Annotated in this window: 60 protein-coding genes and 2 pseudogenes (1 of these 62 running past the window's edge); 14 read left to right on the top strand and 48 right to left on the bottom strand. The window is 38.8% G+C overall.

Features of this window, described 5'->3' with window-relative positions:
* Both hydA and ACP3VS_RS19920 read right to left on the bottom strand, forming a co-directional pair.
* Positions 1 to 742, bottom strand: the 5' portion of a protein-coding gene (gene hydA, locus ACP3VS_RS19925) for a dihydropyrimidinase (protein WP_197223764.1). The gene continues 662 nt to the left of window position 1, outside the view; only the first 742 of its 1,404 coding nucleotides appear in the window; its start codon is at positions 740 to 742; its stop codon lies off the left edge, out of view.
* 44 nt (positions 743 to 786) lie between these two features.
* Positions 787 to 2,031: a Zn-dependent hydrolase gene (locus ACP3VS_RS19920; protein WP_426389708.1), complete on the bottom strand. Its 1,245-nt coding sequence runs from the start codon at positions 2,029 to 2,031 to the stop codon at positions 787 to 789.
* A gap of 140 nt (positions 2,032 to 2,171) precedes the next feature.
* Here ACP3VS_RS19920 and ACP3VS_RS19915 point away from each other — a divergent pair, with 140 nt between their 5' ends.
* The 3 genes and pseudogenes from ACP3VS_RS19915 (at position 2,172) to ACP3VS_RS19905 (ending at position 6,392) form a co-directional block, all read left to right on the top strand.
* Positions 2,172 to 3,341 (top strand): PucR family transcriptional regulator, encoded by a 1,170-nt coding sequence (locus ACP3VS_RS19915; RefSeq protein WP_012293681.1) that lies wholly within the window; start codon positions 2,172 to 2,174, stop codon positions 3,339 to 3,341.
* A 158-nt stretch (positions 3,342 to 3,499) separates the two neighbouring features.
* Complete coding sequence (locus tag ACP3VS_RS19910; RefSeq protein ID WP_325881298.1) at positions 3,500 to 4,861, top strand: aspartate aminotransferase family protein; 1,362 nt, start codon at positions 3,500 to 3,502, stop codon at positions 4,859 to 4,861.
* Between the two features lie 12 nt (positions 4,862 to 4,873).
* Positions 4,874 to 6,392, top strand: a pseudogene (locus tag ACP3VS_RS19905) (CoA-acylating methylmalonate-semialdehyde dehydrogenase).
* Between the two features lie 96 nt (positions 6,393 to 6,488).
* Here ACP3VS_RS19905 and ACP3VS_RS19900 read toward each other — a convergent pair.
* From ACP3VS_RS19900 to ACP3VS_RS19880, 5 genes and pseudogenes are all read right to left on the bottom strand, one after another.
* Positions 6,489 to 6,821, bottom strand: coding sequence for a DUF378 domain-containing protein (locus ACP3VS_RS19900; RefSeq protein ID WP_031418010.1), 333 nt, complete (start codon positions 6,819 to 6,821; stop codon positions 6,489 to 6,491).
* A 186-nt stretch (positions 6,822 to 7,007) separates the two neighbouring features.
* Positions 7,008 to 7,499, bottom strand: a complete 492-nt coding sequence (locus tag ACP3VS_RS19895) for a methylated-DNA--[protein]-cysteine S-methyltransferase (RefSeq protein WP_325881296.1) — start codon at positions 7,497 to 7,499, stop codon at positions 7,008 to 7,010.
* The gene (locus tag ACP3VS_RS19890; RefSeq protein WP_099806173.1) at positions 7,486 to 8,400 is read right to left on the bottom strand and encodes a DNA-3-methyladenine glycosylase family protein; all 915 of its coding nucleotides are present in this window, start codon (positions 8,398 to 8,400) and stop codon (positions 7,486 to 7,488) included. Before ACP3VS_RS19890 ends, ACP3VS_RS19895 begins: the two co-directional genes overlap by 14 nt.
* Positions 8,401 to 8,412: 12 nt before the next feature.
* Complete coding sequence (locus tag ACP3VS_RS19885; protein WP_422761189.1) at positions 8,413 to 8,967, bottom strand: bifunctional transcriptional activator/DNA repair enzyme AdaA; 555 nt, start codon at positions 8,965 to 8,967, stop codon at positions 8,413 to 8,415.
* Positions 8,968 to 8,992: 25 nt separating this feature from the next.
* Positions 8,993 to 9,684 (bottom strand): annotated as a pseudogene (locus tag ACP3VS_RS19880) (isocitrate lyase/PEP mutase family protein).
* Between the two features lie 194 nt (positions 9,685 to 9,878).
* Here ACP3VS_RS19880 and ACP3VS_RS19875 point away from each other — a divergent pair.
* Positions 9,879 to 11,702, top strand: coding sequence for a sensor domain-containing diguanylate cyclase (locus ACP3VS_RS19875; RefSeq protein ID WP_230584362.1), 1,824 nt, complete (start codon positions 9,879 to 9,881; stop codon positions 11,700 to 11,702).
* A gap of 121 nt (positions 11,703 to 11,823) precedes the next feature.
* Here ACP3VS_RS19875 and ACP3VS_RS19870 read toward each other — a convergent pair whose 3' ends face one another.
* Both ACP3VS_RS19870 and ACP3VS_RS19865 read right to left on the bottom strand, forming a co-directional pair.
* Positions 11,824 to 13,122 carry an MFS transporter gene (locus ACP3VS_RS19870; RefSeq protein ID WP_197150481.1) on the bottom strand — a complete coding sequence of 433 codons (1,299 nt, stop codon included), beginning with the start codon at positions 13,120 to 13,122 and terminating at the stop codon, positions 11,824 to 11,826.
* Positions 13,123 to 13,144: 22 nt separating this feature from the next.
* Positions 13,145 to 15,178: a CocE/NonD family hydrolase gene (locus tag ACP3VS_RS19865; protein ID WP_281486624.1), complete on the bottom strand. Its 2,034-nt coding sequence runs from the start codon at positions 15,176 to 15,178 to the stop codon at positions 13,145 to 13,147.
* A 286-nt stretch (positions 15,179 to 15,464) separates the two neighbouring features.
* Between ACP3VS_RS19865 and ACP3VS_RS19860 the strand changes: the two genes are divergently transcribed.
* Positions 15,465 to 16,154: a TetR/AcrR family transcriptional regulator gene (locus tag ACP3VS_RS19860; protein WP_031418001.1), complete on the top strand. Its 690-nt coding sequence runs from the start codon at positions 15,465 to 15,467 to the stop codon at positions 16,152 to 16,154.
* A 58-nt stretch (positions 16,155 to 16,212) separates the two neighbouring features.
* On the opposite strand, the gene dinG is transcribed toward ACP3VS_RS19860, so the two are convergent.
* The 5 genes from dinG to panB all read right to left on the bottom strand — a co-directional run bounded on the left by dinG (position 16,213) and on the right by panB (position 23,682).
* Positions 16,213 to 18,984 carry an ATP-dependent DNA helicase DinG gene (gene dinG / locus ACP3VS_RS19855; RefSeq protein ID WP_281486625.1) on the bottom strand — a complete coding sequence of 924 codons (2,772 nt, stop codon included), beginning with the start codon at positions 18,982 to 18,984 and terminating at the stop codon, positions 16,213 to 16,215.
* A gap of 216 nt (positions 18,985 to 19,200) precedes the next feature.
* Complete coding sequence (locus ACP3VS_RS19850; RefSeq protein WP_031417999.1) at positions 19,201 to 21,324, bottom strand: 5'-nucleotidase C-terminal domain-containing protein; 2,124 nt, start codon at positions 21,322 to 21,324, stop codon at positions 19,201 to 19,203.
* 281 nt (positions 21,325 to 21,605) lie between these two features.
* Complete coding sequence (panD, locus tag ACP3VS_RS19845) at positions 21,606 to 21,989, bottom strand: aspartate 1-decarboxylase (RefSeq protein WP_031417997.1); 384 nt, start codon at positions 21,987 to 21,989, stop codon at positions 21,606 to 21,608.
* Positions 21,990 to 21,991: 2 nt separating this feature from the next.
* Positions 21,992 to 22,846: a pantoate--beta-alanine ligase gene (gene panC, locus ACP3VS_RS19840; protein WP_012293667.1), complete on the bottom strand. Its 855-nt coding sequence runs from the start codon at positions 22,844 to 22,846 to the stop codon at positions 21,992 to 21,994.
* Positions 22,843 to 23,682, bottom strand: coding sequence for a 3-methyl-2-oxobutanoate hydroxymethyltransferase (gene panB, locus ACP3VS_RS19835; RefSeq protein ID WP_012293666.1), 840 nt, complete (start codon positions 23,680 to 23,682; stop codon positions 22,843 to 22,845). The genes panC and panB overlap by 4 nt, the downstream gene beginning before the upstream one ends.
* 420 nt (positions 23,683 to 24,102) lie before the next feature.
* Here panB and ACP3VS_RS19830 point away from each other — a divergent pair, with 420 nt between their 5' ends.
* Genes ACP3VS_RS19830 through ACP3VS_RS19820 form a run of 3 tightly spaced genes read left to right on the top strand, consistent with a single transcriptional unit; the run spans position 24,103 to position 25,855 of the window.
* Positions 24,103 to 24,423 (top strand): PadR family transcriptional regulator, encoded by a 321-nt coding sequence (locus tag ACP3VS_RS19830; protein ID WP_012293665.1) that lies wholly within the window; start codon positions 24,103 to 24,105, stop codon positions 24,421 to 24,423.
* Positions 24,416 to 25,018, top strand: coding sequence for a DUF1700 domain-containing protein (locus ACP3VS_RS19825; protein WP_012293664.1), 603 nt, complete (start codon positions 24,416 to 24,418; stop codon positions 25,016 to 25,018). Before ACP3VS_RS19830 ends, ACP3VS_RS19825 begins: the two co-directional genes overlap by 8 nt.
* Entirely contained in the window at positions 25,019 to 25,855 is an 837-nt protein-coding gene (locus tag ACP3VS_RS19820; protein ID WP_031417992.1) for a DUF4097 family beta strand repeat-containing protein, read from the top strand.
* A 54-nt stretch (positions 25,856 to 25,909) separates the two neighbouring features.
* Here the strand turns inward: ACP3VS_RS19820 and ACP3VS_RS19815 are convergent, their stop codons facing one another.
* The 6 genes from ACP3VS_RS19815 to ACP3VS_RS19790 form a co-directional block, all read right to left on the bottom strand.
* A complete protein-coding gene (locus ACP3VS_RS19815; protein ID WP_012293662.1) occupies positions 25,910 to 26,893 on the bottom strand; it encodes a biotin--[acetyl-CoA-carboxylase] ligase in 984 nt (327 codons plus the stop codon).
* A 145-nt stretch (positions 26,894 to 27,038) separates the two neighbouring features.
* Complete coding sequence (locus tag ACP3VS_RS19810; RefSeq protein WP_198695206.1) at positions 27,039 to 28,217, bottom strand: CCA tRNA nucleotidyltransferase; 1,179 nt, start codon at positions 28,215 to 28,217, stop codon at positions 27,039 to 27,041.
* Positions 28,204 to 29,349, bottom strand: coding sequence for an N-acetyl-alpha-D-glucosaminyl L-malate synthase BshA (bshA, locus tag ACP3VS_RS19805; protein ID WP_012293660.1), 1,146 nt, complete (start codon positions 29,347 to 29,349; stop codon positions 28,204 to 28,206). The genes ACP3VS_RS19810 and bshA overlap by 14 nt, the downstream gene beginning before the upstream one ends.
* Positions 29,350 to 29,382: 33 nt before the next feature.
* The gene (mgsA, locus tag ACP3VS_RS19800) at positions 29,383 to 29,787 is read right to left on the bottom strand and encodes a methylglyoxal synthase (protein WP_008181558.1); all 405 of its coding nucleotides are present in this window, start codon (positions 29,785 to 29,787) and stop codon (positions 29,383 to 29,385) included.
* A gap of 19 nt (positions 29,788 to 29,806) precedes the next feature.
* On the bottom strand, positions 29,807 to 30,604 hold the full coding sequence (gene dapB / locus ACP3VS_RS19795) for a 4-hydroxy-tetrahydrodipicolinate reductase (protein WP_031417990.1): 798 nt from the start codon (positions 30,602 to 30,604) through the stop codon (positions 29,807 to 29,809).
* On the bottom strand, positions 30,604 to 30,939 hold the full coding sequence (locus tag ACP3VS_RS19790; protein ID WP_031417989.1) for a nucleotide pyrophosphohydrolase: 336 nt from the start codon (positions 30,937 to 30,939) through the stop codon (positions 30,604 to 30,606). Before ACP3VS_RS19790 ends, dapB begins: the two co-directional genes overlap by 1 nt.
* 115 nt (positions 30,940 to 31,054) lie before the next feature.
* Between ACP3VS_RS19790 and ACP3VS_RS19785 the strand changes: the two genes are divergently transcribed.
* The gene (locus ACP3VS_RS19785; protein ID WP_008181565.1) at positions 31,055 to 31,924 is read left to right on the top strand and encodes a YitT family protein; all 870 of its coding nucleotides are present in this window, start codon (positions 31,055 to 31,057) and stop codon (positions 31,922 to 31,924) included.
* A 56-nt stretch (positions 31,925 to 31,980) separates the two neighbouring features.
* Here the strand turns inward: ACP3VS_RS19785 and ACP3VS_RS19780 are convergent, their stop codons facing one another.
* From ACP3VS_RS19780 to ACP3VS_RS19680, 21 genes are all read right to left on the bottom strand, one after another.
* A complete protein-coding gene (locus ACP3VS_RS19780) occupies positions 31,981 to 32,655 on the bottom strand; it encodes a zinc metallopeptidase (protein ID WP_008181566.1) in 675 nt (224 codons plus the stop codon).
* A gap of 60 nt (positions 32,656 to 32,715) precedes the next feature.
* The gene (locus tag ACP3VS_RS19775; protein ID WP_031417988.1) at positions 32,716 to 33,312 is read right to left on the bottom strand and encodes a DUF1405 domain-containing protein; all 597 of its coding nucleotides are present in this window, start codon (positions 33,310 to 33,312) and stop codon (positions 32,716 to 32,718) included.
* Positions 33,313 to 33,549: 237 nt separating this feature from the next.
* Positions 33,550 to 34,317, bottom strand: coding sequence for a menaquinol-cytochrome c reductase cytochrome b/c subunit (locus tag ACP3VS_RS19770; RefSeq protein WP_004232669.1), 768 nt, complete (start codon positions 34,315 to 34,317; stop codon positions 33,550 to 33,552).
* 41 nt (positions 34,318 to 34,358) lie between these two features.
* Positions 34,359 to 35,033 (bottom strand): menaquinol-cytochrome c reductase cytochrome b subunit, encoded by a 675-nt coding sequence (qcrB, locus tag ACP3VS_RS19765; RefSeq protein ID WP_008181573.1) that lies wholly within the window; start codon positions 35,031 to 35,033, stop codon positions 34,359 to 34,361.
* A 19-nt stretch (positions 35,034 to 35,052) separates the two neighbouring features.
* Positions 35,053 to 35,559, bottom strand: a complete 507-nt coding sequence (locus ACP3VS_RS19760) for a ubiquinol-cytochrome c reductase iron-sulfur subunit (protein WP_031417987.1) — start codon at positions 35,557 to 35,559, stop codon at positions 35,053 to 35,055.
* 154 nt (positions 35,560 to 35,713) lie between these two features.
* A complete protein-coding gene (locus ACP3VS_RS19755; protein ID WP_031417986.1) occupies positions 35,714 to 36,163 on the bottom strand; it encodes a DUF2487 family protein in 450 nt (149 codons plus the stop codon).
* Positions 36,164 to 36,304: 141 nt separating this feature from the next.
* The gene (locus ACP3VS_RS19750) at positions 36,305 to 36,862 is read right to left on the bottom strand and encodes a ReoY family proteolytic degradation factor (RefSeq protein WP_031417985.1); all 558 of its coding nucleotides are present in this window, start codon (positions 36,860 to 36,862) and stop codon (positions 36,305 to 36,307) included.
* A 14-nt stretch (positions 36,863 to 36,876) separates the two neighbouring features.
* The gene (locus tag ACP3VS_RS19745; RefSeq protein WP_426389700.1) at positions 36,877 to 38,145 is read right to left on the bottom strand and encodes a tetratricopeptide repeat protein; all 1,269 of its coding nucleotides are present in this window, start codon (positions 38,143 to 38,145) and stop codon (positions 36,877 to 36,879) included.
* Between the two features lie 96 nt (positions 38,146 to 38,241).
* Positions 38,242 to 39,528 (bottom strand): 3-phosphoshikimate 1-carboxyvinyltransferase, encoded by a 1,287-nt coding sequence (aroA, locus tag ACP3VS_RS19740; RefSeq protein ID WP_036161175.1) that lies wholly within the window; start codon positions 39,526 to 39,528, stop codon positions 38,242 to 38,244.
* A 58-nt stretch (positions 39,529 to 39,586) separates the two neighbouring features.
* Positions 39,587 to 40,684, bottom strand: coding sequence for a prephenate dehydrogenase (locus ACP3VS_RS19735; RefSeq protein ID WP_012293647.1), 1,098 nt, complete (start codon positions 40,682 to 40,684; stop codon positions 39,587 to 39,589).
* Positions 40,681 to 41,781, bottom strand: coding sequence for a histidinol-phosphate transaminase (gene hisC, locus ACP3VS_RS19730; protein ID WP_012293646.1), 1,101 nt, complete (start codon positions 41,779 to 41,781; stop codon positions 40,681 to 40,683). Before hisC ends, ACP3VS_RS19735 begins: the two co-directional genes overlap by 4 nt.
* 18 nt (positions 41,782 to 41,799) lie before the next feature.
* Positions 41,800 to 42,168: a chorismate mutase gene (gene aroH / locus ACP3VS_RS19725; protein WP_012293645.1), complete on the bottom strand. Its 369-nt coding sequence runs from the start codon at positions 42,166 to 42,168 to the stop codon at positions 41,800 to 41,802.
* Entirely contained in the window at positions 42,165 to 43,256 is a 1,092-nt protein-coding gene (aroB, locus tag ACP3VS_RS19720; protein WP_012293644.1) for a 3-dehydroquinate synthase, read from the bottom strand. Before aroB ends, aroH begins: the two co-directional genes overlap by 4 nt.
* A 3-nt stretch (positions 43,257 to 43,259) precedes the next feature.
* Entirely contained in the window at positions 43,260 to 44,441 is a 1,182-nt protein-coding gene (gene aroC, locus ACP3VS_RS19715; RefSeq protein WP_012293643.1) for a chorismate synthase, read from the bottom strand.
* A 298-nt stretch (positions 44,442 to 44,739) separates the two neighbouring features.
* Positions 44,740 to 45,516, bottom strand: a complete 777-nt coding sequence (locus ACP3VS_RS19710; RefSeq protein ID WP_031417978.1) for a CheR family methyltransferase — start codon at positions 45,514 to 45,516, stop codon at positions 44,740 to 44,742.
* A gap of 84 nt (positions 45,517 to 45,600) precedes the next feature.
* The gene (locus tag ACP3VS_RS19705) at positions 45,601 to 45,831 is read right to left on the bottom strand and encodes a hypothetical protein (protein WP_031417976.1); all 231 of its coding nucleotides are present in this window, start codon (positions 45,829 to 45,831) and stop codon (positions 45,601 to 45,603) included.
* A gap of 126 nt (positions 45,832 to 45,957) precedes the next feature.
* Positions 45,958 to 47,583, bottom strand: coding sequence for a long-chain fatty acid--CoA ligase (locus ACP3VS_RS19700; protein WP_012293641.1), 1,626 nt, complete (start codon positions 47,581 to 47,583; stop codon positions 45,958 to 45,960).
* Between the two features lie 69 nt (positions 47,584 to 47,652).
* On the bottom strand, positions 47,653 to 48,420 hold the full coding sequence (locus ACP3VS_RS19695; protein WP_012293640.1) for a 3-hydroxyacyl-CoA dehydrogenase: 768 nt from the start codon (positions 48,418 to 48,420) through the stop codon (positions 47,653 to 47,655).
* Positions 48,421 to 48,435: 15 nt separating this feature from the next.
* Complete coding sequence (locus tag ACP3VS_RS19690) at positions 48,436 to 49,584, bottom strand: thiolase family protein (RefSeq protein ID WP_426389695.1); 1,149 nt, start codon at positions 49,582 to 49,584, stop codon at positions 48,436 to 48,438.
* Between the two features lie 276 nt (positions 49,585 to 49,860).
* On the bottom strand, positions 49,861 to 50,013 hold the full coding sequence (locus ACP3VS_RS19685) for a nucleoside-diphosphate kinase (protein ID WP_198695235.1): 153 nt from the start codon (positions 50,011 to 50,013) through the stop codon (positions 49,861 to 49,863).
* Positions 50,014 to 50,132: 119 nt separating this feature from the next.
* Positions 50,133 to 50,444, bottom strand: coding sequence for a hypothetical protein (locus ACP3VS_RS19680; RefSeq protein ID WP_198695198.1), 312 nt, complete (start codon positions 50,442 to 50,444; stop codon positions 50,133 to 50,135).
* 625 nt (positions 50,445 to 51,069) lie between these two features.
* Here ACP3VS_RS19680 and ACP3VS_RS19675 point away from each other — a divergent pair.
* Positions 51,070 to 52,305, top strand: a complete 1,236-nt coding sequence (locus ACP3VS_RS19675) for an IS110 family transposase (RefSeq protein ID WP_198695195.1) — start codon at positions 51,070 to 51,072, stop codon at positions 52,303 to 52,305.
* A 134-nt stretch (positions 52,306 to 52,439) separates the two neighbouring features.
* On the opposite strand, the gene ACP3VS_RS19670 is transcribed toward ACP3VS_RS19675, so the two are convergent.
* From ACP3VS_RS19670 to ACP3VS_RS19660, 3 genes are all read right to left on the bottom strand, one after another.
* Positions 52,440 to 52,799, bottom strand: a complete 360-nt coding sequence (locus tag ACP3VS_RS19670; RefSeq protein ID WP_198695193.1) for a hypothetical protein — start codon at positions 52,797 to 52,799, stop codon at positions 52,440 to 52,442.
* Between the two features lie 216 nt (positions 52,800 to 53,015).
* On the bottom strand, positions 53,016 to 53,591 hold the full coding sequence (locus ACP3VS_RS19665; protein ID WP_198695192.1) for a recombinase family protein: 576 nt from the start codon (positions 53,589 to 53,591) through the stop codon (positions 53,016 to 53,018).
* 281 nt (positions 53,592 to 53,872) lie between these two features.
* Positions 53,873 to 54,214, bottom strand: coding sequence for a phBC6A51 family helix-turn-helix protein (locus ACP3VS_RS19660; RefSeq protein WP_198695190.1), 342 nt, complete (start codon positions 54,212 to 54,214; stop codon positions 53,873 to 53,875).
* On the opposite strand from ACP3VS_RS19660, the gene ACP3VS_RS19655 reads away from it, so the two are divergent.
* Together ACP3VS_RS19655 and ACP3VS_RS19650 are read left to right on the top strand one after the other, a co-directional pair.
* Positions 54,171 to 54,368, top strand: a complete 198-nt coding sequence (locus ACP3VS_RS19655) for a hypothetical protein (protein ID WP_198695239.1) — start codon at positions 54,171 to 54,173, stop codon at positions 54,366 to 54,368. The genes ACP3VS_RS19660 and ACP3VS_RS19655 overlap by 44 nt on opposite strands.
* 68 nt (positions 54,369 to 54,436) lie before the next feature.
* Positions 54,437 to 54,604, top strand: coding sequence for a hypothetical protein (locus tag ACP3VS_RS19650; protein ID WP_198695187.1), 168 nt, complete (start codon positions 54,437 to 54,439; stop codon positions 54,602 to 54,604).
* Positions 54,605 to 54,966: 362 nt separating this feature from the next.
* Here the strand turns inward: ACP3VS_RS19650 and ACP3VS_RS19645 are convergent, their stop codons facing one another.
* Positions 54,967 to 55,401 (bottom strand): helix-turn-helix domain-containing protein, encoded by a 435-nt coding sequence (locus ACP3VS_RS19645; RefSeq protein ID WP_198695185.1) that lies wholly within the window; start codon positions 55,399 to 55,401, stop codon positions 54,967 to 54,969.
* A 153-nt stretch (positions 55,402 to 55,554) separates the two neighbouring features.
* On the bottom strand, positions 55,555 to 55,746 hold the full coding sequence (locus ACP3VS_RS19640) for a hypothetical protein (RefSeq protein ID WP_198695184.1): 192 nt from the start codon (positions 55,744 to 55,746) through the stop codon (positions 55,555 to 55,557).
* A 200-nt stretch (positions 55,747 to 55,946) separates the two neighbouring features.
* On the opposite strand from ACP3VS_RS19640, the gene ACP3VS_RS19635 reads away from it, so the two are divergent.
* Entirely contained in the window at positions 55,947 to 56,426 is a 480-nt protein-coding gene (locus tag ACP3VS_RS19635; protein WP_198695182.1) for a hypothetical protein, read from the top strand.
* Positions 56,427 to 57,053: 627 nt separating this feature from the next.
* Here the strand turns inward: ACP3VS_RS19635 and ACP3VS_RS19630 are convergent.
* Positions 57,054 to 57,194, bottom strand: coding sequence for a hypothetical protein (locus ACP3VS_RS19630; protein ID WP_198695180.1), 141 nt, complete (start codon positions 57,192 to 57,194; stop codon positions 57,054 to 57,056).
* Positions 57,195 to 57,307: 113 nt separating this feature from the next.
* Between ACP3VS_RS19630 and ACP3VS_RS19625 the strand changes: the two genes are divergently transcribed.
* Positions 57,308 to 57,550, top strand: a complete 243-nt coding sequence (locus ACP3VS_RS19625) for a helix-turn-helix domain-containing protein (protein WP_198695178.1) — start codon at positions 57,308 to 57,310, stop codon at positions 57,548 to 57,550.
* Positions 57,551 to 57,588: 38 nt separating this feature from the next.
* On the opposite strand, the gene ACP3VS_RS19620 is transcribed toward ACP3VS_RS19625, so the two are convergent.
* On the bottom strand, positions 57,589 to 57,671 hold an 83-nt coding region (locus ACP3VS_RS19620; RefSeq protein ID WP_426389725.1), incomplete at its 5' end, for an IS3 family transposase.

Raw genomic sequence — 57,671 nt, 5'->3', positions numbered from 1 at the left:
CATCCACCGCCTCTTTACATGTTACATGCACTACATATAGCTTTGCTCCAGCAATGTGTGCTAACTCGATGGCACGTTTTGTTGCCTCTCCCTCTAATTCGGCCGGACGAGTTAAAGCATGATAAATCGGCTCCTTTTGACCTGCACGTCTTGCTTCCTCAACAAGCTCATCTATCACAGAGCCATTTTCACAATGGACCATCACCAACGCTCCAAGGTCTTTGGCAATTTTAAACGCCTTAAAGAGTGTTCGATCTGAGGCTTGGAATTCTTTAGCATAGGCCATAAAGACTTTGACAGAGGTAATTCCTTCTTGCTCTAAAATTTGAGGTAATTCGGCTTCGGTTTCAGGCGTTAAATCGCCAATCATTAAATGAAATCCATAATCAATAGCAGACTTTCCCTTGGCCTTGTCATGCCACTTTTCTATAGCTGCTGATAATTTTTCTTCACCAGCTGTTAGACAAAAATCTAAAATAGTAGTTGTCCCACCAAAAGCCGCCGCAATCGTACCAGACTTCCAATCATCATCTGTTACCGTATTATTAAATGGCATATCTAAATGTGTATGAGGATCAATCCCCCCTGGCAATACATATTTACCAGTTGCATCAATGATTTCAGCGCCATCCTCACTTAAATCCCGTCCGATTTGCACAATTTTTCCATTATCAATTAAAATATCTGCCTCAAATGCATCCGCAGCAGTAGCTACTCTTCCACCTTTAATAATTTTTTTCACTGTGCCCCTCACCCTTCATCACAAAATTCGAGAATACTTCATGTTTAATGCAATGTATAAGTTTCGCCCATACTAAATTTTGTTTGTAGCGTTAGAACCGTTTCTAGTAAAATATCTGCTCCCTTTGCACAATCCTCAAAGGTTGTTTCCTCTTCCTCACAATGACTCTTCCCCTGAATACTTGGAACAAAAATCATGGCCGACGGAACCATACTTGCCATATACTGGGCATCATGCCCTGCCCCACTAAACATGCGATGAGCAGTATAACCGAAGCTCTGGCAGGCTCTTTCTATTTCATTACAAATGGCTCCATCAAAATGTACAGTTTCTCTCCCCCACAGCTTTACTGGGTGGATATTACACCCTCCTGCGGTTTCTGGTAGCGCATTAAGAATATCCTCAACCTGTTCCATCACCTCAGGATCTTGATGACGTGAATCAATCGTAAATGTCACCCTATTAGGGATGACTGTGTGAATATTAGGAACCACGTTCATACGACCAAATGTAAACACTAATTGCTCATCAATCTTTCCTAGCTGCTCATGTAATTCAGTTATAATCGTTGATGCAACAATCATAGGGTCTTTCCGCATTGCCATTGGTGTCGTACCAGCATGATTCGATTGCCCTGTAATTATAATTTCGTAGCAAACCATACCAAGCACACCTTCTACAACTCCAATTTCTCGTTGTTTGGCTTCTAACACTGGCCCTTGCTCAATATGCAATTCGATATAAGCGAGGGCTTCCTTCAGACGATTGCCTTGCTCTCCCTCATATCCACTCTCTTGTAACGCTTCATGGAAACGAACACCATTTTTATCTGTGGATTGTAGCATCTTTTCTTTGTCAAATTTTGAGGTGATAACCCCTGAGCTCATCATTGCTGGGTCAAAACGAGCCCCTTCTTCATTCGTGAAATTGACAATCATAAGCGGAATATCTACTTCAATTTCATTTTCCTTGATAGTTCGAATGGCCTCAATAGCTGTTAAGACGCCTAATACACCATCGAATTTTCCGCCCTTTTCCACCGAATCTAAATGAGAACCCATCACGATTGGTGGCATATCCTTTTTCCCAGGAAGAGTCGCATAAATATTTCCCATATCATCCACATGAATGTCCATACCTAAAGCTTCGCAACACTCACAAAAATAGTTTCTTGCTAATACATCCTCATCCGAAAGAGACAAACGTGTGACGCCACCCTTATCAGTAGCCCCAAATTGACTAAATTGTTCAATTAACTCTTGCAATCGTCTACTATTACATTTATACATATGCAAGTCCTCTCTTTCACAGTAGTTATTAAACATTTTAAAATAGATATAATTTGAGAGATATGGATAGAAAACTAAAAAAATATGTGCAACTGCACATCATATATGGTAAGTTATGTTCATAATTAAGGGGGGGAAATATGGGGACGATTCGTAAAATTGTGGAGGGAGTTCAATTCCCAATGCTCACATTAGTCGCTGGACATAGTGGTACGTATCGAAGAGTTACGGGTATTAATGTTGTTGAAAGCAATGATTTAATCATGTTTTGTAGACCCAATGAATTAGTCGTCACAACTGGTATTAATTTAGATGCAGACGAAGATTCATTAGAACAACTTGTGAAACAAGCCTACGCTAAAAAAGTAGCTGGTTTTATTATTAATACAGGTCCATTCATTCCTGATATTCCAGAAGCTGTCATCTCTTTTGCCAATCAAAATGATTTCCCTATTTTTCAAATGCCATGGAATTATAGAATAGCTGATCTATTAAAAACGACCTTTCAGTTTATTGCCAACCACCATCAGGAGCTATCCATCGAAGAAAAGGTTCTGTTCAATTTATTATTCCATTACAAACAAAACGCTAATGCAATGAAAGATCAACTAGCACAGCTAGGTTTTCCCCAAGGGAGAGAATTAGCCATCATTACTTGTACAACGGTCGGCACTCAAGCCTCCATCGATCGATATGAGGTCTTGGTGCAGTTCGCTTTTCAAAATCACTATCAACGCTTCTTAAAATTAAAACATAAAAACTACCTCATCTTTTTAATTGATAAAACACAGATCAATACACCGAATATACCCTTCTCAAAAATCGTTGAAGAAATCTATGAAAAAATCACGTTAAAAAATGGTTACTTGGATATTATTATTGGAAAAGGAAACTACCATAAAGAGCTTGAAAATGTCCGTAAAAGTTATGATGAATCATTAACGGTCATTCATTTAGCTCAGCTCCACAACAATCGTTTTTTATACAAATATAAGGAAATAGGTGCCTATAAAATTATTATGGCTGTGCAAAATCAATCACTCATGAAATCCTTCAGCCACGATATACTAGGTCAACTTTATCACTATGATGATGTGCACAACACAGATTATGTGCCATTTTTACGCATCTTTCTTGAGGAAAATGGCAGTACAAGTAGGATTAGTGAACGACAGTTTATTCATCGCAACACCGTTCTTTATAAAATAAAAAAAATTGAATGGCTATTAGATATGGACTTAAGTAATCCCTTTACAAAGACCAATCTATATATTGCCTTTTTAATTGAGGACGTATTAACACATCAATAGATTAAATATCCGACTTTTCTTTCATAAAATATTCCTTCTAAAACACTTAAGGCATACATATAAAGTACAAATGGGGTCGACTTTGCATTTTTGTTGTCCACATTAGACTCAAAACGTATGCATGCTCAGCCATTACCTGTATAGAAGGAGTGAGTGTAGTGACCAATGTAACAAGACCGAATTGGCAAGTCAAAGACGAACAATTTGTTTGGCATGCCATGAAGCCATATAACCCTAAAGCAACGTTGATTGTCCAATCTTCTAAGGGCGCATGGATTACCGATATAGAAGGAAAACGCTATTTAGATGCTATGGCGGGCTTATGGTGTGTAAATGTTGGCTATGGTCGAGAGGCAATTGCTAAAGTTGCCTATGATCAATTACTAGAAAATACGTATACACCGTTATCTGTCGGACATATCCCAGCTATTCAATTAAGTGAAAAGATTAGTGAGCTTTTAGGAGATGATTATGTCGTCTTTTTCTCGAACAGTGGCTCTGAAGCAAATGAAGCTGCCTTCAAAATTGCTCGACAATATCACCAACAAAAAGGACAGCTCAATCGAACGAAGATTATTTCCCGCTATCGTGCCTATCATGGTAGCTCGATGGGAGCCTTAGCGGCAACTGGACAAGCTCAGCGAAAATACAAATATGAGCCATTAGCACCTGGTTTTATCCATGTCACGCCACCTGACTCATATCGCGCCAATGAAGACCATATTCAAAGTAAGGATCCATGTGCATTGCCATCTGTGCAAGCGATCGACCATGTGATGACATGGGAAATGTCAGAGTCCATTGCTGCTGTCATCATGGAGCCTATCATAACGGGCGGCGGTGTGATCATGCCCCATGAGAATTACTTACAAGGGGTGCAAGCAGTTTGTGAAAAACATGGTGCATTATTAATTGTGGATGAAGTGATTTGTGGCTTTGGGCGTACGGGTAAAGCTTTTGGTTTCCAAAACTATGGTGTCCAGCCTGATATTGTGACAATGGCAAAGGGCTTAACAAGCGCTTATATGCCACTATCTGCTACTGCTGTTCGACGTGAAATTTATGAGGCTTTTGCAGGGAATGACGATTACGATTTCTTCCGCCATGTTAACACATTTGGTGGCTCGCCAGCCGCTTGTGCCGTGGCATTGAAAAACATTGAAATTATGGAAGAGGAAAATTTATTTAACTATTCGGCTACGTTAGGTGATACTCTCCTGAAAACTTTACGAGAGGAATTAAAGGAGAACCCGTTTGTTGGGGATATTCGTGGAAAAGGACTTTTGATAGGTATAGAGCTTGTACAAGACAAAAAGAGCAAAATTCCACTAGATGTCACACTTGTTAATAAAGTCATTGCGCACTGTAAAGAACATGGGCTAATTATTGGAAAAAACGGTGTAACTGTGGCAGGTTACAATAATGTTTTAACGCTTTCTCCTCCACTAATTGTCTCCTCAGAGGAGATCGAATTCCTTGTGGAAAAATTCACTCAAGCCTTACATTCTATAAAATTGTAGGAGGACAGCTCAATGGTAACAAATACGGATATTCAAGAATTAGGCCATTTTATCAATGGACAAACTGTTTTGGGAAAAAGCGGATATTTTTCTGATGTATACAATCCAAGTACGGGTTCCGTCATTGCGCGGGTTTCTCTAGCAACACAAGATGAGGTAAAAGAAGCAATCACTGCTGCCAAAAAAGCCTTCCCAGCATGGCGCGTATTATCCGTTGGAAAACGTGCAGAAATCATGCTCAGGTTTCGCCAATTATTGACAGACAATATGGATGAGCTCATCGATATAATCTGTAAGGAAAGTGGCAAAACCAAAGAAGATGCGAAAGGTGAAATTGCACGTGGTTTAGAATCGGTTGATTTAGCCATCAATGCCCCACACTTACTAAAGGGTGAGTATTCGGTTAATGTAGGTGGTCAAATCAACGCTTATTCTTCCAAAGCTCCATTAGGCGTAGTGGCTGCCATTTCACCATTTAATTTCCCTGTTATGGTCCCACTAGCCATCACAAGTATGGCTGTAGCCGTTGGAAACTGCGTCATTTTAAAACCGTCTGAACGCGTCCCCTGTTCTGCATTATATTTATCAGAGCTATGGACAAAGGCAGGTTTACCGGATGGCGTATGGACGGTCATTAACGGTGATAAAGATGCCGTCAATGAGCTCTTATCAAACCCAAAAGTTGAAGCTGTATCCTTTGTAGGGTCGACTCCAGTTGCAGAAACTATATACGCGACGGCTTCTAAATTTGGGAAACGGGTGACTGCGCTAGGCGGTGGTAAAAATAATATGGTTGTCATGCCAGATGCGGATTTAGAGCATGTCGCAAATGCCTTTTTAGGTGCAGCCTATGGTGCGGCTTCTCAGCGTTGCATGGCTATTTCTACCATTATTCCTGTAGGAGAGGATACAGCGAATAAATTAGTCACGATCCTGGCTGAAAAAATTGCCAAATTAAAAGTGGGGCCTTATACAGATTCCGACGTTGATTTTGGTCCAGTTATTACACAGCATTCGAAGGAAACGATTATTGGTTATATTGATCGTAGCTTAGAGGAAGGCGCAACCATCGTTTGTGATGGACGACATCCGGAAATTTCCAAGCAATCACAAGGGTTTTATCTCGGTCCTACGCTCCTCGATCATGTTAAACCAGGTATGGAAATTTATGAGCAGGAGGTTTGGACCAGCCCGTAATATTGTCCGTGTAGGTTCATTAGATGAAGCGATTGCCTTAATAAATGCACATGAATTGGGTAATGGCGTGACAATCTTTACGAATGATGGAGCAGCTGCTCGTAAATTCACTACTGAAATTGAAGTAGGGATGGTTGGCGTGAACGTACCTATCCCCATTCCAGTAGGCTATCATAATTTTGGTGGCTGGAAACGCTCAAGATTTGGTGAGGGGCATATGTTTGGACCCGATCAAGTACGCTTCTTTACGAAAACAAAGACCATTTCAGAGAAATGGATTGCACAGGGTGGTGACACTACATCCTCCTTTGCCTTTCCAAGCAATCAAGAATAATGAAAACTTGCGTAGTCGTTGAACAGACTACGCGAGTTTTTCCCTATTTGAAAAAAACTGACGAACCAATAATGGCCACCAGTTTTTGTCATAAGCTTACTTATTATCTTTTTTCTCCACTTTTTTCACTTCTGTTGTCTTCTTCACTTCAGTGAAATCCGCTTCTTCCCCAGCCTCCATGCCATAGCTAGGATTTCTATCGATACGTGTATAAGTATCTACGTCTTCTTCGTCTTCAAATCGCTTCACCAGAATTGGTAAGGTAATTAAACCAGCGATGCCGACTAGTGCGTAAATCCATCGCGATAAAACCGCTGTTTGGCCGCCAAACAAATAAGCCACTAAATCAAATCTAAAGAATCCAATGAGTCCCCAGTTGATTGCACCAATAATGACTAACACTAATGCGATTCTATAGAGCACGCTCATGAGTACCCTCCTTTATCATTTTTACTCCACGCTAATTTTTTTAGCAGAGAGGTGTCATAAGAAGCGATAAAATGATAAAGACTAGTCATTAAAACCGCCGTTTTGACGGTCTTATTTTTTGCAATAACCACTTTTTTATACAGGCAGAAGTGGCGAGGTGTCCAATTGGACTAAGAGCATTTAACCTTATTTAGTATTGCTCGTTAAATGATGGGATTGTTCATGTTGAAGAAGCCATTTTTTACGCCAAATCCCACCACCATATCCAGTCAAAGATCCATTAGAGCCAATAATTCGATGACATGGAACAACGATACTAATAGTATTTTTACCATTGGCACTACCAACAGCTCTCACCGCTTTTTCATTGTGAATAGCCACTGCAATATCTTTATAAGAGGCTGTTTCACCGTAGCCTATATTAGGTAATGCATGCCAAACGGCTTGTTGGAAGTCCGTTCCTTTAAAAACATAAGAAAAAGAAAATTCACGACGTTCACCGATAAAATATTCATGTATTTGCTTTAAACATTCCAGCAACACTGTAGGTGAGTCTTGTTGAGGAGCATGGATGAGCTCTTCTCGTTCTGCAAAATTAATGCCATCAATTGCTTCTGTATTTCCTTCAATTTCAATCATGCCAATCGGTGATTGATAATCTAACTTAAACCGTTTCATATAGTGACCTCCATAAGTAAAAGGTGGCATAAGCCTGCCATCCTTGCCAATGTTGCGAATAATGGAAAATTTCCTCCATTGAAGGTTTTCGTTCCAAACCTAATTGCATTTTTAGTGCATTATGTAGACCCACATCTGCTATAGGAAATGCAGATAGCTCTTGTAAAGATTTCATTAGCACATAATCGGCTGTCCAGGCCCCAATGCCTCGAATAGCCATTAAACTTTTTTTCTTGTCCTCATAATCTTTTTTTTGATGTAGCCTTTCTTTTGCCAATTGACCATTCGCTATAATTTTCGCAATATCAATGATGTACTCTGATTTTTTCTGCGTAAACTGGAGCATTCTCAATTCCTCCACCTGAATACACGCTATTTTTTCCGGTGTTGGAAATAACCAGTGATTCTCCTCTTCAAAGTGTACGTTTTCTCCAAAATGTTCAACAAATCGCTTTTTAAGTGTATAGGCAAACGTTAAATTAATTTGCTGTCCAATAATAGCCCACACAAGTGCCTCGAATAAGTCAGGTATTCCTAATAAACGTAATCCGCTATATTTTTCTATCAAGGGCTGTAAAATGTTATTCTTGTTAGCCATCTGATAAAAACAAGCCAAGTCAGTATTTAAATCAAACCATTCTTTAAGATAGTGGACCACTCTTTCTCTTTCATTAACCGATGGCTGAATCATCGGAAATTCTACTTTCATTTTATAAGCTTGCTCACTTATTCTACATAAAATGAGCTGATCCTCTATCTTTAATACTTTTAAGAGGACACCTTCTTTTATTTGATGGAGAATTTCTTGATTGGATCGCTTTAAAAAAATCAAACACTCTGTAAAACTAAATTCCGCCGGAAGTTCGATTTCTAAATAATCAGTGTGATTTATCCAGTTCATAGTCTATCTCCTTCAAAGATTTCGATATTCTGTGGGCGAGCAATTTTTTAATCGTCGAAACACTTTATAAAAATTAGAGGGACTTTGAAATCCAGCTTCATAGCAAATTTCCAAACTTGTATAGTCTGTATGCTTTAATAGGTGAGCCGCCTTATCAATTCTTATTTTTTCAAGATAAGCTCGAGGAGTTTCCGCCTTCACTTGTTTAAATAGCCGTTCAAGATAAAATGGACTAATACCAACATGGTCTGCCATATCCTGCAAGGTTACCTTTTGCTTATACGCATTGATGATAAAAGACGTTACCTGTTGAATCAATTGTGTTTGCGGTGAACATTCAATTTCAGGCTGACATCGTTTACATGCTCGATAGCCTGCCGCCTCGACTTCTTGAATAGATTGAAAAAATTCAACATTCATCTTTTTGGGTTTTCTTGATTTACAGGAAGGACGGCAATAAATTTTAGTCGTTTTAACCGCCGTATAAAATAGCCCATCATAAGTTTGATCACAAGCTATAATCTTCTCCCACTTCTCCTCAAAGGATAAATTAATTGGATTGTCCACGAATAGCTCCCCTCATTTTCATAGATTATACATATAAAGAAGATGTATCTTGATTTTTTACTAATTGTGCAGCATGCTGTGTTAAATAGGCAATGATTTTATCTGAAAATGCATTGCCAAAACTATCCGCCTTACCCCTAATTCTTTTAAAGTTTGGCCATTTGTTAAGCCTGGGATAAAGATACCACTTGCTCCACTCTCTACATAAGCGATGGCTCAAGTCATCGTTTCGTGAAATGGCTGCTCTAACTGAAATACGTATCTGTTCTAGCATTCATAAAAAAATTTCGATAACCACGATTATCTATTATGGCCCTCATATTTGTGAATAAATGACAGTATTCAGTCAGACTTCTTAATTTTGCTTGATGTTTGAATGAATCTTTAATATTAATTCCGGCTACTCCGACATCTGCTGTCCTTCATACATTGTTAATAATGCTTTGTTCATCATGTCCATATCCCGCTTCAATATCCCCTGTTACTGGGATGTTTACTCGCTCTGCGATAGCTTGAATAATAGCTTAATGACGCTGATAATCAATCCGTTCACCATCTGCATAGCCAAGTAAATTCGCAATCCCCCCTGCTAGTAGTGCCAATCGCCTGAAAACCTGCTTTTTCTAATAGGAGTGCCGATAAACCATCCCAAGCGCTCCCTAAAAATAAAAGCTCCTGTAAGAAATGTAAATCATTAAAAATCTGTATTTTTGACATATGAAAAGCTTCCATATCGTTTACTAGGCCTCATATTATCAGGAAGTCCCCATTATTTCGTCCTCAATCTTGCTGTTATGGTCTATAATAAGGAGGTATGAATTAACTTAAATTTCTAAAAAGAGAAAATTAAACAAATATTGCAGCTAGTCAATTTCACCTAGTAACTATAGAATGGGAGCAATGAATTTTTGATGAAAAACAAAATGATTAGAAAAATCATGTTATTGATTTGTTTTACCCTATCTTTGGTCATCCTTATACCACCTGTTAGTGCAATGAGTCCAACAGATGAGCTAGTAGACCCTATAATATTAGGAGAACATTATAAAATTTTTCGAGATACATCTAAAAAGGTCTCTATTGAAGAAATATTAAACGGCAATTATGATCATCTCTTTGTTGCGAGCAATCAACCCTATCCCTTCTTTTGGCATACTAAAGATACCATTTGGTTGCGCTTATCTATGGAAGATATTTTATTGGATAAAGAGGAACCCTATTGGCTAGAGGTGACCGATAAATTAGATAGTATTGAGTTGTTCTTGGTCAAAGCGGATGGATCCTATGATGTGCAACGTAGGGGAATTGATAATCTAGGGGAACAATCTCTTCCATCTAGGTCTAATTTATTTCACATCCAAGACCCTTCTACTCAAGAAATTTTTATCAAGTTAGATGGAGCATTACCCCTAAGTATTACCTCCTATTTATATACGGAATTAAGTTTTACGAATAAAATCAGTGACTATAAATTTTTAACTGGCATTTTCTATGGTTTTTTATCTGCTCTATTAATTTATAACTTATTTTTATTTTTTTCATTGAAGGAAAAAGCTTACTTTTTCTATGTTTTATATATGCTGAGCTTTATTTTCTATCAAGCAACTTTAAATTCGCTAGACATTGAGTTATTGGGCACATGGGTGTCGAAGGAATTTTTTATTAAATCATTAACAATTAGTGGCAATTTGCTGCTTTTATTTATGCTTCTATTTTGTCTTCAGTTTCTGGAGTTAAAGACATTTCTACCGTCTTTCCATAAAATCGGAAAATTACTATTGTGGATAACAATTAGTTCTTTAATGGCGTCATTTATTCTCCCAGACGTCGCACTCATCAATAATTTCACAACTACCTTTGCAGTAGTAGTCTTTATCTTTCTATGGCTGTCTGGCATTTTTGTTTTCAGAAAAGGTCAAAAGATGGCTCGATACTATATCATTGGTTGGACAGTTTTACTAAGCTCTATCATTGTTCAAGCGCTGGCCTTTTTAAGTATTATCCCATTCCATCCACGAATTTTTGAGGAAGTACCAGCTATTGGAGCTATTTTCGAATCCATTTTTTTATCATTAGCATTGGGAGATAAAATCAACATCATTAAGAAAGAACATCAAATCATGCAAGAAACATTAAATGAAACATTAGAATATAAAGTTCAGGAACGCACAAAAGAGCTTGAATCAGCCAAGCTTGAGCTTGAAGCATTGGCAAATACGGACCGTCTCACTCAAATACCAAATCGTGTCCGCTTAGATGACGTATTAGAAAAAGAATTTGAGCAAGCTACAGGAAGTGGCACACCACTTTCGATTATTTTGTTAGATATTGATCATTTTAAAGCTGTGAACGATGAATTCGGACATCAAGTGGGTGATCTTGTGTTACGTCATGCAGCAGACCTTTTGAAAAATTATGTACGAGTAGAAGACACGGTTGGTAGATGGGGTGGCGAGGAGTTTTTAGTTGTTTGTCCACGCACTCCCTTAAAGGATGCTGTGCATCTCTCAGAAAATCTAAGACAGCAACTAGAACAACATTCATTTCCAGTTGTTCATCACAAAACGAGTAGCTTTGGTGTGACAAGCTTTGTCATGGGCGATACCATTCATTCTTTATTATCAAGATGTGATAAAGCATTATATAAAGCAAAGGAACATGGTAGAAACCGTGTAGAATATTTTCAAGACGATATAAATTGGGAGACTAACCAAGAGGCATCCCCCCTATTATGATGGCTCTTTTCCTTCTGTAAGTACTGCATAGCCTCCTCTAAACGACAAAGATGACTTCGGTTTTTACCAAAGTCATCTTTTTGCCTCAATGGAGCCATTCTATTATTTATTTTTGGCTAAACTAGGTAAGCACCTGGTCCTTCGCAAGCTTTCGTTGCAATGCAATTTCCTTGCGTTTTTCTTTCGTCACACGTTGCCAAATGACTACTGTAACGAAGCCAACAATAGCTAAACCTAATAAAATACCAAAAAATACTTTATAGCCTGCTGTGCCACCCCAATAATCTAAACAAGCCCCTGCAATAATCGGCATGAAGATTTCCCCACTATAGCCAATAATCATTAGCGGCATGGACACTGTACCTGTTGATTCTACAGGATAATCTCCTTCTACTAAAATAGCAAAATGCATTGCCTGTAAAGCATACATTGATGTATAAATAATCCCTATAAATATTAAAAGCATAAGGATAAAGGAAGCCTTGCCGGGCAGTAAAATGAGCCCTACTAAGCCTAGTGCTAATAATATATAGCCAATTAACACCATATTAGACACACCTATCCGGTCACCGATAATGCCTGCACTAAAACTGCCAATTGGTCTACAATACTGAGAGAAGTAGCCCAAAGCCGCAGCGATTAACGTAGATGCACCAAATGCAGCTGTTGCATAAGGTGTGATGTAATAGTAACTAATAATCATCGCATAAGACGTAAAAATAAGAATAGTCGCAAGCCAAGTAGTTGGCATCTTTAACACTTTCCATAGGACTGCCCAGTCAAATGATTTACTCCCATCCCTGTCCTCACGACTGATGGTTCCTTGATCAGGGTCTTTATAAAGCATCATAATCATGAATCCCAACAAAAGACAAATAACCGAATATACCGTAATAACCGCTGAGAGTGCCATTTTATCACTCATATGCTTCGCAAAAAAAGCAAATATCCCTAAAATCACAGCAGATTGAATGATATTGGTTACACCACGACCACCCTCAAAAAAACCAAAAGCTTTTCCTTGCTCATTTTCAGAACCTAAAGAACGTACTGCTTTTACTAATGCTCCCCAAAACGTCATGATGGATGTGATTCCCCAAGCAGCATGTATGAGGAGAAGCACTGGATATGGTGGATACAGTAATAATGTAAAACCTAATAACCCTGTGGCAACTAGAGAAATGGTTAATAAATATTTCGTTTTCCAACGATCTGCACAAAAACCTCCAAATATATAGGAAATTAAACAACAAACACCATACGCACTACCAAGAGTCCCCATTTGAGTATTCGTCAAATGAAATGCATCGAGAAAGACATCATAATAGTAATTTCTAAAATAAGGTAATGCATAAATTAATGCACCTGAAACAGCTAAAATAACTAAAGTAGCTGTATTCTTTTTTAACTTAGCTTCCATATGTTTACCCCTTATATGTTATTTACAAGCCATGACGTTTAATTTTTTGATCCCATTCCTTATGGAAGACCTGTTTGTCATTTTCTTTGATCGCCATCTCCCCAATAATTTGGAAGTTTTCTAGAGTAGATGTTTTAGTAACCGTAATATCAGCATCTATCCACCAACCCTCACGACCTATTTTCATTTTTTGATAGATTGTATAGTGAGCTGACAATGGATCAGCATTCGATAAGGTTAATTCTCGTTTCAAATTATGTTCAACCGTGATATCAATATCATCAAAGCGATATATCCCTTCACCAAAAACGCCTCCAACCCCATCAGTAATACATGTCCATGTATCTGTTAAAATGTCGTATGAAATAGAACGATCCACTCTTCCTTCTTGGAGCGTTGTTATAGGTGTTAATGTTGCACTTTCAGGATTCATATTTGGTCCAGCTATTTGATGTCCATGGAAGGTTGGCAATGTGAAAGTAGCTGTTTCAAGATTTAATGTCAATGTAGCGTCTTCTGGCATCGGCCAAAACATTGGCCAAAACGTTGTTGCTAATGATAAGCGTAAACGGTGCCCCGCTTTAAATTGATGTCCACAGCAATCTAATTGCACAAAGGCTTTCACTTTTTTACCAGGAATTAATAATTCTACATGATCATGACCATTCAAATGTGTTAAATTCATCACGCCATAGGACACACGAGTAACAGCTCCATTTGGTGCAACGTCTGACAACTGCGCAAACAGCATCGCATGTGGTTTATCACTCATTAATTCCACTTCAAACTTCGGATAACCCACAATCTCTAGTGGGTTCTCTAGCATGTCTGTTTCAAATATCATGGCCATTCCGTCATCAACTCGTTGATCTGCTGGACTTTCGCCTAGTACTCCAGCACCCATCCATTCTCCCGATAATAGACCATGATTTTGTGGTGTTTTTAATTGTACCTGTTCTTGGTGATCACTACGATGCTCTACTAATTTTCCATGTGTCAGTTGATACGCCTTCGTTTGTACCTCTGCCACTGTTGGCCATGATTCGAGTCCAACCCAATAGCCATGGCTGACTGGTTTCTTAACAGATGGTTCCATGCTTTCTTCAACCCAAACATTCACCATTGGTCCGTCCATTACATCATTGTCAATTCCTTTTAACCAATGATCCCACCATTTCACGGCCTCTTGTAAAAAGCCCATTGCTGGACCTGGAACTCCATCATGTGGGTAAACATGTGCCCATGGGCCAATAATGCCCTTTCTAGGAACAGAAAGCCCTTCCATTAAACTTAAAACTGTGTTCGTATAGGAATCTTCCCAACCATCAAGTGCAAAAACAGGAATTTCGATGTCATCATAATTCTCACAAACTGAACCATGCTTCCAGTAGTCATCTCTTGTTTGATGCTCCATCCACTGTGCCATCCATAAAGGCATATTTTCTAAACGTTGCATCCATTTTTCACGCCAGCTATCGCCAACAATATGAGGATCAATCGGACGTAGCTGGTACGCTAACATAATGGCGCCCCACCAGAAGTTATCATTTAACAAACAACCACCCTTATAGTGAATGTCATTGTTATAGCGATCATCCGTGAAGCCTACTGTAATAATCGCCTTTAACGCTTTTGGTCTTCTAGCAGCTACTTGCAGAGAATTAAATCCACCCCATGATTTCCCCATCATCCCAATATTGCCATTACACCAGCTTTGGCTAGCCATCCATTCAATTACTTCAAGTGCATCATCCTGCTCTTGCTTTAAATACTCATCTTTTAATAAGCCATCTGACTCACCTGACCCTCGCATATCTACTCGAACAACGGCGTATCCATGTCCCGCAAAATACCCGTGCATTGGCTCATCTCTTGCTCTTGTACCATCTGTTTTGCGATAAGGAATATACTCCAGAATAGCTGGTACTTTTTGTCCTGCTTCTACTGTCGGTAACCAAATTCGACTAGAAAGTTTTGTGCCGTCTGCTAATTCAATCCATGTGTTTTCGATTGTTTCATATGTACACTCAAATTGTGTCACAATTTTTTTACTCATTGAATAAATCCTCCTCTTGTGTTTAAACTCATTGCTCTAGCATCCCTTTTTATCTAATTATTCAGAATCTTAATTATTTACTAATCATGATTATAAAATAATTGTGATTAGTATATCATCTGAAATTCCAATGTACAACACTGAAAATGCTAAAAGCTGATGCTATAATGGAAGATGTAAAGCAAAATTGTTATGCTATAATAAGTTTAAATTAACTTATAAATGGTAAATATATGAATTTAACTAATAATTTTACATGGACAGTGTACGTCGGGGGGACATTACTATGAAAAAAAAGGAAATACAAAGGAGTCGTATGTGGAAATACTTTGTAGACGCCACAGCAGAAATTATAGAAGAAGAAGGATTGGAGAATGTGACGATTAGAAAGGTTGCCGATAAGGCTGGTTATAACAGTGCAACCATTTACAATTATTTTTCAGAAATCTCTCATCTCCTCTTTTTTGCATCAATGAGATGTATGCAAGACTATACGAACGAAGTTGCGCGTTACATAGAAAGAGGCAAAGATCCTATTGATAAATATTTATTAGCTTGGGAATGTTTTTGCCAATACTCCTTCAAACAGCCACAGATTTTTCATGCCGTCTTTATTATGGATTTAGGAGAAACACCAGAAAAATTATTGGAAAATTATTATAACTTTTACCCCAATGATTTAATTAATATTCCAGATGATTTAAAGACTATATTGTTTCAGCACAGCCTGACAAAACGAGGTCGTTCTATGTTAGAAATTGCTTTAAAGGAGGGCTACTTAACAGAGGGTAACGTGGATGCTATTAATGAAATCACACTCTTAATTTGGCAAGGTATGTTTACCAACCTTTTAAATAATCGAAAAAGCTATGATGCTCAACAAGCAACGGAAATCGTTATGAGCTATATTACTAAAATTGTTCAAAACGCTAACCTTTTTGAGGGTCAAACTAACAACAAACAACCCTTACAATAGGATGAAACGTCTAAGCCATTTAAAAACCCCTTCTAGCTCATGCTAAAAGGGGTTCATTCTATTTTTGCCAATGGTTCAGTTCTTTTAATAATTCGGGTAGCTGCAATTTCTTTACGTCGATTGGCGGTAGTGCTTTTATAAATTCTTTGCCATAGGATTTGCTTGTTATTCGACGGTCGAGGACAATAAAAGCACCTTTATCTTGAGAGGAACGAATTAAGCGACCAAAGCCTTGCTTAAAGCGCATAATAGCCTCAGGCAATGACAACTCCGTGAAGGAATTGCGTCCTTGCGCTGTAAGATGCTGAGCTCTTGCCTTAAAGATAGGCTCTTCTGGTGAAGAAAATGGCAGCCGCACGACAATAACAGAGGCAAGGGCATCTCCAGGAACATCTACACCTTCCCAAAAACTGTTTGTTCCAAAAAGAACAGCATGGCTAAATTTTTGAAATGATTTCAGAATACGCATACGGCTACCACCTGTAACACCTTGCGCAAAAAGCATATAATCATCTAAAAGTTCACTATCTTGAATGAGCTCGACTGTTTTCCGTAGCATATCCTGGGCTGTGAAAAGCACAAAACAACGACCTTCTGTCATTCTAACAGTTCTCGTAATCGCATGAGCAACTGCCTCAATATATTCTTCCTGACTAACATGCTGAATGTCTGGCATATCAGTGACAATATATGCCTTTGCACCCGCATAATAGGCTGGCGGTGCTTGTAATTTTATTACTTCAACGCTATCAGAAATTCCTAATTGTCGTGTAACAAAACGCTCATTGCCTGGTACCGTTAATGTGCCTGATGTCCATATAATGCTCGCTTGCTTGCGAAGAGGTGCTAATACTTGTTCAATAATGGGTGTTACATTGGCTGGTTTTTTAAAAACATGTAAACTGCCAGGAACACTTCGAACATCAAATTCTAGCCAAACTGAACTTCCGTCCTGTGGTGACAGGAATATGTCTTCCCATTCCGCAATTTTTATTTTTACTTCTCGAATCCAATAATGCCATTCGGATACAACATAAAGATCATTTTTATCTAATTGCTCAATATTATTTTCAAATCCTTGGGCTACTTCAGTCGCAAGATCAAGCCATTGCTGAGTTAGTTTGCTTACATGTAAAAATGACTCTTTGGCAAGAGTAACATCCTCTATAAACAAGGTACATTTGCTGCTAGCTCGCTTCCCTTTCATATGCTGCTGCATGCTTTGAACTGTTCGTTGAATGGTCTCATCAAATGCACGCTGTAACCGGATAAACTGAGCATCCAGTCGCTGTAAACTTTGCATCGATACGCGTTGTTTTTTCTTTGCCGCTTCACAAAAAAGGTGATATAGTGCTGTGTCCTCCATTGTGCCAATTTGACCGAAAATATATTTCCATTGCGTATAGGAGAAGACTATTTCATCCTGTTGCATCGCAGCCTGAATAAATTGATGTGCTTCATCAATTACCCATCCATCTACTTGTGTAAATATCGGCGTTTGACGAACCAAATCGCTTAAAACCATAGCATGATTTGTCACAATGCAGTCAGCAAATGCACTGTTCTTTAGAGCTTGTTCATAGAAATCAAAGCCTTTAGATGGTTTGTCATTTGGTATTTTGCGGATTTTCTCTAAAAACAGTTGTCCGCCACCTGATACATTCAGCTCACTTAGCACACCCGTCTCTGTTTTCGTCAGCCAAACGAGAATCTGTAAAATAGAAAAAGTATCATCATAGGATTCGTCACCATATGCCATACATTGTTCAAAACGATCTAGATCAATATAATGCTGCATCCCCTTTAGTACGCATATGTTTACTTTTGTACCAAGGATTTTCTCTATCTTTGGTAGCTCCTCCTCTACAAGCTGTTCTTGTAGATAGGATGTATAGGTACTAATCGCGATTTTCTTATGGACAGTACGAGCATATACAATGGCTGGCAGTAAATAACCTGCCGTTTTGCCAATACCCGTGGAAGCTTCAATTACACATTCCTTTTGCTCATGTAGTGCTTGCCAAATCGTATCCATCATCTTAAATTGTGCTGGACGTTCTTCAAAATTGGGTAGAGCCTTTGTCATTAAGGCCGTTTTATCTGCCACTGTTTGCGGATAATCAATCGTCTCTGACGCATTGTCATGTTTATTACGACCATTACAAATCGCAAAATTCCGGTAATAGTGCACATTTTCATTGCCTGTTTTATGCTGACGTTTTATTTGCAGTGCCTCGAAAAAAAGCTGTGAAATATTCGATTTTAAGCGAAAAGAACGCTTATGCATTTGTTCTAATGTTAGTTGAGGCAGACTTAGTAGCTCTTTCCAACAACATTTGAACAGCTCTGCTGTAGCACGAGCATCATCATCCGCTCGATGTGCATTGGCCAACTCTATATTTAAATCCGCCGCCAAGTCTCCTAGCTTAAAGCCGAGTGACATCGGAAACAAAATTTTTGCTAGCTCTACTGTATCCATTTTTTTACCTTGCCACTTTGGAAGGCCTGCCCGTTTAAACTCCGCCTGTAAAAATGATAAGTCAAAATCGGCATTATGGGCTACAAACACACAATCAGCCAGTAGCTCATATATGTAATCCGCATGTTCCTCAAAAGGGTATGAATCCTTTACATCCTCATTTGTTATATGCGTTAAATCTTGAATAAAAGTAGGAATGGCTTTGCCTGGGTTAATAAATTTCGTATAGGTACGCTCAATTTCCCAATCCTTCATAATAACAATGGCAATTTGAATCATCCGGTCCCCATTCGCTGGTGAATGACCCGTTGTCTCCAAATCCACAATGGCATATTTTTGACTTTCCATCATACATCTCAACTCACAGTTCACATTAGATAAGAAGAATTTTATCATATATTTGGTTCAGCAGCATCCTTTCTCCCCTACACGTCTTCTAATAGGCAATTCCTTTTGCTCCATATAAATTAAAAAACCGCAACCTCAGGGAATCCTTTAAGGTTGCGGAAATAGCCTTGTGACATATTTTAAAGATGATGTTGTTTTCAAGCTATTTTTTAGAAAGTATTATTTCTTTTTTGCAACATCAACAATACGACCTTCAGCAGTTGTTTTCACTTCTTTTAATGATAATAATTGCTCTTGTAGGTTCTCCCAATCAGATAAACCTAAATCTGTTACTCGACCTTCTTCATATGCTTTAGCAAACATATCAAAGCCGTCTCCACCTTTAGCAGTGAAGGCATTCGTTGCTACTGTATATGTTTTATTATCTTCTAAAGCAACATACTTGCCAGTTGCTTTATCTAAATATTCGATTGAAACAACACGTGAGCCAGCTTCTTTTGATGAGTCATATTGTAATTTCGCTCCACCAATGTGTAGGAAACCACCATTTTCTTTAGGTGCATTTTTTAAGGAAACTTCAAATGCTGCTTTTAGCTCAGCTCCAGTAGTATCCATTAATGCTAATGTGTTACCAAATGGTAATACTGTAATCACTTGTCCAACCGTAATATTGCCTGCTGGAATTGCTGCACGAATACCGCCACCATTTTGTAGTGCCATGACAACTGTTTTATCTGTATATTTTTGTGCTTTGGCCAACATACCATCTGTAATAATATTACCTAACGCTGTTTCATTGCTACGTACACTTTCTAAGTTTGTTTCAGTTGCACGTGGATTTGCTAACTCCTCAGAAATTTTCACACCGATTTCCTTGTTGTTAACTTCATCAATTTTTGCTTTATATGGCGCTAGTAATTTTACTAATGCTTTATCTTCAGCTACTTTACCAAGGTCGATTAATTCGCCACCGTACTCAGTGACAACACCTTTGCCATCAAATGTGACATCCAATGTTCCTAAAAATTTGACATACTCATTAGCTTGTACAATTAATGTTGCATCTTTTGCTTCGCCTACAGTGTTTGTATCTACAACAAATGGCTCGTCTAATTTAGTATGGTCATGTCCACCAACAATTACATCGATGCCTGGTACGTTTTTCGCTAGTAAAATATCATTATCCACATTTGGATTATCATTATAGCCAATATGTGTTAAAGCAATAATTTTATTAACGCCCATTCCCTCAAAAGCAGCTACTGCTTTTTTCGCTTCTTCAATATAGTTAGTGAATTTCACTTTACCTGGAGAAGCAATATCCAAAGTTTCTTCTGTTGTTAAACCAAAGATACCAACTTTTTCTCCATCAATTTCTTTTACAATACCTGAATAGATTTTACCGTTTTCAGGTTCACTTGAAATAAGATCTGTAAATAAACCTGTAAATTTAGCATCTGCTGAAAAGTCTGTATTGGCATCCACAAATGGGAATTTAGCACCTTTAACAAAGTCTGCAAGTGCTTGATGTCCTTCAGGTGATGAACCTAAATCAAATTCATGGTTACCAAATACCATAGCGTCAAAGCCAATTTCATTTAATAGCGCTAAATCTGCTTGCCCATGGAACTCATTGAAGTATAATGTACCACTAAATGCATCACCCGCATGTAAAGTTAAAACATTTTTCTTTGTTTCACGTTGCTCTTTTACAGCTGTTGCTAATTTCGGTAGTTCATTTGCACGAGCATGTGTATCATTAACATGTAAAATGGATAATGTAAATGCATCTTCTGGTTTTTCAGGCGTTTCTGGGTTTAATTTAGTTAGAGCTTCTGCAATCAATGTTGCGAGTTGTCCACGTGTTACACTTTTACTAGCTTCATGATTTTTAGCACTCTCTAATTCTGGTAAATTAGGAATAGATGACAAGATTTTTGCCAAATCACCATGTGTAATCGTTTGGTTTGGACGGAATGTATTATCTCCATAGCCTGAAACAACTTTTAATCCTACTAATGCAGCGATTGGGCCGTAATACGGATTAGCTGCATCAATATCCTTAAAGTTTGGATTCACAACTTCTTTCGTGTCTAGCTTTAATGCGCCTGCAATCATTTTTGCAGCCTGTCCACGCGTGACATTTGTATCAGGTTTGAATGTACCATCTGGGAATCCGCTAATAATACCTGCCGCATAAAGTGTCGAAATGCCCTTATAATCTGCATGACTTTCCTTTACATCCGAAAATGGGCTAGCTGCTGATGCTGGTGCTGCTGCTACCGCTGTGATAGCCAATGCTGCTGCAGTAGCTGTTAAAAATTTGTTACGTTTATTTTCCATTACAAATGATACCTCCACTAGTAAAATGATGTACTAACAACTAAATTCTACATAAATATCTCATAAAATACTAGAACATTTGTAAAATTTTAATTTCACAAACTAGTTTAATAGTTAGAAAAACAAAATTTTACCAGTACTTTTGTAGCGGTTTTGATTACATAAAAAGGAGGATGGGCTAATCGGCTACAGTCATGAGCCTTGCCATCCTCCTTTTTGATATCGATTTCCAGCCACTTTACTCATTTGTTTCTGGAATCATGGTAAAACGTTCTCTTGTCTTACATCACTGTTGCTTCTGGTTCATAAGAAATCATTTCTTTAATCGAATTATCTTCTCCCATAATGGCAACAGTCGGTTTATGATCCTTAGCCTCATGATTATCCACATATACATAGGAAATAATAATGACAATATCGCCACGCTGTACAAGTCGGGCTGCCGCCCCATTCACACAAATTACACCTGAACCACGCTCACCAGCAATAATATACGTTTCAAAACGAGCGCCATTATTATTATTAACAACATGTACCTTTTCATTTGGGAGCATACCAACTGCCTCAAGTATGTCCTCATCAATTGTTATGGAGCCGACATAATTTAAATCTGCCTGTGTCACTGTTGCACGGTGGATTTTACTATTCATCATCATTCGTAACATATTTATAGTCCCTCTTTCACAGTAAAGATACTATTATCAATTAAGCGTGTCTTCCCAATATACACAGCAGCTGCCAACAATACTTGTTGTGTCGTTTCAGTCACTGGTGTTAAATCTGGGTAGGCTAATAATTCAATATAGTCAATTCGGCCATGAGTTTGTATTTGAATATGAGCTTTGGCCTTTGCTAATGCTTCCCTAACATCTCCCGTTGCTAAAAAGCTATCCCGAGCCAATTGTAGTGCTTCATGAATGGCAGGAGCCTCTTCTCTTTCCGATTCGCTTAGATAAATGTTGCGAGAAGACTTTGCTAATCCATCTTCCTCTCGGACAATAGGTACGACGCGCATGTCTAAAGGAAAATTAAAATCACGGACCATTGTTGTAATAATGGCAACCTGCTGGGCATCTTTTTGGCCGAAATATGCTCTAGTGGGAAGTGTAAGATGGAATAATTTTGCTACAACTTGTAGCACACCATCAAAATGGCCAGGACGACTTGCACCGCAAAGAATCGTTGCCTGTTCACCCGCATGAATACGAATTCCACCATCCTGCGGATACATTTCTTCAACACTTGGTGCGAATACAAGGTCTACGCCGACAGACTCTGCTAACGCAATATCTCTTGGCAAATCCCGTGGGTAACTTTCAAAATCTTCATTTGGTCCAAATTGTGTTGGGTTGACGAATATACTCATGACAACTAAATCATTTTCTGCACGTGCTGTTTGAGCCAATGTTAAGTGGCCTTCATGTAAATATCCCATAGTTGGAACAAGGCCAATCGTTTTATGAGCTTGTTTAGCTGCTTGAATTTCAGCGGTTAATGCTTGTATCGTTGTCATGACCTTCATGATTGGACGCCTCCATATAGCTGGTCTAATGCATCCTCTTTCATTGTGAAGAAATGCTTCTGTGCTGGGAAAGTACCTGCTTTGACAGCTTCCACATAGCGAACCATTCCTTCACTTGCCTCTTTCCCCATATTGGCAAATTGTTGAACAAACTTTGGCACATGATGTGAGCCATAGCTTAACATGTCATGATAAACCAACACTTGGCCATCTGCTTCTACACCTGCACCAATACCTATGGTAGGAATGATAAGATGAGCTGACACAATTTCTGTTAGCTGATGTGGAATACATTCCAAGACGACTGCACATGCACCAGCCTCTTCACACTGCTTGGCATCCTCAATAAGTTTTGTTGCCTGTTCAGCCGTTTTCCCCTGCACCTTATATCCACCAAGTACGCCTGCTGATTGTGGCAGTAAGCCTAAATGAGCAACCACTGGAATACCTGCAGTTGTAAGTTTTTGAATGACCGGAATGATATCTCCTGCCCCTTCTACTTTTAAGGCGTCAGCACCTGTTTCTTGCATCATATAAATGGCCGTTTTCAATGTTTCATTGACATCACCATGATAGGAACCAAATGGCATATCAACTACCACAAAAGTATCCTTCGCCCCACGTCGAGTTGCTTTTGCATGATGAATCATGTCTGCTACAGTCACTGGCATTGTAGAATCGTAGCCAAGGACAACCATTCCAAGTGAATCTCCTACTAGAATCATGTCAACATTAGCAGCCTCTGCAAATTTAGCGGCTGGATAATCGTAGGCAGTCACCATCACGATTTTCTCGCCTGCCGCTTTCATCTTTAAAAAATCTGTTGTCGTTTTCATTTTGTAGTCCTCCTTTTTAAGGGAAGAAAACAGAAAAACCCCTCGGTTCCAAAATGGACAGAAGGGTTGTGTTTCGTTCGTTAGCAAAAAGCCCCCTGCATAACTCGGCAAGAGGTGCTAGCTTCACTTTGAAAGTGAGCTACTTGTTGAACGTATTGTTTTCTTCCGTCCCTGTCATAAAGATCAAGGCAGATATTTGTTCGTATTGGATCTTGCGTTTAGAAGGTGCCGTTCACAATGGATACTGCCCTTCAGCACATACTATAACAATAAAACTTGTAATCTTCAAATATTATTTTCTAATAATAACAACTTTCATTTATAAAATTTGACAATCAATGCTATACGTCATATACTATCCACATACTATATGGCATATAATATAAAATGAAGTATAAGTAATGAATGTGAGGTGGAAAGATGACATTTCAGCTTGGCTCAGCTTTACTAGATGCTTGTGTATTGGCCATTGTGGACAAAGAAGATGCATACGGCTATTCCTTAACTCAGCAAGTACAATCCGTCATGGATATTTCAGAGTCTACACTGTACCCCGTATTACGTCGCTTACAAAAAGCGGATTATTTAACAACCTACGATCAGCCCTATCAAGGTAGAAATAGACGCTATTATCAAATTACAGAGGATGGCCGTATACGATTATTAGAGCTTTTAAAAGAATGGCGAGTGTATAAGGAAAAGGTTGATTGTGTACTTTTAGGAGGGAATATAGATGGATAGAGATAGCTATTTGAAAAAGCTACGAGGGAAATTACGGCGACTTCCTGCGCATGAGTTAGACACGGCTCTTGCCTATTATGAAGAATACTTTGAAGAAGCAGGAGAGGAAAATGAGCAACAGGTTATTTCAGAGCTAGGCTCCCCCTCTCATGTTGCCTCGCAAATATTGGCAGATTTTGCCTTGAAAGATTTAGAAAACACTTCGGAGAAATCGACTAAAAAGAATATGACAGCTATATGGCTTATTATTCTAGCTATCCTTTCTGCACCGCTTTCTTTACCACTTCTGGCAACAGCTATCGCCCTTATTGTATCATTTGGTGCTGTCATTATTAGTTTGATTTTTGCGATTGGAGCTGGCATTTTAAGTATTTTTATCGGCGGAATGGCTGCCCTTATTTCAGGATTCTTTATTTTAACGGAGCATTGGCCAACCGCATTATTATTTATGGGGGTTGGCTTAATCATTACAGGGTTGGGTGTCTTACTCTTTCCATTCGTTGCGCGTTTTATTAAGAAAACCGTCCTGGTCTCTGTAGAAACATTGGGCAGATTGTTCCATAAAATAACGAAAACAAAGAAAGGAGGCCTGTAAATGACTTCTAAAAACTCCCTTGTTGCCATAACCATAATTGCATTAGGTATTTTACTGACATTGGTCGGCTATTTTTCAGGAGGTCGATGGTTCATTATCAAAGATGGGGATGGCCTTCACGTGCCAGGTAGCCATAAACTAATTCATGAATCATATAACCTAGATAAGTTTACTAGTATAAATATCGTGAATGATTATGGGGATATTACCATTGTCTCAACTGAAGACAATTATAAACTAGAAACGAATGTACTCGAACAACAAGACGTCTCGTATCATGTTGAAGATGGAACTTTACAGATTGAAACAAAGGCAAAGAAAAAAAATGGGTTTGCATTTGGCTTCTCTAGCTTTTCTTCTCCCTCTATCAAAATCTATGTTCCAGCAAATACTAGCATAGAGGCGATTGTAATAGATAGTGAATTCGGGGATACAACACTTCGAGGGTTGCATTATCAACAGCTAAATTTAATGCAAAATTACGGAGATATTACCTTCAACAACATAACTGGAGAGAAAACAGAGATTACACAGGACTTTGGGGATTTAACGTTCAAGCAATATTCTAGTAATGGTGTAAACATCGAAAGTGAGCATGGTGATATTCATATTGCTGGAACTTTAAATGGGACATCAACCATTACATCTAGCTTTGGAGATGCAACGCTTCACTTACAAAATAAACAAAGTGATCTTGGTTATGAAGTAAAAACAAGTTTTGGCGATATAACGGTTAATGGCACAGAAGAAAATGGCAAGGTCACTCAGCTTTACAAGGGTGATGACCAGCTGAACGTTTCTTTATCGCACGGTGATGTCAATGTTTCACTCAAATAATAATAATTGAAGTCATCAAAAAAGCTGCAGGTACACACCTTGCAGCTTCTTTTTTTATAGTATTTTGATATCTCCTGCATAAATGGTGCGGACCAAACCATCATCTTGTGTAAGCTGTAGCACCCCATCATCTGTAATTCCACTAGCTATCCCTTCAAAGCGTTCTCTTATTGTCGTCACCTCAATACGCTGACCAATCGTACAAGACAGCTGCTCCCATAGGGTTTTAATACTTGCAAATCCTTCTTCGACATATAGCTCTGTAAATTGCTCAAGGTACTGTAAAATTAATGCTACAAGTGCTGCACGATTAATTTCCTCACCTGCTTCTAATCGAAGTGAAGTAGCAATTTCCGCAATATTTGATGAGAAATCGGCTGCCTCCTGGTTAGCGTTTATTCCAATGCCAACTAGTAATGCCTGTACCAGATCTGCCTCTGCCTGCATCTCCGTCAAAATACCTGTACATTTTTTTCCATTAATTAATAAATCATTGGGCCATTTGATAGCTGGCTCAATATCTTTATAGAGTGTTGTAATGGCCATTGTGACAGCCACTGCGACAACAAGCGTATAAGAGGATGCCTGTTGAGGTGTGACATCAGGTCGAACGATAATCGTCATCCAAATACCGCTACCATGCACTGATTCCCACGGACGAGCCATCCGACCTCGACCTGCTGTTTGCTCTTCACCAATAATGACTGTGCCATGTGGTGCACCCTCTTGTGCAAGTTTATGGGCAATCGTTTGTGTGGAATCTACAACATCGAAATAATGAATTTTTCTTCCAAAATGCTCTGTTTTTAAAAAAAGGTCAATTTGTGTGGGACTTAAACTATTTGGTACACCTGTTAATACATAGCCTTTTTTCTTTATCGTTTCAAACGTGTAGCCTTCTTCTTGTAATGTCTGCATATGTTTCCAGACAGCCGTCCTTGAGACACCAAGGGAATCCGCTAATTCTTGACCTGAAACTGCTTCTCCATTGGCAGCCAGTATTCTTTTTAAAATTTCGTCTTTTATGGAAATTGTCATGTTCACATCAATCCTTTTGTAAACTCCGCTTTTTATGTAACTATACTTCATCATACTGTAAATCAACTGAAATGACCATCAGTGATATAAAATGACAAGCCGTCCCACATTTTCCTGAGACGGCTTGTTGTCAATATATATATGCTTACGCTTCATGGAAGTAGTGGCAATCTAGCCAATTTTTTATACGCTCCTGGTCATTTTCAAGTTCATTATGAATTATGGCTTCCAGTATGTCACCTAATACTTCTTTTACCCAAGGGCCTCCCTTTTTTCCAGACCATTTAAGTAAATCCGCTCCATTCACCACAACTTCTTGCTTCTGTTGAATGGGTAGCTGATCCTGTAATACACGAATGGGCTGGCTAGGTAAACAAACGTCCAGTTGGAGTAGTTTTGCGAAATATATGGCTGCTTCTAACTCCTGTTCTTTGTAGGTAAAATAATGAATGTTTGTCCAGCCACTATTTAACGCTTCATAGGCTGTCAATACAGCTTTAACGAACGCCATTTCTTTATTGGACAATCGATAATCCCGTAGAATCTCTCGCCAATTTGCACCTTGAAGTAAAGCAAAATAAGCCCAGCCTACATGCTTGTCCTCAGTCCGAAAATCATACCAGCGATGAGCCTGAAAATTCCCATGTAAATAAGCTCCCAAGCCACTTTCCTCTAATTTTTGAAGGCCACTAAAAACGGACGTTCCAAGCCATAGCTTATCTAGCTCTGCTTTAATTCGTTCTTTTGCAATAAAAGCGATATCGGGCGCTCTATTTTGTATCGCAGTCATAGTATCTTTCGCTATTGTGAAATCAAGCTGTGCTGAAAAACGAATTGCTCGTAACATGCGCAAGGCATCCTCAGCAAAACGTTTGTCAGCATCTCCAACAGCTCGAATAACACGAAGTTCAATATCTTGACGACCCCCGTAATAATCAACAAAAGTGCCATCATGACGCATAGCGATGGCATTCATTGTAAAATCACGGCGTTGTAAATCGTCTTGCAGAGAGCGAACGAATTGCACTTTATCGGGTCTTCGATGGTCTGTATATTCCCCATCTGTACGATAAGTTGTTACCTCAACTGGCCCAGCAGGTACGATAACAAGTACCGTCCCATGCTGAATTCCAATATCTACAGTCCGTTGAAAAACTGACTTTACCTCTTCAGGCAGCGCGTTTGTCGCAACATCGACATCATGCGCAGGGCGATTCAGTAAAGCATCCCTAACAGCTCCACCTACAATAACTGCCTCAAAGCCTGCTTGTTCTAATTGTTCAATTACTGAATAGGCTGTTTGCCATTCTTTATTGTTTTGCATGATTTCTTTCCGCAACCTTCTCGTACAGATTTTCGTATTGTTCTACAATTTTGGACGAGTGGAATTTGTCGCCGACTGCTCGAATGGCTGCCTCTCTGAAACGCAGCAATTTTTCCTCATCTTGCAACAACTGAACAGCATATTCAGCTACCGTTTCAGTATCTCCTAAGTCCACAATAAAGCCATCCACACCATGTTCAATGACTTCCGGGATACCCCCTACATTTGTTCCAATACAAGGTACTCCACAAGCCATTGCCTCTAATAAAACCAGTCCAAACGATTCCTGTTGAGAAAGTAACAATTTTAGGTCACTAATAGCATATAGCTCAGCTAAATTTTCTTGTTTTCCTAAAAATAGAACATCCTTCATATATGGACTTTCCTTTACTTGGTCCATTACACGATGCTTTTCGGGCCCATCACCCACTAATAAGAGCTTTGCCTTCACATTAGCACGTATTTTCATAAAGGCTTCAATAATATGTGGAAGATTCTTGATTTTGCGGAAGTTAGATACATGGATGAGAACTTTTTCATCTTCTTGAATACCAAATTGCTCTTTTAGGTTTCTGGAATTACGAGGGAAGTACTCACGTTCATCCACAAAGTTATAAATGGTTTCAATGGGCTTAACTGTATCAATTAATTCATAAGTTTGTTCTTTTAATGCGTGTGACACGGTCGTCACAATATCAGATTTATCAATTCCATACTTAATGGCCTGTGAAAGCGTAGAATCCTGCCCAAGCACTGATATATCTGTGCCATGAAGTGTTGTAACGATGCCAATATCTCGCCCACTCATTTCACGTGCTAACACAGCACATACTGCATGTGGAATTGCGTAATGCACATGCAACACATCCAACTCTTCATCCTTGATGACGTCTGCCATTTTACTCGCTAATGCAATATCGTATGGTGAATATTGAAACACTGAATAATTATTAACTTCGACTTCATGGAAAAAGACGGTTGGATAAATTTTATTCAATCGAAATGGTACGCTTGAGGTAATGAAATGAATTTCATGCCCTCTTTCTGCAAGCATTTTGCCTAATTCTGTTGCAATTACACCAGAGCCTCCAACTGTTGGATAACAGGTAATGCCGATTTTTAGCTTTTTCATTCGATGTTCATCCTTTCTAAATCACGTCTTTTATTAGTTACGTCTTTCTTGTATCAGTCTCCAATCCACAAAGCCTTCTTGTAGGCCTTTTAATAATATTTCTGCTGTCCCCATATTTGTCGCCAGTGGCACTTGGTAAACATCACAAAGACGGATAAGTGCAGAAACATCTGGCTCATGTGGCTGCGCTGTTAATGGATCTCGGAAAAAAATAACCATATCCATATCATTGTTGGCAATCATTGCGCCAATTTGTTGGTCGCCACCAAGTGGACCTGAACGAAATCGTGTTACCTCTAAACCAGTGGCTTCAATGACACGCTGTCCTGTTGTACCGGTAGCATAAAGTGAATGTTCAAGTAAAATTTCTTTGTAAGCAATAGCAAACTGTACTAAATTATCTTTTTTACGATCATGTGCAATCAATGCGATTTTCATATAGCTTCCATCCCAATCTTTAGATGATGTTTTCTAAACCATAAACAAGCTGATCCATTTTCATAACCTCTTCTACACAAAAGGCAATGCCCGACATAAATGAATTTCGATTTAATGAATCATGGCGAATTGTTAAAAGCTGCCCATCTCCACCAAATAATACTTGCTGGTGTGCCACTAAACCAGGTAAGCGAACAGAGTGGATGCGCATGCCATCAAAGTCTCCACCTCTTGCACCTTCAATGGTTTCTTTTTCTTCTGGATGCCCCTGAGTCTTTTGCGTACGTGCCTCTTGTATTAATTGAGCTGTTTTCACAGCTGTTCCAGAGGGTGCATCAAGTTTTTGATCATGATGCATTTCAATAATTTCTACATCTGGTAAGTATTTGGCCGCTTCTTTCGCAAATTTCATCATCAGGATAGCGCCAATCGCAAAGTTTGGTGCAATAATGCAGCCTAACTCTTTTTCTTTGGCAATGGTTGATAATTCCTCTAGTTGTGCATCAGTAAATCCTGTTGTACCAATTACAGGTCGTACATTTAAATTCAACGCTTCTTTAGTATGATTGTATACAGAATGTGGGTTCGTTAAATCCACTAATACGTCTGGAGAAGTTGCTTCTACAAGATCATGCATTTCCGTAAATATAGGTACTGTATAGCTCGCTGGGAACATGTCTAAATCAGCTAATGTTTTTCCTACTTCCTTATAATCTAGTACAGCTACTAATTCCATTTTGTCATGTTTCATGACCGTATGTACAGCCTCAGCCCCCATTTTTCCTCTTGCTCCTGCAATAGCTACACGAATCGACATCATTCTTCATCCTTTCTCGTCCAACGATCCTTATCCCTTGTTTCAAATTTATGTATGACTCTTAATAGAGCTTCATCTAATTTAATACCCTGAGCATTGGCAAAGCATACTAAAACAAAGAAAAAGTCACCAAGTTCTTCTTCAATACTGTTTATTTCCTCAGTATTCTTTTTCTTTTTTTGTCCATATACATCCTGAACCTCACGAGATAGCTCTCCTAATTCCTCTGTTAAACGGGCTAGCAGTTCGAATGGTGGGAAATATCCTTCTTTAAATTGTCCTATATAATTATCAACACGCTGTTGTAATGCTTGCATTGTTAGTTGTTCTGTCATTTACATCACACTCCTATTTACCATCCTATATAATTTACACCGTTGTTGTCAAAACCAATAAAATGTCAGATAATAGATATCACTACTTCATTTGTTTGGAACTACAGGAGGCCAAATGTTAAAACAGATTAAAATTCGTAATATTATCGCAATAATGCTCGGAGCAGCCATTTTTAGCTTCGGGTTTGTTCACTTCAATATTCAAAATCAGCTAGGTGAAGGTGGACTAAGTGGAATTACACTCATACTATACTTTACATTAGGATGGGACCCCGCCTTAATGAACCTATTATTAAATATTCCCATGTTTATAATTGGTTATCGATTACTTGGAAAGAAATCTTTTGTTTATACGCTTGTTGGCACTTTATCTGTTTCTCTTTTTCTAAAGATTTTCCAGAAATATCAGTTTACCATTCATTTAGAAGATGACATGTTACTCGTTGCTCTTTTCGCGGGTATATTCGTCGGACTTGGCCTAGGAATTGTCTTCCGCTTTGGTGGCACTACCGGCGGCGTTGATATTTTGGCACGACTTGGACATAAATATTTTGGCTGGAGTATGGGTAAAACGATGTTTGTCTTCGACGCCATTGTCATCATCCTTTCATGGCTTACATTTTTAGATGCTCGTTCCATGATGTACACATTAGTCGCTGTATTTGTTGGCGCTCGTGTTATTGACTTTGTACAGGAAGGAGCCTATGCAGCGCGTGGTGCTCTCATTATATCTGAGAAGTCCGGTGTTATTGCCGAAACAATCGCCTTACGAATGGAACGCGGGATCACTATTTTAGAAGGACATGGCCACTTTACTAAGCAGCCTAAGGAAGTTATTTATTGTGTGATCGGTCGCAACGAAGTTGTACGCCTAAAATCCATTGTTCATGAAGTGGATCCACACGCTTTCGTTTCTATTATAGAAGTACGCGATGTAGCAGGAGAAGGCTTCACTCTTGATGATCAAAAACAACCGCTTCATTAAGTGTTTGAAGATAAAAAACTTGTTATAGTGGTGTTCCACCATAACAAGTTTTTTTCTTAGTCATCGCTACGCATATTCGTAAAAATTAGAATTAGACGTAATAATTCTAGTACCGCTACCGCTGCTGCTGCTACATATGTTAATGCTGCAGCACTCAATACTTTTCGTGCTGGTCGTTCTTCTTCATTTGTAATAATGCCAAGCGAATTCATTTGAACTAATGCCCGCTTTGAAGCATCAAACTCCACTGGAAGTGTCACTAATTGGAAAACAACACCTGCTGCTAATAATATGATACCTAAAAGCAAGAAATTCGTACTACTTGCAAAAATACCAATCATTACAAAAATCCAAGATGCATTCGAAGAAATATTTGCCACTGGGACTAGCTTACTACGTAATGTAAGCATAGAGTAAGCTTCTTTATGTTGGATGGCGTGACCTACCTCATGGGCAGCTACCGCAGCACCTGCAACACTCGCTTCATAAAAGTTACTTTCTGATAAAGCAACTGTTTTAGTTGCCGGATTATAATGATCAGACAACACACCTTGTGTTGGCACAACTCGTACATCATATAAGCCGTTCGCATCTAAAATCGCACGCGCTACCTCTGCACCTGTTTGGCCTTTCATTGTACGTTGTTTCGCAAATTTATTATACGTGCCTTTTACTTTCATTTGTGCATAAAGTGGTAGCAGCATAATAATAATAAAATAAACTATATACATGCTTGTTGACAATATTCTAACCCCTTTCTACCTCTATACTATAATTCTATAATTTATACCCTAATTCGGCAAATATTTGCGCCACCTAATTGAGAAAATCGCAAGGAGAATACATGCAATTGATAACCAAAACGTAAAGTAGCCAATATAGCTTGTGTACTTGACTAAATCCCCATACATAGGCATTTGACCAAACACATAGTCAATGACATCATTATGGAGCGTCCAGACAGCCGCTATAAATACATGCCAGTAAGTGAATACATATTTCTTCATATATAAGATTGCTTGAACGGCCATTGCAAAATGTGAGCCAACTAGCATCCAGCCTTGCCAACCGATTGACCCTGTTTCAATTAATGTCCAAATATTCATGACATCAGCCCATAGACCATATTTCACTAATGTTACAAGCGCTAATACTTCCATTAACGGCCATCTTTTTCCCATAATCCAAGCAATTAACACAAAGCAAAAGAATAAGCTAGCTGTTGGACTATCAGGAACAAAAATATAAAAAATAGGCTTAGTGATTGCAAGCTGCCATCCATACCAATAATAGCCATATACTGTGCCTAATAGATTAATAATAAGCAGCGCTATTAAGAATGACTTATGGTTAAGAAGATACCAAAGATTTGCACGTGTTATCTGCATGATTACAACTCCTTGCGCTTTGCTAAAATTCTTTGTTTATGTACAGTATAGATTTTTGTAGGTGAAATTATTTTCACAACTTCAATATGTGCTAATGGATAGAATTCATTCGCTTTTATCTACTTTTCGACATTTTTCGCTAAAAAATCGAGGGTAAGGGAACCTTTTCTACTAGCTTTCAGTCCCAATATATAACAAGGTCGAAAAAAAAGAGCCAGTTTCCTGACTCTTTTACTATTACTCAGCTTTTAAACTTTCGATAAATTCAGCAAGTTTCTGAAGATCTTCATCTGAACCTGTCCATAATCCTGGTGGCATGTTACCACGACCATTATGAGCAATGTCCTTAATTTCATCAGCTGTTAATCCAGTGTTCATTAGAGATGGTGCACCAGCTCCACCTTCTAAGCCTTCACCGTGACATGTAATACATGCTGAACCAGCGTATAGTTTATAACCTTCTGATTCTTTATCGAATTCAACTGTTTCTACGATTGCACCCATAGCTTTTTGAGCTTCCCAGTCGTGGTTAACAACTGACTCCCAAGTTAGGTAGAACATAGCAGCTAGAGTTAATAACATAAACGCTGTCGGTAATGGACGTTTAGATGGACGACGTTCTGGACCCTTGTCTAAAAATGGCATTAATAATAGCGCTCCAAATGCAAGACCTGGAATTACAATTGCTCCAATTACATTGTATGGACCAGAAGCAAATGAGTATTTTAAAAGTTGATACATGAATAAGAAGTACCAGTCCGGTAGCGGTGTATATGCTCTAGTTGGATCTGCCGGCCCTTCAAGTGGTGACGGGTGAGCGACAGTTAATAATAAGTATCCAATTAAAAATACAGCACCTACCATCCATTCCTTCAGTAAGAAGTTCGGCCAGAAAGCTTCCGTCTTACCTGGATATTCGGAATAATCCTTTGGAACATTCGGCATTCTGTGATTCGCTTTAATACGAGAATCGCCGACAAATTTCATTCCTTTTCCGCGATGCATAGTGTCCCCTCCTTTTAAAGATCATCGAACCGTCAAGACAATTACAACGGCCCTGAAATTCCTTGACGACGAATCATGATAAAGTGTGCTGCAAGTAACCCAAACAATACTGCAGGCAAGAAGAATACATGAATCGCAAAGAATCGAGTTAACGTTTGAGCACCAAGAATTGTAGTGTCACCCGCTAATAATACTTTAATCATCGAACCGATAAACGGTACAGATGCTGCAATTTCGATACCTACTTTAGTAGCGAATAATGCTTTCATATCCCATGGTAATAGGTATCCTGTAAAGCCAAGACCCATCATTACACCAAAAATACCTACACCAACCATCCAGTTTAGCTCACGAGGTTTCTTATAAGAACCTGTGAAGAACACACGAAGTGTATGTAAGAACATCATTACGATAACTAATGAAGCTCCCCAGTGGTGCATACCGCGCACGATTTCACCAAATGCTACTTCGTTTTGTAAATAATAAACTGATTTCCAGGCATTCACAACGTCTGGTACATAGTACATTGTTAGGAACATACCAGATAGAATTTGAATTACTGTGATGAAGAATGTTAATCCACCGAAGCAGTAAACGAATGCTGAAAAATGATGTGCAGGGTTAACGTGCTCTGGCACTTCGTGGTCGGCAATATCACGCCAAATAGGTGTAATATCTAGGCGTTCATCGACCCAATCATAAATTTTATTTAGCACTGTTGTCGTACCCCCTTACTTATTTAACTAGAGTATTTGCTTTAGCTGGACCAATCATTAAATAGCCATCTTGTTCTTGTACTTCAAATTCATCCAACGGACCTAGAGGCGGTGTACCTGCAACGTTTTTCCCGTTTTTCTCATAACGTCCTGCGTGACATGGACAGAAGAATTGACCTGGGTGTGCAGAATCTCCATTCCAGTCAACCATACATCCTAAATGCTTACAAACAGGTGAAAGGGCAATGATTTGATCGCCACTTTTATAAACCCAAGCTACATCTGTAACCTGTGATTTGTACCATGCATCCACTTGTTCATATGAAAAGTCAACTTTTACAGGCTCTTCAGTCAAGTCAGCGATTTTATGCTCTGTTTTTACAAAATCTCCACCCTCATGCTTTTGTAGCACAGGATCAATTGCAAAGCGAAGCATTGGCATTAGCATACCTGCCGCCATAAATCCACCTACACCAGTAAGAGTATAACTTAGAAATTGACGACGTGAAACTCGATTATTACTCATTATTTTCCCCCCTCTAACTTAAAGGTCAGTCCAACGGACATACTTTTACAAATAGTAATACTAGGACATATATATGATATATCAAGTCCATAGCTTGGTCAATATAGCATTCTGTGGAAAGCTGGAGAATGTGAACATTTATTGAAACTAATTGTTAAATCTGTGCCCATTTGGTCGAAAGCATCGGAACCACTTGCCGTAATTGATCTTCGAGAATTGATTTTTTCACACCTGCGTCCATGCTTTCTAATGGAATTGCTGGTAACCAAATAATATTTACTATATCTCCAATATTTGTCCAAGAGTGATCACAAGTAATGAAGAACACATGCTTAAAGCCAGCATTATGTAATTGTGTTTCAAATTGCTTCGGTAATTCTTCGTTTTTTAAAGAAGCCATATAAGAAAAAGGTGGCATGACTAGTAAACGGCCTTTAAACTGTTGTTCTATGAAAGAAGTTAAAGACATTAGAAAATCTACCTCAGCGCCACTTTGTTTCATTTTCTCAGAAGCTAAATCGATGGATATGAGCGGAACAATCGCAGTATCGATGAAATCCTTCTGTCCCAAAAATGATGTCACATCGTTTGCATTAAAGTACATTCAACAAACCTCCTTTATCACATAATAAAAATGCCCTTTTCCACTCTTCAAATAGGATACCCAATTAAAAGTGAAAACAATCATTCACTAGTAATGTTACCATATTGAAGTGGGTAAAGGACATTCAATTTTTACCTATAACTAAGGTAAATTAGCCGTTTCCTTTAATGCTTGTAACAAATTAGACAATTCATAAAAACGTTCTTCATCTCCCTGATCGAGGGCATCATCAATTTGTGCAAGTAATTTTTCTTCTTGGAATACGAGTAAGCTATTGGAAAGCAGTTCTTCTGCCAGTAAACGATCTTTTTCACTAACTAACAGTGTCTCTGGCATATAAGGGTTTTCTTCTAAAACTGCTAAGTATTGTGCACTTGGTGGTATATTTGGAAAATTCAATTGTATATACATATCTTCTTGCTCGTGTAAGCGTAAATCATGGAAAGACTTTTCAGCGTCTGCCGTCATTACATTGCCTTTATAGAAACGAAAAGGCACACCTGTTGAATCAACCGTAGACATCACCATTGCTCTAGGACAATAGTGAGCTTCTTCCACAAATCGGATTCGTTTTAATAAGTCATCATTACTAAGTAAGTAATTTAAAATCCACACACACTCACGACGTTTCAATTGATAATTTTTTAAAAACCATCGAACAAATGCTTTTTTATCAACAACTGATACAGAAGCAGTCATACCCACTCCCTCCTTTACTCAAATTCTAAGGCTTCTAACTTCTCTTGCCATTCTGGTTCACCTGGTTGAATGTTAATTAATTGTTCAAGAACCACTTTCGCTTCTGAACGTTTACCTTCCTCTAATAAAAAGTACACATATTTTTCTAAAAATGTTGCGTCTTCCTTAAAATCATTATATGCCAAACGGTAAAATTCGTATGCACGGTCGTACAATTCTAAATTTTCATATGCCTCTGCAGCAAATGGATATAACGTGCTCCATTCAAAATCATTTTGCTGTAGAGTCTCAAATAATTCGATAACATCTTCATTCCGTTCCTGTTGTCCTAAAACAGAAATAAGTGCTAACACGGCTTCCATATACTCAGGGTCTAATGCTATTGCTTCTCGTAAATATTGCTCAGCTTCTACTGGCAAACTATTTTTCAAGGCCATTTTTCCAGCAAATAAATAGAGCGTTTTATCATATTCATCGCGTTTTAATCCCTCTTGGATCGCCGTATAGGCTTTTTGATTTTCCTCAGTCATCGCATAGCTTTCTGCCAGCAATAAGTAAGCCGAGAAGTAATCAGGATCTAACTCTTTCAATTCCTCTAATTGTTTAATAGCCATCTCGTATTTTTGGGATTGGAAGGCTGAATACGCAGCACCAAATAAAATATCTGGTTTCACCTCATCTTCAAGTGCCTTTAAATAATAATCCAATGCTGTTTCGTAGGCAGCCCCGGCACGATAAACCTCCGCTAATCGTTCCACAAGATGAATACCAGCAAATTCTTCTTGTTGCTCATTTAATTCTTCATACAATCTTGCGGCTTCCAAAAAACGACCTGTTTCAAATAACAGTTCGGCTTTGGCAAAATGAAGTAATGGCTCGTCTGGCAAAATTGCTAGTGCTTCATTTATACGTTTTTCTGCTACCTCAAATAACCCCTGCATTTGATAATAATCCGCTAAAACTAATAATGCTTGTGGATATTCTGGTGAGCCTTCTTCGATTTCAAGCAATAAATTTAATGCCTCATCTTCATCACCAAGCTCCATTAATACATTTGCACGATCTATTTTTAACTGTGCCTCTTCTGGGAATATGAATTGTAAATGCTCCAGTACGCGGTCAGCTTCTTTCATGTACCCATATTGCATAAAAATTTCTGAAAGTGCGTAAATTTCCTCGGGTAGCTCCTTCACTAAAAATGTTTCAAGTAGCTGATCTATTAATGCTAAGTCTCCCTGTTCAAGTGCTTGCATCATTTCAGTCATCGCATTGTTCACAGTCATTCACCTATTCTTTCTTTGATACCTTTATGCTACAAAACATTTACCACCGAAACAAGAAAAAACTCCCCAAAAGCTTGGAGAGTCAATCTTCAATTGTTACCTTACTGCCTCAATATGTTCAAAGAATGATGGATAGGATACAGCGATACACTGTGCATCATCTAAAGTGACTGGTCCTTCGGTCATTAAAGCAGCCACAGCACCCATCATTCCGATTCGATGATCGCCATATGTTTTGAGACTTGCACCCTTTAATGGTGTTGGCCCTTCAATAATCATACCATCATTTGTGGCTTCGATGTTAGCACCCAGCTTTTTTAATTCAGCTACAACCGCTGTAATACGGTCTGTTTCCTTTACTTTTAACTCCTCGGCATCTTTAATAATGGTTTGACCATGTGCCTGTGTAGCAAGTAAAGCAAGGATTGGTATTTCATCAATTAAACGAGGAATCATGTCTCCCTCGATTGTTGTACCAGATAAAGTAGATGTTTGGATTTGAATAGTTGCTGTTGGTTCAGCTTGACTATTGTCATTTGGCATCACTGTCATGGTTGCACCCATTTTAGAAAGGACCTCGATAATTCCATCACGTGTTGGATTAACGCCAACATTTTCAAGTGTTAATTGACTATTATGACAGATTGCCCCCGCCACTAAGAAAAAGGCTGCAGATGAGATGTCCCCTGGTACAGAAACATGAGTCCCACTTAAAGCTTGTCCACCCTCTAATGAAACAACCCCATCCTTCACTTCGACATCGGCACCAAACTGACGGAGCATTCGTTCAGTGTGATCTCTTGACACTTCTGTTTCTCTAACTATCGTTGTTCCCTCAGCACGCAAGCCTGCAAGTAATATAGCAGATTTAACTTGTGCACTAGCTACTGGCATGTTGTATTCAATGGCCTGGAGTTTTGTACCTTGAATGGCTAATGGTGTATATTGACCGTCTGCACGTCCCGTAATATGGGCTCCCATTTGACGCAGTGGATCAATAACACGTCGCATTGGTCGCTTGCCAATAGATGCATCCCCCGTCATGACTGAATGAACTGAAGATCCTGCTAAAATTCCGAGCATTAAGCGCGTTGTTGTACCAGAGTTACCTGTGTACAACACCTCTGTAGGCTCCTGCCAACTATCCATCCCTGGACTCTCTATCTTTACACTCGTTCCTTCCACCTCAATATGCACACCAAGCTTCTGGAAGCAATCAATGGTACTTAAACAATCTTCCCCAAGTAAAAAACCTTCTACTGTTGTTGTTCCAGTCGCAATGGAACCAAACATCACAGAACGGTGAGAGACCGATTTATCGCCTGGAACAGTTAGTGATCCCTGTAAAGATGGCTTATTGTATTGTAAAACTTTTTCACTCATTAATTTACTCCCTCCAATATGAAGACAGAAAGCGCCGTAATCCCGACGCTTTCTTTTTTTATGAAATATATGTTTCAAATTTCGCACGTTTTTGTATACATGCTGCTGCACGTTCGCGGTCATTTTCACTTTGGAAACTAATGACCAAAATACCGAAAACATCCTCCCTCGATTCGACAATTCTTAAATTCGTAATACTTATTGCCTCATCAGCTAGCAAACCTGTTACCTCGGAAATGACACCTGGATAGTCTGGAACATCTACGTATAAGTCAAACGCTGTATACATTGCTCCTGCGCTAATTGGTAATTCATCTCTCAGTTCTTTGGCAATAGAAAAATAGTCTTCAATATCTCGAGAGGTACCATTCGTCAGCAAATCCTTAATACGGCCCATTTCTTTTTCCCAGCCTTCTAGCTGAGTAAGTAACTCATCACGATTTTGTAAAGTGATGTCTCGCCATAAAACCGGGTTGGAAGAGGCTATACGCGTCACATCACGGAAGCCTCCTGCTGCAAGAGAGCGAGTCATAGGATATTCCCCATTCTCTCCTCCTAATTGATGCACAAGAGAAGCTGCAATAACATGAGGGAAATGGCTCACCACAGCTGTCATATGGTCATGCTCACTTGCAGAAACACTTACCACCTTTGCATGCGTAAATTTTAATAGACTTTCTAGCTGTGCCATATGAACAATTTCTTCACCAGCGAGCGGTGTAAGCATATAGTAGGCATTTTCAAAAAGATGCGCCTTTGCAGCTAATACGCCACTTTTGTGTGAACCTGCCATTGGATGTCCACCAATAAACGTAATGCCCAGTTCACGTAATTCACCAGCTTTTTGCATAATTAATTTTTTTGTACTTCCTGTATCTGTTACAATGACTTTATTTTTTAATGGCCATGATTTTAATTGCTCCATCCATTCAAGCGTTGCATTAACTGGTGTACCGAAAATAATAATATCGACATCCGCTGCAATTGCCTGTGGATCCGTCACAGTGTCATGTACAATATTTAATGCTTGTGCATGCTCACGTGTTTGAGCATCCATGTCATAACCAATAATCTTTGTATCTGGTGCCTTCTGTAAAGCAAGGGCGATAGAACCACCGATTAATCCTAGCCCAATAACGAGCACATTGCGTGTCATGCAAATACTCCTTGCTCTTTTAATACATTGTCAAGTTGAACTAGCAATGCTGCATTTTGGGCTTCGGTACCGATTGTGACACGGATAAATCCTGGTAATCCTAAAGCATTACCACTGCGCACAATAAAGCCCTTTTTCATAAGCTCTTGGAAAATGACATCACTATCAGCCTTTGTATCAAAGAAAATAAAGTTCGTATCAGATGGGAAGTATTTTAGATTATGTTTTTCACAGAATTCAACATATTGTTTTTTACCATGTTCATTCGCTTCACGACATGCTTCTATATATTCCTGATCACTAAGTGCAATAGCAGCTACGGCTTGGCTTAGACTTGTATTATTAAATGGACCTCTGACCGGATCAAGCTTTTCAATAATAGTTGGTTGGCCAATCGCATAGCCAACTCGGAACGATGCCAAACCATATGCCTTAGAGAATGTACGTAATAAAAGAACATTTGGATATTGGTCGATGATTGGTAGAGTATCCTTATGTTCAGGATGTGTCACGTATTCAATGTACGCTTCATCAAGTACGACAAGTACATCGTTTGGTACTTTGGCAAGGAAGGCACGTAAAGCCGTATCTGGAATGACCACACCAGTAGGATTATTCGGACTACATACCCATATAACGGCTGTTTGATCATCAATCGCAGCAGCCATCGCCTCTAAATCATGTGCACCCTCCACACAAGGAATTTTACGGATTTCAGCACCTTCAATTTCAGCATTATGCCAGTATTGGGAGAAGGATAGGTCAGCCATAATGGTATTTACCCCTGGATACAACAAAGCACGAGTAATAATAGCAATGATATCGTCAGAGCCGTTACCAAATAGAAGCTGTGTCTCTTGAACACCTAGATGATTTGCAACAGCTGTACGTAAATTTTGTGCATAGCCATCTGGATAAAGAGCATGATTCACTGCATTATTTTGTAAATAAGCTGTCACCTTAGGTGAGCATCCAAATGGATTTTCATTAGATGCCAATTTAATAACTTCTTTTAAGCCATATTCACGTTGCACTTCTTCAATTGGTTTTCCTGGTTTATACGCTTGCATACCGTCCAATTGTTGTTTCCACTTCATCTAAAACATCTCCTCTACTTATTTAGCTTGTGCTAAATCTGGTCTTAATTTCACTGCATCATTGAGATACAAGTGCTTAACATCTTTTTGGGCTACCTCTATATTCGCATGAATTAATACTCGAATACATAATGGTAGGGCATTCGGTACATCCATTTCATGTGTACACATCACTGGAACATATTGCCACCCTTCCATCAATCGGACTGCCCGAGCAGGAAATGCTGAGGTAATATCAGGCGTAGTAGAAATCAAAATGGAAGCAATATCATCTATTTCTACATTATTTGCTGCCACAACCTCACGCACTAATCTTGCTGTCTCATCCCATACAAGCTCTGGCTTGTCAGATTCAATTGTAATTGCTCCTCTAAGTCCACGAATCATACAAGCACCTCCGCTAATAACTCTCTATATTCGGCATCTACTTCTTTGCATTCTTTTAAATCAATTGCCCGCACAAACGGTTTACCGATTTTTTCTAATAAAACAAATTGCAAAATTCCATATTCTGTCTTTTTATCTTTCATTAAATAACTTGTTAATTGTTCGAATGTATAGTCATTTACTGCCTCAAAAGGATAGCCATTTTTAACTGCAAATTGTAAAAATGCTTTAGTAAATGGACGATTGAGCTCCCCATAACGTTCACTCAATAATAAGCAATACACAAGACCAATCATGACTGCCTCACCATGAGCGACTTTGCCGTAGCCTGCAGCCGCTTCAATCGCATGTCCATATGTATGGCCCAAATTTAAAAACTTTCGAACAGATTGCTCTGTTTCATCCTCTGCGACAATTTTTGCCTTAACCTCAATTCCCTTTTTTAGCTGCATCGCTAATTCCTGCTGATTAAAATGCATCACGGAATCTGCTGCCATTAATTCCTCTAACCATGCTGAATCAGAAATCATCGCATGTTTGATTAACTCAGCTGTTCCTGAACGAATTTCGCGTACAGGTAGGGTTTCAGAAAAAACTGTATCGTAAATAACACCTTCCGGCTGATAAAATGCGCCAATCATATTTTTTCCTAATGGATGGTTAATAGCCGTCTTACCACCTACGGCTGAATCATGCGCCAAAATAGTTGTTGGAATTTGAATAAACGGAATTCCGCGCATATAGGTTGCTGCAACAAATCCCGTTAAATCACCAACAGCCCCTCCACCAAAAGCAAAAACAAATGATTTCCGAGAACATTTTTGCTCAAGTAAAAAAGTTTGAGCTGCATAATATTGCTCAAAGGTTTTGCATGCTTCGCCACCAGGCAAAATAAATACTTCAAAATCATATGGGAAATTTGCCTTGAAATAGTCTCCCTGAGCCTCCCATACATGAGCATCTGTAAAGACAAAAAACTTATCTGCTTTATTTAGCTGATCCGCATATGTTTGAATAGCTTCAGTTAGAAAACGATGGCCAAGTAGAACCTCATAATGATGTGATTTTGTTGCAACTGGAACACGCATATATCAGAACCCCTTCGTATATTGACGATGTTCATCAATTTGAGCTTTTAATTGTGGTAATTGGTCACTATGGAATTGTTCCAAAATAACAGTCGCTATTTCCCAGGCAATAACATGCTCCGCTACAACTGATGCAGCTGGTACCGCACAGCTGTCCGAACGCTCTACACTTGCTTTAAACGGCTCTTTTGTTTCAATATCCACACTTTGTAATGGTTTATATAATGTTGGAATTGGTTTCATTACACCTCGTACAACAATTGGCATGCCCGTAGACATACCACCCTCTAAGCCACCAAGTCGATTGGTCGCACGAGTATAGCCTTCTTCTTCCGTCCAAATAATTTCATCATGAACTTCAGAGCCTTTGCGACGAGCCATCTCAAAACCAAGCCCAAATTCTACCCCTTTAAATGCATTAATAGAAAGCATTGCCGCCGCTAACTTAGCATCGAGCTTACGATCATAGTGTACATAAGACCCTATACCTGCTGGCATACCTTCTACGATGACTTCAACAACTCCACCGATAGAATCCCCAGCTTTTTTTGCTTCATCAATCGCATCTACCATCTTTGCAGATGCCACTGGATCTACACAATAGCAAGGGTCCGCTTCCACAATGGCACGAATTTCATCGACTGTTTTCCCTTCCACTAAGGAGGTATCAGCCTTAATTCCGACAATCTCCGTAACATGCGCTACAATAGAAATACCTAATTCATTTAATAAAGCCTTTGCTACAGAGCCGACTGCTACACGTACAGTTGTTTCACGAGCTGAAGAACGCTCTAATACATTTCGCAAATCACGGTGTCCGTATTTCATGCCTCCAACTAAATCTGCATGGCCCGGACGAGGTCGTGAAATTTGCCGTTTGATATCCTCAGGATTTACATCTTCTGCTAATGGCTCAGCACCCATAATTTTCGTCCAATGCTTCCAATCATCATTGGCTACAACTAGAGCGACAGGTGATCCAAGTGTTTGTCCATGACGAACGCCTGCGACAATCTCTACTGTATCTGTTTCAATTTGCATGCGTCGACCACGTCCATGACCTCCTTGACGTCGCTTTAAATCGTGATTAATTTTTTCTGCAGTAATAGGTAAGAGTGATGGTAAACCTTCAATAATTGTTGTTAGTTGGGGGCCGTGTGACTCACCCGCTGTTAAGTAACGCATAAACGCTTTCTCCCTTCAACTCGCTAAAGTATGTATTTTTCACTATAACATATATTCTTTAAAAAAACAGTCCTTTTGCAAATGTCTTTTAAGTTCATACTATTTACACAACCTATATGCGAATATTCTGAACGACTTGCATAAAACATTACTACACTACTGAAGTGAAGTGCTAAAATTTATAAAAAATACGCCTTTGCTTAGGATAAGCGAAAAGCGTACGAATTATCTATGTTAATGCTTTAGTTACTATATGTACATGATGAAACCAGTCATTTGTACAAGCTTTTCATTCATATTATAAACTGTTTTTCCGATAGAAGAATGTGTCCTCTACTTCAAATTGGTAACGAGATGGATTAAAAATTTGCTCTGTCGATCCTACAAATAATATGCCATCCTTGCGTAATGCTTTACTAAAATCGTTATAAATTTGATCTTTGGCTTCTTCCGTAAAATAGATCATTACATTGCGGCAAACTATTAAATCATAATTGCTGTCATAGGTATCATTGAGCAAATTTTGTTTTTTAAAGGTCACACAACGCTTAATCTCATCTTTCACGCGGTAGAAGGATCCTTCTTGTTCAAAACATTTAGCTTTAATGTCATTTGGCACTTCAGCTAAGGAGCGCTCTGGGTAGACACCCAATTTCGCTTTTTGAATGACATTTTCATCTAAATCAGTAGCAATAATTTGAATTTGAGATAAAGGCACTAATTGAGATAAGACCATTACTAATGAATACGGCTCTTCTCCTGTTGAACAAGCAGCACTCCAAATTTTTAAACGCTTATTAGTTTGTAATAGCTTAGGTAATATTTTCTTTTGCAATACTTCCCAACGCTTGCCATTACGATAAAATTCAGAAACATTAATCGTCATACGATCTAAAAACTCATTCATTAAATCACGATTTTGTTCAAGTGCCCTTAGAAAGTCAACAAAATTTCGATAACCTTTTTTTTCATAAAGTGAGGTTAATCGTCTTTTCATTTGCGCTTCTTTATATAACGCTAAATCTATTCCTGTTTTGCGCTTGATACCTTCTATAAACTGTTCATAATCAGACATATGGTCATCTTCCCCTCTAGCGTCGTAGTTCCATTATAGCTGAAAAGAGACAATCCTGAAATAGTCTTTCTCATGTATACTCGTCTACTTGTTTGAGTTTTGTTTTTCCTCTAATAGTAGCACCTTCGACTGTTCTAATTCAAGGCGCATTTTTTCCGTTTCAATTGTATAGGTTTCTAATCGCAGCTTTTCTAATTCTACTTCTTTTTCGATAGCCTTTAATTTTATTTTTTGCTGTCTTGTACGGGAATCTGTAAAAATTCCTGCTAAAGAAATAATAACCCCACCAATAATCGCTACAATGGCAATTGACAATATATCCACATCCTTTCGTTTCTAAAATTATACGGCAAAATAGAAAAAATAGTTTCACTTTCCAGAAATTTATTTCAATTTAAAAAATGAAGGTAGTTTTTCACTACCTTCATTCTAGCTACAGGACTAAACTTGTATACGGTAATGTTTTAAATCTTCTCGCAATTTCGCCTTCAAAAACTTACCTACAGATGTTTTTGGTACCTCCTGAATGAAAACAATATCATCTGGTATCCATGTTTTATGGAATTGCGCTTGTAAGTTTTCGATTAGTTCCTCTTTAGAAATAGAATTTTTGTATTCTGGCTTTGGCACTACGCACGCCAAAGGGCGTTCCAGCCATTTCTCATGTGGGATGGCAATAACAGCGGCTTCAAAGACTTTTGGATGGGACATCAAGGCATTTTCTAACTCAACTGACGAAATCCATTCACCGCCACTCTTAATTAAATCCTTTGTACGATCCGTAATTTTTATATAACCATCCGGCGTCATTACCGCAATATCCCCTGTATAAAGCCAACCATCCTTAAAAGCTTCATCGGTACGCTCATCCTGATAGTACTCATTTGCAATCCACGGACCTCGTATCGTTAGTTCTCCCATCGTTTTACCATCCCATGGCACCTCTCCATTTTCATTAACAACACGAGTCTCAAGAAGTGGCATTGTCATCCCTTGGGTAATGCGAACATGCATTTTTTCATCAGCCGTATAGTCCTGCATATGGGTTAAATACGTTGATAAGCTTACAAGTGGAGAGGTTTCTGTCATGCCGTACCCAGTCATATAAGGAATCTTCAACTCTTCCTCAAAGCCCTTTACAAGACCAATAGGTGAGGCGGAACCTCCACAAACAATTAACCGCATAGACGATAGGTCACGAGGGTTTAGACGTTGCTCCTGTAAAACGCCCAGCCAAATAGTGGGTACACCTGCCGTCAAGGTTACTTTGTACACATCAAAAAGCTCAAGTAAAAGCTGTGGCGTAAACATTGGACCAGGTAATACCTGTGTGGCACCAAAGGCTACACTAGCAAAGGGGAATCCCCATGCATTAGCATGAAACATTGGTACAACAGGTAGTACAACATCTGATTCACAAATAGCAATACTATCTGCAAGCCCAGCAGTTAAACTGTGAAGGACAATACTGCGATGTGTATAAACTACTCCTTTCGGCATACCAGTCGTTGCACTTGTATAGCACATACCTGCAGGTGTATTCTCATCTAAATCATCTGGAAATGAGAAATGCTCATTAGCATCTGCAATTAATGCCTCATAGGACAAAGCATTTGGAATGGGGATAGATTCAAGTGCCACAGCATCACCCATAATGATAATGTGTTTAACCGTTTTCAGCTGTGAAACAAATGGTGCAATAAGGGGTACTAAATTGTCGTCAATTAATAATATTTCATCCTCTGCATGATTAATGACATAGATAATGTGCTCAGGTGCCAACCGAATATTGATCATATGAAGAACTGCTCCTGCACAAGGTACAGCAAAATAGGCTTCTAAATGACGATGATGATTCCAAGCAAATGTCCCAACCTTCGTGCCCTGCTGCATACCTAATTTTGTGAGAGCATCCGCTAATTGACGAGTTCGTTTGACATATTCTTTATACGTAAATTCATGAATTGTCGTAGCACTTGTGCGCGAATATATTTTCTTTGACTGAAAAAATCGTTCTGCTCGATTCAAAAAACTTGTTAATAATAAAGGCGTATCCATCATATGCATGTTACCGCTCCCCTTCGCTGACAAATTTTTGAAACAACCGAGGCTGACTGCCACTACAGATAAAAAGATTTACTTAGGCTGCATACGAATGGCTCCATCCAAGCGAATGACCTCACCATTTAACAAACCATTTTGGATAATGCTTTCTACAAGAAGTGCATATTCTGACGGCTTGCCAAGCCGTTTAGGGAATGGTGTCATTTGCGCAAGAGCCATCCTTGCAGGTTCTGGTAAAGAAGCAAACATCGGTGTTTCAATTAAACCAGGAGCAATAGTCATCACACGCACACCAAACGCGGCGAGCTCACGTGCAATTGGTAGTGTCATCGCTGCTACGCCACCCTTTGATGCACTATAGGCAGCCTGTCCAATTTGGCCATCAAATGCTGCTACGGATGCCGTATTAATGATAACGCCGCGCTGACCATCGTCATTTGGCTCATTTAGCTGCATTTTCTCAGCAACTAGACGGATGACATTGAATGTACCAATTAAATTAACCATTATTATTTTTTCGAATAAACCAAGTGCATGAACACCTCGCTTGGAAATTATTTTGCTCGCATCCGCAATTCCTGCACAATTCACTGCAACATTAATAGGGCCAAATGCTGCTATGGCTTGCTCAAGACCTGTTGCTACATCCTCTTCCTTTGTAACATCTACTCGTACATAGAGTGCATGTTGCCCTAATTCCTCTACTATAGCTTGTCCACGTTCATCATTCACATCAAAGATGATGGATTTGCCACCTTGTTCGACGATTTGGCGAACAGTCGCCTCTCCTAAACCCGATGCACCACCTGTTACTACTGCTACTACATCATGCTTCCTCATTGCCCATATCCCCCCTTACATTTTTTCAATAATCGTAGCATTAGCCATTCCCATACCTTCACAAATAGCTAGTAAGCCGTATCGGTAATTCTCTCGCTCCATGCGGTAGAGCAAAGTCGTTAACAATTTTGTTCCGGTAGCCCCTAATGGATGTCCTAGTGCAATTGCTCCCCCATCTGGATTGAGTTTCTTTGGGTCCCCACCAATTTCCTGCAACCAAACAAGTGGCACTGGTGCAAAGGCTTCATTGACCTCATAGGTATCAATATCCTCTATCTTCAGGCCAGAACGTTCTAACGCCCTTCGAGTCGCTTCGATTGGCCCTGTTAACATCAATGTCGGGTCAGAACCCACAACAACTCTTGTAATAATTTTAGCGAGTGGCTGAATACCGAGTTCCTGCGCTCTATCCAAAGCCATAACCACTACTGCGGATGCCCCATCACTCATCTGACTCGCATTACCAGCCGTAATCACGCCATCCTCTTGAAAAACAGTTTTTAAACTATTTAAAATATCAACAGTAGTTTCAGCACGAGGACCCTCATCCCTACCAACGGTTGTTACAGTATCATCTTCTTGGATTACTTCAATTGGTAGGATTTCATCTTTGAAATACCCTGCTTCAATGGCTGCTAGTGCGCGTTGATGACTCTCATAGGCATAACTATTGAGCTGCTCTTTTGATAATGACCATTTTTCGGCTATTTTTTCTGCTGATAGCCCCTGATGTATAATATTATAATTTTCCTGTAAGCGATTACCTAAATGAGCATTTTGCATGTTAGTCCCCATAGAAACCCTAGACATACTTTCCACACCGCCAGCAATAACTACATCCATATCTCCTGCTAAAATGGCTTGTGCTGCGAAATGCACGGCTTGCTGGCTCGAACCACATTGACGATCGATGGTCACCCCTGGCACACTATCAGGAAATCCAGCCATTAACAGGGCCGTCCGTGCAATATTTCCCCCTTGCTCTGCTGTTTGTGTTACGCAACCTAAAATAACATCATCCACCTGTTCTTTAGTTATGCCTGCTCTTTGTACAGCCTCCTGTAACACATCAGCTGCCAGATCATCCGCTCGAACATGACTTAATGCTCCCTTCCTTCGCCCCACAGCCGTTCGCACAGCTGCAACAATCACCACTTCTCTCATCTCCATTACCCCTTTTCTTCGTCATCCTTCACAGTTTATTGACAAGACTATTAATATATACCCAATTTAATTATCAGAATATTACATCTTTTATTGTACATGAGTAAGTAGTTTTTAACAATTCTAGACGGTTCTAGAAATAAATTAATATTTTAGCTAATAAGAAGGAGCATGCATTTTACCACTATCGTATTTCCACGATACTATCCATCTCCATTTTTTAAGCAATAAAAAAAGCAACCCCAATTATATTGAGATTGCCTAATCTATTCGAAATTAAACTAAATCTTCACCGAAGAATAAAGCGATTTCGCGCTCTGCAGAAGCAAGAGAGTCAGAACCGTGGATGATGTTGTGAGAAACCGTTGTTGCATAGTCACCACGGATTGTACCTGGGTTCTCGTTATTCTTATCGGATATAAAATTTATTACCGGATATTATCAGATTAGTATGTTGGTTATAATAATCGAATTGTACGTGAGGCATACTTGGTTTTACCCTCTACGATTCAAATATACACTACTATCAACACGCTCTACAATAAAACTTATTTGATTTTTTCCAATCGTTCAATTTCCGACGTTAGATATTCCTTTATTATTATTGGTTTATTATCTCGATAAAAAATAGAAACCGCTAAATTACACGCGTCATCTTGCACTCGCTCTTTATTAGTACGTGCATATACAAATTCAATTACGGCTACCTCTAGATTATTTAATCTACGTTCCCCATTAAGTAACTTCTCGCTAAAGTCTACACGATCCTGCATTTTACTAAGAATTATGCGAATTTGACCATCCGTTAAATTCAACTCCTCCATAATCTCTCCAATAGTAAACGAATCTTTTTCCCACATTTTTAATCATCTCGCTTTCACTTCGCTATTCTAACGTAAATATACTTTTATAAATATCCGCTAAATTATTTGAAATAGATTCGACAAAAAACAAAGGAAAGTCGTCCGATATTATTCGGTAGCACTTTGCGATATTGTTATATTACGGAGAAATCACTATGACGTAAAACTGACGCAAGATAAATCCCGACAACATTATTCCTAAAATCGGAATAAATAACATATCTAACCTATAAATAAACAACATTCAGACGATTCGAGACAATCAACTATCCGATTCAACGATTCTCGATGCGTCTGACAGCGCTGAATCCCGATGGTTTGCGATTGACCGCCCGAGTTTAAAAATAACTCGAATATTAAACTAAAGCACCCGATCGTATTATAAGGTCAACCGGAGAAATCTGGTTGACTATTTTTTATTCAATTTATAGATTGATAGTAGCCGGAGCAGAACGGAAGCACCCGTGGGACTTGATCCCGATAACTAAACTGTTCGCCCTCTACTTGTTAACACATGATTAGGCTGGTTGGGATAAAAGAATCCCGTATAACACGCGAAGATATGAATAACAAGGTAGATAGAGGTTACTGGTCAATCCACTTCATAAGGAGGAGATAATTTATGAATCCAGTTGTAGGTCTGGATGTCGCAAAAGGTGAAAGTCAGGTTCAAATGTTCTTGGATAAAAAAGTGCCCTATAAAAACAGTGTGAAAATTGAGCATACGGTGGAAGGACTTGAAGAGTTACACTCTTATTTATTAGATTTAGAGCGTCAAACTGGGGTGAAACCACCTGTTGTTTTGGAATCAACAGGACACTATCATGCCCCAGTTGTTCAGTTTTTAGAAGCAAGAGAATACATTGCCATTATCGTAAATCCACTGGTATCTTACCGAGCAAAAAGTTCTAGCTTACGAAAAACCAAAACAGATGCCATTGATGCTTATCACTTAGGCGAACTGTATTACAAGGAGGATTTAGAGCCTCAGAAAAAGCGTGGTGTTCAGTTATTGAACCTTCGGCATCTAACAAGGCAAAATGAAAATATGACGGGAATTATGATTCAAACTAAGCTTCAATTTCAAGCCATATTAGATCAAATATTCCCTGAGTACAAAGGAGTTTTTGGTGATTTGTACGCTGAGATTTCATTAAGGACTTTACAGTCCTTCCCTACATCTGAATCAGTACTAGAAGCAGATGTTGAAGAAATCGCACAATTCATTGATACACATTGCAAAGCATGTTCGTTTAATTGGGCGCTTGAAAAATCGGAAAAATTAATCGGAGCTGCAGAGCGCAATCCATTTCAATCAACGCTTTATCAAAGTCTTCTAGTCAGTTTGAATATGTATATTGATTTACTTCAAGTGTACCACCAACAACTTTCTACGTTGGAGCGTGAGATTGATGAGTTAGCGGCACAACTTGAAGAATATGAATTACTCCAATCAATTCCCGGTATAGGTGAAAAAATCGCTGCCACGATTATTTCAGAAATCGGAGAAATTGATCGGTTTAATCATCCGAAAAAGTTGGTGGCTTTTGCGGGACTAGATCCAAGTGTATTTGAATCAGGACGCTTTAAAAGCACGAAAAATCACATTACTAAACGGGGCTCAGCTAGGCTTCGTCACATGCTTTTTACAGCCGTTCGTTGTTCTATTCGAGATAGTCGAAAAAAGAAAACAACTCCTGAAACTATAGCGCGAAATAAGCGATTACGATCGTTCTATGATTTAAAACGAGAAGAAGGCAAACCATATAAAGTAGCTATAATTGCTTGTGCAAATAAGCTTTTAAACTGGATTTATGCCATGTTAAAAATGAAAACACCATTCCAAGAAACCATATAGTAACAGCATTTTCAAATACAACAAAAACGTTTCAAATTGAATTCGGAGGGTTATTTGAGTTGCACTTTTTAGTATAGCATGAAGTGTTTTTCACTTTAAAAGATTTTTATTGACAATCTATTAGCTGGTTTAGTTTAATAACTTTTTTTCTTCCCTAAACTCTTTAATATTGTTCCAATTAACATAAATAAAAGCCCTATTAACGTACCATAATAAAAGTTAGGATTAATTCCCAGAGGTGCAAATATCCCTAACATAATCAATACTAATCCAAAACTTGAAGTTATCTCTCCGATTACGTTTTTACTAAACTTCTCTATACCAATGAATTTACTGATAAAGATTAATAATACTCCTAGCAAATAACATATCGAGAAAAATATAAACGAAAAATCCACAATAAGTATACTCAAAAAAATTATGATTACGCCTAAAGAAACAAATTTAGTCCCTTTAGATAAATTATTAATAAAGTTTCTTACTTCTTTGAACAAATCCCTCACCCCGCTAAAATTTTACCATAAAAATCTAGTTAGATTAATAAACTTTTCTGCACCGTTAGTTGAATAGTAACAATCTTCTAGGGAATTATCCATTATTTTTCCAAAACAAAAAAGTTGTATGTAAGGTCTGTGCAGCAGAAAGCGCCTGTTAGAATCGAGGCCTTTGGGGGGGTCACGCACTTTCAACGCAAAAAAGAACGACCAACATTAATCGTTGATCGCTTCGTTAGCTTTACGTTTTGCGCTTTCTCTTTTCAGTGTAGCAATTGAAATGCCCGTCAATTCCGCAACTTGCGTAAAGCTATGTATTTCTTTCAACTTCATAGCGTGGTCTAGCTGTTGCTTAGTATACGTCGGTTTACGTCCTTCGCGATAACCTTCACGCTGCTTTGCTACCGCTTTACCTTCGTTTAATCGTTCTACAATCATATCGCGTTCAAACTGTGCGAAGGCAAAGAAAATGTTACGTACTAGTGTAGATGCCGATGTATTATCGAGTAGCCCGATATTGAGTATGTGTACCTTAATACCGCGGTCTAGTAAAGTTTGTACTAGGTCACTACCCTTAGTAGCAGAACGCGCAAAACGATCCATTTTAGTTACTACCAACGTATCGCCTTCGTTAAGGATCGCCAGTAGCTTATCGAACTCCGGTCTTTCCGTCGTCGTACCAGTAAACTTTTCACTGTAAATAACTTCGCAACCTTCCGCCTTTAACTGGTCGATTTGCGCCTGTAAATCCTGTCCTTGCGTTGATACCCTAGCGTATCCGTATTTAGTCATTTCATCCGCCTCTTAAATGATACCGAGTTACGATACCGTTCTATACGTTGATAATACTACATCGTCTAAACGGTGTCAATTCTTTTTAAGTTACGATACCAAATACAAGGATGTAAATTGTCAGACTTCGATTTGTTTTGAAGTACCACTCGTCCGCCAGCGCCTTCTGCCCGACGTTTTCTCGTATTTCGGAAGTAAACGGAATCCTCAACGCAAAAAAGACGGCAGCCGAAGCCAACCACCGCCAATTTAATACTTTACCGCTCTAAAACGCTTATATATCAACGATTTAGCCCTTGTTTAATACGAGCTAACTGTGCAGCAACCGCAGCTTCATCTACCGCATGCGTTTTAACGTCTAGTTCCGCATGGTCAATAAGCATACCCTCCGTTTGCATATATAGCTTCATCATCGAGGCATTACCCGCCTCACACTCGCGTACTAGCGCTTGCATAATACGAGTACGACTGTCAGTTAAATACGTAGCTGTGACTGCTGATTTATACTCAAGCATCGCCGGTAATTGGCGCCATTTACGTAGTGAAAGGTCAGAACCCCCTACCTCTTTTGCGATATCTGTGAATGATATCCTAGCGTACTTTAGCGATGGTGAGAATATCAAATTATTCCGTGAGGGTACGCCTCAGCATAACACTATTAAAACGTATATTGGCTCTATCGCAAATCACATTAACGAGCCAGAAAAAGCTGTTGATATTCTCGACGGAACAGTACAAACTTTTGCAGGTATGGCAGGGACAAATGTAATGGAATAACGATTAGGACGGACTTAGTACCGCCTTTTATATTTTCGTAAATAAAAAACGAGTGGAGACGATAATGTATGATTGAAATTTATTACCAAGAAGATGGAACAGCAGTGATTAAGGAAGATAATCTATTAAAAGAAAAATTACCTGACGACTTAGATATATCAAAAGTCAATATTACAGACGAAAAAATCGGCGCACATAACTTAGCTTTCTTAGCAGACAGAGTATGGACTCACTAGATAAAGGCAAATAATACTCAATCGGTAAATACGAGCCTGTTCTATCGAATCGTTTTTTCGATTCATGCGAGGCTTTGCGACATGTATCGCAGCAGAATCGGCTATCTACTCGCTTTGATTTGCTAACGCGTAAGTTATCGCCTTCAATAGCGAACACGTTCAGGCAAAACATATACTTACATCTGCGAACCACTGCAAAGTAATAATTACACATCGTAAAATATGAGCATCATAACAACCCATCTTTGGCTGCAGCTTGTATCTTTTCAAATGCCTGTTTACGCTCATGTCTTTGTTGAATATCAGCAAGACGTGACCTTTCATGTTTAATTCGTTTCGCTAAGGCCTCGGGAAACCTGTGATCAAACGCTGTACGATTCGTAATGGGACGGCTTGAAGAAGTACACGTCATTATCATAAGTAGGATTACGCTTTACTAAGATTAAATCTAATTCTTTTAACGTGCTGATAGCAGTCACTACGGTACTCCTACTCACGCATAATGCATCTGCTATTTGATCCTGCGTTGGCCAAGCGTACCCCTCTGTATGATTAAAACGGTGTAGTAAATAAAGATAGACTCGAAGTGTTGCGCCTGTAAACTTCGGATGAAATGAATATAATTCGAATATCGCGTTAGGAACTCCAGTCCATCCAGCATCGTATTTAAAAGGCAATACTTTTTGTTCATCAATTGTCTGATTTTGTTCCTCCATAAAATCGTCTCCTTTAGCTGTTGTATTTTTATATGTGAACGTCGGTTGTTCGACGAAATTACCTCCTACTATATACTGCACGGTAAATTTTTACTTCATTAACACTTCTGGTAAAATTGCCCCTACTTTATATACCCGAATGAAAATTCAGTTTCGGACATATTTCTGATAATTTCCGTCCTACTATACACTGCACACTAAAACCTCTGTGTTTGGGACCACTTTTCGGAAAAATTATATTGCGTGCATCAAAAGTTCCATTTCGGGCGCTGAGTAAATTACGTTAGTGACAGTTAAAGGTTCGCCCATAAATACATAAAGAGCGCCTTGACCTTCGCTATAATGTGCGTCAGTTTTACGTCCAGTCTTTTCGAATAGTTTTCGTTGGATATTTATGATGCCTGTTGCAGTACTCATACCGTGCATTCCTCCATTAATTTAGCGTTGAAAGGCTTTAGGTGATAAATACATTAACCTATGATCTAAAACCGTTTTTAGCCACGGCTACTAAGGCGAAATGAAGGTGCTAGGTATTCACTCCTTAAGCAAGAACGTTTCAATAAATTGTTATTATTTAACTGTTTCTGTTTGGTATAATAAATAAAAAATGTTAGAGGTGATGTACTATGAATACTCTACAATTATTTTATAAAAAATATCAAAATCATAAGGATATTAAGTCTGTGGATTATATTAATTGGGCTTTCACCATGTTGGAAGATAATTGTTCATCGTTTTCTTTAAATATCTTAGCCTCTCTAAGAGAACCACTTAATATTTTTGAGGTAGAAGATTACTTTAGAAGAGCACTAAGTGAGATGGAGTTGCAAGAACCATCATATGAAGAGTGTGCTAGATATAACATTGTGCAGTTATCTGAAAAATTACTACAAGATAAGAAGAACGTTTTTGAAATAGTCTATGATATAAATTCAGTGATTCGAGATATTGATTACCCAGAAGACCTAAAAAAATGGTTCATTATAAGTGACATGGTAGATGAATTTCAATATGGCGGTAATGATTTTAATTTAACGAAGGAAGAAGTAATTACAGCCATTATGGATGAAGCAAAGAATCAGTTGAAGAATAATAAGAAAAGCTAGGCGTTGGCGCACCCAGCCTTCAACTACCATTGTTGGTGCAAAACGGACAGCTCAACTCGTAGGCGCGAGTGAGTATTTAATCGGAATGACGTATTTACATCATTACATATATAAACAAAGCTATTGCGATAGAAAACGCTGTTGTACCGTAGTACCACACTCTAAGTTCTCCTTCTTCACCTCAAAAATATGCGTCTACCTACTTTGCTGTATCGACAGTTGCTTTCGTTAGTAACTTAATGTACACCTTCTTATATTCACGCTCAAACGACTGTGCTGACGCCTTAAGCGCAACTCCTTGTTTCACGCTTGAATACCCCCAATCACTAACTCCTGACCATCAGCACGATAAAAGTCTGAACAAACTACATGCATATGATTCAAAATCGGAATTGTTTTAAGTGCCTTATTTGTTAAACGCATTACAATCGTTCTCCAAGCACATTTCTCTGTTGAAACAGCCTCGTAGTTATTTAAATAGTCACTACTATCTGCGATAACTATCTCTGCTGCTTAGTCGGCTACTTTTTTCGTATACTCTGCTATTAAACGTTTGCACTTACGAATAGTGTCGTCAATCATTTCCTGTACGTATAACGGAACTGGTGTCGTAGGAACTGTATAATCCTACCTACAGTTACGTCGCTTCACAAACACCTGATAAGACGTTGAGAATACGCCTTCTTTTTCAAACGATACAATTTGATACTCCACTGACCAAACTTCATTGTCTGTTAACCATTTGCCCTCGTCTAACGTCGTAAACATTTCACATTCCGCCTTCCATAGTGTTATTTCGGTACGCTTTTAAGTACCATTTCCGCTATCATTATATGGTACGCTATTGCGTAACGTCAAGTATATTTTGGGAGGACTTTTAAATGGCTAAACAAGTAGTGGTTAAGATTGATTATTTGATTAAAGAGTACAAGGTAGGTTCATTAAGAAAGTTAGCAGAGAAATGCGATATAAGACACGCAGCACTAAGCGAATTGAAAAGTGGTAAGAGAAAAAACATCAACTTCGGGCATATCGAGAGAATTGCTGAAACATTTGGAATTGATGATATAACTGAGATAATAGATTTTGTAGAAGTAGACGAAGAAAAAGACGACGCCGAATAGTGAAGTGACCCCTAAAAGTTAGACACGGTTATTTTGATTTAGGAAGCTTGGATAAAATGAGTTCGGTATTGCACCGGACTCATTTTTAATTTTGCCTTCATACGTTTCGTGTTGTAATAAT

Source organism: Lysinibacillus sp. VIII_CA, assembly GCF_049943995.1.
Classification (GTDB): Bacteria; Bacillota; Bacilli; order Bacillales_A; family Planococcaceae; genus Lysinibacillus; species Lysinibacillus pinottii.
Note: the sequence above shows the minus strand (reverse complement) of the source record. Positions and strands in the feature narration are given on the sequence as shown.

Excerpts from the sequence above, each read along its gene's own strand:
- ACP3VS_RS19920 (WP_426389708.1), bottom strand. The coding sequence starts at position 2,031 with ATGTATAAATGTAATAGTAGACGATTGCAAGAGTTAATTGAACAATTT.
- ACP3VS_RS19915 (WP_012293681.1), top strand. The coding sequence starts at position 2,172 with ATGGGGACGATTCGTAAAATTGTGGAGGGAGTTCAATTCCCAATGCTC.
- ACP3VS_RS19900 (WP_031418010.1), bottom strand. The coding sequence starts at position 6,821 with ATGAGCGTGCTCTATAGAATCGCATTAGTGTTAGTCATTATTGGTGCA.
- ACP3VS_RS19895 (WP_325881296.1), bottom strand. The coding sequence starts at position 7,499 with ATGAAACGGTTTAAGTTAGATTATCAATCACCGATTGGCATGATTGAA.
- ACP3VS_RS19890 (WP_099806173.1), bottom strand. The coding sequence starts at position 8,400 with ATGAACTGGATAAATCACACTGATTATTTAGAAATCGAACTTCCGGCG.
- ACP3VS_RS19875 (WP_230584362.1), top strand. The coding sequence starts at position 9,879 with ATGAAAAACAAAATGATTAGAAAAATCATGTTATTGATTTGTTTTACC.
- ACP3VS_RS19870 (WP_197150481.1), bottom strand. The coding sequence starts at position 13,122 with ATGGAAGCTAAGTTAAAAAAGAATACAGCTACTTTAGTTATTTTAGCT.
- ACP3VS_RS19865 (WP_281486624.1), bottom strand. The coding sequence starts at position 15,178 with ATGAGTAAAAAAATTGTGACACAATTTGAGTGTACATATGAAACAATC.
- ACP3VS_RS19860 (WP_031418001.1), top strand. The coding sequence starts at position 15,465 with ATGAAAAAAAAGGAAATACAAAGGAGTCGTATGTGGAAATACTTTGTA.
- dinG (WP_281486625.1), bottom strand. The coding sequence starts at position 18,984 with ATGATGGAAAGTCAAAAATATGCCATTGTGGATTTGGAGACAACGGGT.
- ACP3VS_RS19850 (WP_031417999.1), bottom strand. The coding sequence starts at position 21,324 with ATGGAAAATAAACGTAACAAATTTTTAACAGCTACTGCAGCAGCATTG.
- panD (WP_031417997.1), bottom strand. The coding sequence starts at position 21,989 with ATGTTACGAATGATGATGAATAGTAAAATCCACCGTGCAACAGTGACA.
- panC (WP_012293667.1), bottom strand. The coding sequence starts at position 22,846 with ATGAAGGTCATGACAACGATACAAGCATTAACCGCTGAAATTCAAGCA.
- panB (WP_012293666.1), bottom strand. The coding sequence starts at position 23,682 with ATGAAAACGACAACAGATTTTTTAAAGATGAAAGCGGCAGGCGAGAAA.
- ACP3VS_RS19830 (WP_012293665.1), top strand. The coding sequence starts at position 24,103 with ATGACATTTCAGCTTGGCTCAGCTTTACTAGATGCTTGTGTATTGGCC.
- ACP3VS_RS19825 (WP_012293664.1), top strand. The coding sequence starts at position 24,416 with ATGGATAGAGATAGCTATTTGAAAAAGCTACGAGGGAAATTACGGCGA.
- ACP3VS_RS19820 (WP_031417992.1), top strand. The coding sequence starts at position 25,019 with ATGACTTCTAAAAACTCCCTTGTTGCCATAACCATAATTGCATTAGGT.
- ACP3VS_RS19815 (WP_012293662.1), bottom strand. The coding sequence starts at position 26,893 with ATGACAATTTCCATAAAAGACGAAATTTTAAAAAGAATACTGGCTGCC.
- ACP3VS_RS19810 (WP_198695206.1), bottom strand. The coding sequence starts at position 28,217 with ATGCAAAACAATAAAGAATGGCAAACAGCCTATTCAGTAATTGAACAA.
- bshA (WP_012293660.1), bottom strand. The coding sequence starts at position 29,349 with ATGAAAAAGCTAAAAATCGGCATTACCTGTTATCCAACAGTTGGAGGC.
- mgsA (WP_008181558.1), bottom strand. The coding sequence starts at position 29,787 with ATGAAAATCGCATTGATTGCACATGATCGTAAAAAAGATAATTTAGTA.
- dapB (WP_031417990.1), bottom strand. The coding sequence starts at position 30,604 with ATGTCGATTCGTGTAGCTATTGCAGGAGCAAGAGGAAAAATGGGGGCT.
- ACP3VS_RS19790 (WP_031417989.1), bottom strand. The coding sequence starts at position 30,939 with ATGACAGAACAACTAACAATGCAAGCATTACAACAGCGTGTTGATAAT.
- ACP3VS_RS19785 (WP_008181565.1), top strand. The coding sequence starts at position 31,055 with ATGTTAAAACAGATTAAAATTCGTAATATTATCGCAATAATGCTCGGA.
- ACP3VS_RS19780 (WP_008181566.1), bottom strand. The coding sequence starts at position 32,655 with ATGTATATAGTTTATTTTATTATTATTATGCTGCTACCACTTTATGCA.
- ACP3VS_RS19775 (WP_031417988.1), bottom strand. The coding sequence starts at position 33,312 with ATGCAGATAACACGTGCAAATCTTTGGTATCTTCTTAACCATAAGTCA.
- ACP3VS_RS19770 (WP_004232669.1), bottom strand. The coding sequence starts at position 34,317 with ATGCATCGCGGAAAAGGAATGAAATTTGTCGGCGATTCTCGTATTAAA.
- ACP3VS_RS19760 (WP_031417987.1), bottom strand. The coding sequence starts at position 35,559 with ATGAGTAATAATCGAGTTTCACGTCGTCAATTTCTAAGTTATACTCTT.
- ACP3VS_RS19755 (WP_031417986.1), bottom strand. The coding sequence starts at position 36,163 with ATGTACTTTAATGCAAACGATGTGACATCATTTTTGGGACAGAAGGAT.
- ACP3VS_RS19750 (WP_031417985.1), bottom strand. The coding sequence starts at position 36,862 with ATGACTGCTTCTGTATCAGTTGTTGATAAAAAAGCATTTGTTCGATGG.
- ACP3VS_RS19745 (WP_426389700.1), bottom strand. The coding sequence starts at position 38,145 with ATGACTGTGAACAATGCGATGACTGAAATGATGCAAGCACTTGAACAG.
- aroA (WP_036161175.1), bottom strand. The coding sequence starts at position 39,528 with ATGAGTGAAAAAGTTTTACAATACAATAAGCCATCTTTACAGGGATCA.
- ACP3VS_RS19735 (WP_012293647.1), bottom strand. The coding sequence starts at position 40,684 with ATGACACGCAATGTGCTCGTTATTGGGCTAGGATTAATCGGTGGTTCT.
- hisC (WP_012293646.1), bottom strand. The coding sequence starts at position 41,781 with ATGAAGTGGAAACAACAATTGGACGGTATGCAAGCGTATAAACCAGGA.
- aroH (WP_012293645.1), bottom strand. The coding sequence starts at position 42,168 with ATGATTCGTGGACTTAGAGGAGCAATTACAATTGAATCTGACAAGCCA.
- aroB (WP_012293644.1), bottom strand. The coding sequence starts at position 43,256 with ATGCGTGTTCCAGTTGCAACAAAATCACATCATTATGAGGTTCTACTT.
- aroC (WP_012293643.1), bottom strand. The coding sequence starts at position 44,441 with ATGCGTTACTTAACAGCGGGTGAGTCACACGGCCCCCAACTAACAACA.
- ACP3VS_RS19710 (WP_031417978.1), bottom strand. The coding sequence starts at position 45,516 with ATGTCTGATTATGAACAGTTTATAGAAGGTATCAAGCGCAAAACAGGA.
- ACP3VS_RS19700 (WP_012293641.1), bottom strand. The coding sequence starts at position 47,583 with ATGCATATGATGGATACGCCTTTATTATTAACAAGTTTTTTGAATCGA.
- ACP3VS_RS19695 (WP_012293640.1), bottom strand. The coding sequence starts at position 48,420 with ATGAGGAAGCATGATGTAGTAGCAGTAGTAACAGGTGGTGCATCGGGT.
- ACP3VS_RS19690 (WP_426389695.1), bottom strand. The coding sequence starts at position 49,584 with ATGAGAGAAGTGGTGATTGTTGCAGCTGTGCGAACGGCTGTGGGGCGA.
- ACP3VS_RS19680 (WP_198695198.1), bottom strand. The coding sequence starts at position 50,444 with ATGTGGGAAAAAGATTCGTTTACTATTGGAGAGATTATGGAGGAGTTG.
- ACP3VS_RS19675 (WP_198695195.1), top strand. The coding sequence starts at position 51,070 with ATGAATCCAGTTGTAGGTCTGGATGTCGCAAAAGGTGAAAGTCAGGTT.
- ACP3VS_RS19665 (WP_198695192.1), bottom strand. The coding sequence starts at position 53,591 with ATGACTAAATACGGATACGCTAGGGTATCAACGCAAGGACAGGATTTA.
- ACP3VS_RS19650 (WP_198695187.1), top strand. The coding sequence starts at position 54,437 with ATGATTGAAATTTATTACCAAGAAGATGGAACAGCAGTGATTAAGGAA.
- ACP3VS_RS19640 (WP_198695184.1), bottom strand. The coding sequence starts at position 55,746 with ATGCACGGTATGAGTACTGCAACAGGCATCATAAATATCCAACGAAAA.
- ACP3VS_RS19635 (WP_198695182.1), top strand. The coding sequence starts at position 55,947 with ATGAATACTCTACAATTATTTTATAAAAAATATCAAAATCATAAGGAT.
- ACP3VS_RS19630 (WP_198695180.1), bottom strand. The coding sequence starts at position 57,194 with ATGTTTACGACGTTAGACGAGGGCAAATGGTTAACAGACAATGAAGTT.
- ACP3VS_RS19625 (WP_198695178.1), top strand. The coding sequence starts at position 57,308 with ATGGCTAAACAAGTAGTGGTTAAGATTGATTATTTGATTAAAGAGTAC.